55 protein-coding genes (2 of these 55 running past the window's edge) are annotated in these 54,846 nt (G+C 65.9%); 35 read left to right on the top strand and 20 right to left on the bottom strand.

The features are described 5' to 3' along the window. On the top strand, positions 1-195 hold the end of the coding sequence (locus PSEWESI4_RS22030; protein ID WP_187673363.1) for a BCCT family transporter. The gene continues 1,398 nt to the left of window position 1, outside the view; the window shows 195 of its 1,593 coding nt (coding positions 1,399-1,593); the start codon falls outside the window, past its left edge; it ends in the stop codon at positions 193-195. A 196-nt stretch (positions 196-391) separates the two neighbouring features. Here PSEWESI4_RS22030 and betI read toward each other — a convergent pair whose 3' ends face one another. The 5 genes from betI to PSEWESI4_RS22055 form a co-directional block, all read right to left on the bottom strand. Beyond that, on the bottom strand, positions 392-994 hold the full coding sequence (betI, locus tag PSEWESI4_RS22035) for a transcriptional regulator BetI (RefSeq protein ID WP_187673364.1): 603 nt from the start codon (positions 992-994) through the stop codon (positions 392-394). Positions 995-1,533: 539 nt separating this feature from the next. Further along, a complete protein-coding gene (locus PSEWESI4_RS22040) occupies positions 1,534-2,391 on the bottom strand; it encodes a glycine betaine ABC transporter substrate-binding protein (RefSeq protein ID WP_187673365.1) in 858 nt (285 codons plus the stop codon). 130 nt (positions 2,392-2,521) lie between these two features. Next, on the bottom strand, positions 2,522-3,463 hold the full coding sequence (locus PSEWESI4_RS22045) for a choline ABC transporter substrate-binding protein (RefSeq protein ID WP_187673366.1): 942 nt from the start codon (positions 3,461-3,463) through the stop codon (positions 2,522-2,524). A 35-nt stretch (positions 3,464-3,498) separates the two neighbouring features. After that, the gene (locus tag PSEWESI4_RS22050) at positions 3,499-4,374 is read right to left on the bottom strand and encodes an ABC transporter permease (RefSeq protein ID WP_187673367.1); all 876 of its coding nucleotides are present in this window, start codon (positions 4,372-4,374) and stop codon (positions 3,499-3,501) included. A gap of 2 nt (positions 4,375-4,376) precedes the next feature. After that, the gene (locus tag PSEWESI4_RS22055) at positions 4,377-5,573 is read right to left on the bottom strand and encodes a quaternary amine ABC transporter ATP-binding protein (RefSeq protein ID WP_187673368.1); all 1,197 of its coding nucleotides are present in this window, start codon (positions 5,571-5,573) and stop codon (positions 4,377-4,379) included. 579 nt (positions 5,574-6,152) lie between these two features. Between PSEWESI4_RS22055 and PSEWESI4_RS22060 the strand changes: the two genes are divergently transcribed. Both PSEWESI4_RS22060 and gbdR read left to right on the top strand, forming a co-directional pair. Then, entirely contained in the window at positions 6,153-7,529 is a 1,377-nt protein-coding gene (locus tag PSEWESI4_RS22060) for an L-serine ammonia-lyase (protein WP_187673369.1), read from the top strand. Positions 7,530-7,886: 357 nt separating this feature from the next. Beyond that, on the top strand, positions 7,887-8,990 hold the full coding sequence (gene gbdR / locus PSEWESI4_RS22065) for a choline metabolism transcriptional regulator GbdR (protein ID WP_187673370.1): 1,104 nt from the start codon (positions 7,887-7,889) through the stop codon (positions 8,988-8,990). A gap of 237 nt (positions 8,991-9,227) precedes the next feature. On the opposite strand, the gene PSEWESI4_RS22070 is transcribed toward gbdR, so the two are convergent. Beyond that, positions 9,228-10,493 carry an OprD family porin gene (locus PSEWESI4_RS22070; RefSeq protein ID WP_235978992.1) on the bottom strand — a complete coding sequence of 422 codons (1,266 nt, stop codon included), beginning with the start codon at positions 10,491-10,493 and terminating at the stop codon, positions 9,228-9,230. Positions 10,494-10,801: 308 nt separating this feature from the next. Between PSEWESI4_RS22070 and PSEWESI4_RS22075 the strand changes: the two genes are divergently transcribed. The 15 genes from PSEWESI4_RS22075 to PSEWESI4_RS22145 all read left to right on the top strand — a co-directional run bounded on the left by PSEWESI4_RS22075 (position 10,802) and on the right by PSEWESI4_RS22145 (position 29,450). Then, entirely contained in the window at positions 10,802-11,764 is a 963-nt protein-coding gene (locus tag PSEWESI4_RS22075; RefSeq protein WP_187673372.1) for a LysR substrate-binding domain-containing protein, read from the top strand. Positions 11,765-11,872: 108 nt separating this feature from the next. After that, positions 11,873-13,333 (top strand): 2-hydroxymuconic semialdehyde dehydrogenase, encoded by a 1,461-nt coding sequence (locus PSEWESI4_RS22080; RefSeq protein ID WP_187673373.1) that lies wholly within the window; start codon positions 11,873-11,875, stop codon positions 13,331-13,333. 70 nt (positions 13,334-13,403) lie between these two features. Beyond that, positions 13,404-14,213 carry a fumarylacetoacetate hydrolase family protein gene (locus PSEWESI4_RS22085; RefSeq protein ID WP_187673374.1) on the top strand — a complete coding sequence of 270 codons (810 nt, stop codon included), beginning with the start codon at positions 13,404-13,406 and terminating at the stop codon, positions 14,211-14,213. A 10-nt stretch (positions 14,214-14,223) separates the two neighbouring features. Next, on the top strand, positions 14,224-15,153 hold the full coding sequence (locus tag PSEWESI4_RS22090) for an acetaldehyde dehydrogenase (acetylating) (protein WP_187673375.1): 930 nt from the start codon (positions 14,224-14,226) through the stop codon (positions 15,151-15,153). Positions 15,154-15,164: 11 nt separating this feature from the next. Next, a complete protein-coding gene (gene dmpG, locus PSEWESI4_RS22095) occupies positions 15,165-16,193 on the top strand; it encodes a 4-hydroxy-2-oxovalerate aldolase (protein WP_187673376.1) in 1,029 nt (342 codons plus the stop codon). Next, positions 16,190-16,957, top strand: coding sequence for a 2-keto-4-pentenoate hydratase (locus PSEWESI4_RS22100; RefSeq protein ID WP_187673377.1), 768 nt, complete (start codon positions 16,190-16,192; stop codon positions 16,955-16,957). The genes dmpG and PSEWESI4_RS22100 overlap by 4 nt, the downstream gene beginning before the upstream one ends. A 46-nt stretch (positions 16,958-17,003) precedes the next feature. Next, positions 17,004-17,423: a RidA family protein gene (locus tag PSEWESI4_RS22105; RefSeq protein WP_187673378.1), complete on the top strand. Its 420-nt coding sequence runs from the start codon at positions 17,004-17,006 to the stop codon at positions 17,421-17,423. A gap of 39 nt (positions 17,424-17,462) precedes the next feature. Next, a complete protein-coding gene (locus PSEWESI4_RS22110; RefSeq protein WP_187673379.1) occupies positions 17,463-18,032 on the top strand; it encodes a 3-hydroxyanthranilate 3,4-dioxygenase in 570 nt (189 codons plus the stop codon). Beyond that, a complete protein-coding gene (locus tag PSEWESI4_RS22115; protein ID WP_187673380.1) occupies positions 18,029-19,024 on the top strand; it encodes an amidohydrolase family protein in 996 nt (331 codons plus the stop codon). Before PSEWESI4_RS22110 ends, PSEWESI4_RS22115 begins: the two co-directional genes overlap by 4 nt. 66 nt (positions 19,025-19,090) lie before the next feature. Next, positions 19,091-20,428, top strand: coding sequence for an MFS transporter (locus PSEWESI4_RS22120; RefSeq protein ID WP_187673381.1), 1,338 nt, complete (start codon positions 19,091-19,093; stop codon positions 20,426-20,428). Between the two features lie 37 nt (positions 20,429-20,465). After that, positions 20,466-22,130, top strand: a complete 1,665-nt coding sequence (locus tag PSEWESI4_RS22125) for an arylsulfatase (protein ID WP_187673382.1) — start codon at positions 20,466-20,468, stop codon at positions 22,128-22,130. Positions 22,131-22,304: 174 nt separating this feature from the next. Beyond that, on the top strand, positions 22,305-23,771 hold the full coding sequence (locus PSEWESI4_RS22130) for an alginate export family protein (RefSeq protein WP_235978988.1): 1,467 nt from the start codon (positions 22,305-22,307) through the stop codon (positions 23,769-23,771). Positions 23,772-24,039: 268 nt separating this feature from the next. Next, entirely contained in the window at positions 24,040-24,798 is a 759-nt protein-coding gene (locus PSEWESI4_RS22135; RefSeq protein ID WP_187673383.1) for a carbonic anhydrase family protein, read from the top strand. 701 nt (positions 24,799-25,499) lie between these two features. Next, a complete protein-coding gene (locus tag PSEWESI4_RS22140) occupies positions 25,500-28,739 on the top strand; it encodes a hybrid sensor histidine kinase/response regulator (protein ID WP_187673384.1) in 3,240 nt (1,079 codons plus the stop codon). A gap of 60 nt (positions 28,740-28,799) precedes the next feature. Next, positions 28,800-29,450 (top strand): response regulator, encoded by a 651-nt coding sequence (locus PSEWESI4_RS22145; RefSeq protein ID WP_187673385.1) that lies wholly within the window; start codon positions 28,800-28,802, stop codon positions 29,448-29,450. 207 nt (positions 29,451-29,657) lie between these two features. On the opposite strand, the gene PSEWESI4_RS22150 is transcribed toward PSEWESI4_RS22145, so the two are convergent. Next, the gene (locus PSEWESI4_RS22150; RefSeq protein WP_187673386.1) at positions 29,658-30,662 is read right to left on the bottom strand and encodes an NADP-dependent oxidoreductase; all 1,005 of its coding nucleotides are present in this window, start codon (positions 30,660-30,662) and stop codon (positions 29,658-29,660) included. A 230-nt stretch (positions 30,663-30,892) separates the two neighbouring features. Here PSEWESI4_RS22150 and PSEWESI4_RS22155 point away from each other — a divergent pair, with 230 nt between their 5' ends. Beyond that, complete coding sequence (locus PSEWESI4_RS22155; RefSeq protein WP_187673387.1) at positions 30,893-31,654, top strand: SDR family oxidoreductase; 762 nt, start codon at positions 30,893-30,895, stop codon at positions 31,652-31,654. Between the two features lie 142 nt (positions 31,655-31,796). Next, positions 31,797-32,681 carry a bile acid:sodium symporter family protein gene (locus tag PSEWESI4_RS22160; protein ID WP_187673388.1) on the top strand — a complete coding sequence of 295 codons (885 nt, stop codon included), beginning with the start codon at positions 31,797-31,799 and terminating at the stop codon, positions 32,679-32,681. A gap of 103 nt (positions 32,682-32,784) precedes the next feature. On the opposite strand, the gene PSEWESI4_RS22165 is transcribed toward PSEWESI4_RS22160, so the two are convergent. From PSEWESI4_RS22165 to PSEWESI4_RS22175, 3 genes are all read right to left on the bottom strand, one after another. After that, positions 32,785-33,975: a benzoate/H(+) symporter BenE family transporter gene (locus tag PSEWESI4_RS22165; protein WP_187673389.1), complete on the bottom strand. Its 1,191-nt coding sequence runs from the start codon at positions 33,973-33,975 to the stop codon at positions 32,785-32,787. 13 nt (positions 33,976-33,988) lie between these two features. Beyond that, positions 33,989-34,588, bottom strand: coding sequence for a LysE family translocator (locus PSEWESI4_RS22170; protein ID WP_187673390.1), 600 nt, complete (start codon positions 34,586-34,588; stop codon positions 33,989-33,991). A gap of 154 nt (positions 34,589-34,742) precedes the next feature. Then, on the bottom strand, positions 34,743-35,174 hold the full coding sequence (locus tag PSEWESI4_RS22175) for a MarR family winged helix-turn-helix transcriptional regulator (RefSeq protein WP_187673391.1): 432 nt from the start codon (positions 35,172-35,174) through the stop codon (positions 34,743-34,745). Positions 35,175-35,255: 81 nt separating this feature from the next. On the opposite strand from PSEWESI4_RS22175, the gene PSEWESI4_RS22180 reads away from it, so the two are divergent. The 3 genes from PSEWESI4_RS22180 (at position 35,256) to PSEWESI4_RS22190 (ending at position 37,456) form a co-directional block, all read left to right on the top strand. Further along, a complete protein-coding gene (locus PSEWESI4_RS22180; protein WP_187673392.1) occupies positions 35,256-36,422 on the top strand; it encodes an aminotransferase-like domain-containing protein in 1,167 nt (388 codons plus the stop codon). Positions 36,423-36,434: 12 nt separating this feature from the next. Continuing rightward, the gene (locus PSEWESI4_RS22185; protein WP_187673393.1) at positions 36,435-37,037 is read left to right on the top strand and encodes a glutathione S-transferase family protein; all 603 of its coding nucleotides are present in this window, start codon (positions 36,435-36,437) and stop codon (positions 37,035-37,037) included. A gap of 65 nt (positions 37,038-37,102) precedes the next feature. Beyond that, positions 37,103-37,456, top strand: coding sequence for a GFA family protein (locus PSEWESI4_RS22190; RefSeq protein ID WP_187673394.1), 354 nt, complete (start codon positions 37,103-37,105; stop codon positions 37,454-37,456). 99 nt (positions 37,457-37,555) lie between these two features. Here PSEWESI4_RS22190 and folE read toward each other — a convergent pair whose 3' ends face one another. The 4 genes from folE to PSEWESI4_RS22210 form a co-directional block, all read right to left on the bottom strand. Then, positions 37,556-38,101, bottom strand: a complete 546-nt coding sequence (gene folE / locus PSEWESI4_RS22195; protein ID WP_187673395.1) for a GTP cyclohydrolase I FolE — start codon at positions 38,099-38,101, stop codon at positions 37,556-37,558. Between the two features lie 109 nt (positions 38,102-38,210). After that, complete coding sequence (locus PSEWESI4_RS22200) at positions 38,211-38,768, bottom strand: Smr/MutS family protein (protein WP_187673396.1); 558 nt, start codon at positions 38,766-38,768, stop codon at positions 38,211-38,213. Positions 38,769-38,816: 48 nt separating this feature from the next. Beyond that, complete coding sequence (locus tag PSEWESI4_RS22205; RefSeq protein WP_187673397.1) at positions 38,817-39,137, bottom strand: hypothetical protein; 321 nt, start codon at positions 39,135-39,137, stop codon at positions 38,817-38,819. Positions 39,138-39,244: 107 nt separating this feature from the next. Further along, complete coding sequence (locus tag PSEWESI4_RS22210) at positions 39,245-39,838, bottom strand: cysteine hydrolase family protein (protein ID WP_187673398.1); 594 nt, start codon at positions 39,836-39,838, stop codon at positions 39,245-39,247. Between the two features lie 144 nt (positions 39,839-39,982). Between PSEWESI4_RS22210 and prmB the strand changes: the two genes are divergently transcribed. Next, the gene (prmB, locus tag PSEWESI4_RS22215) at positions 39,983-40,903 is read left to right on the top strand and encodes a 50S ribosomal protein L3 N(5)-glutamine methyltransferase (RefSeq protein WP_187673399.1); all 921 of its coding nucleotides are present in this window, start codon (positions 39,983-39,985) and stop codon (positions 40,901-40,903) included. 45 nt (positions 40,904-40,948) lie between these two features. Here the strand turns inward: prmB and PSEWESI4_RS22220 are convergent, their stop codons facing one another. Then, a complete protein-coding gene (locus tag PSEWESI4_RS22220) occupies positions 40,949-41,728 on the bottom strand; it encodes a hypothetical protein (RefSeq protein ID WP_187673400.1) in 780 nt (259 codons plus the stop codon). A 71-nt stretch (positions 41,729-41,799) separates the two neighbouring features. Further along, complete coding sequence (locus PSEWESI4_RS22225) at positions 41,800-42,756, bottom strand: alpha/beta hydrolase (protein ID WP_187673401.1); 957 nt, start codon at positions 42,754-42,756, stop codon at positions 41,800-41,802. A gap of 129 nt (positions 42,757-42,885) precedes the next feature. Here PSEWESI4_RS22225 and aroC point away from each other — a divergent pair, with 129 nt between their 5' ends. The 7 genes from aroC (at position 42,886) to pdxB (ending at position 48,851) form a co-directional block, all read left to right on the top strand. Beyond that, positions 42,886-43,977 carry a chorismate synthase gene (gene aroC, locus PSEWESI4_RS22230; protein WP_187673402.1) on the top strand — a complete coding sequence of 364 codons (1,092 nt, stop codon included), beginning with the start codon at positions 42,886-42,888 and terminating at the stop codon, positions 43,975-43,977. 195 nt (positions 43,978-44,172) lie between these two features. After that, entirely contained in the window at positions 44,173-45,336 is a 1,164-nt protein-coding gene (locus tag PSEWESI4_RS22235) for an MFS transporter (RefSeq protein WP_187673403.1), read from the top strand. Then, on the top strand, positions 45,333-45,947 hold the full coding sequence (locus PSEWESI4_RS22240; protein WP_187673404.1) for a methylthioribulose 1-phosphate dehydratase: 615 nt from the start codon (positions 45,333-45,335) through the stop codon (positions 45,945-45,947). Before PSEWESI4_RS22235 ends, PSEWESI4_RS22240 begins: the two co-directional genes overlap by 4 nt. 99 nt (positions 45,948-46,046) lie before the next feature. Next, the gene (locus PSEWESI4_RS22245; protein WP_187673405.1) at positions 46,047-46,592 is read left to right on the top strand and encodes a 1,2-dihydroxy-3-keto-5-methylthiopentene dioxygenase; all 546 of its coding nucleotides are present in this window, start codon (positions 46,047-46,049) and stop codon (positions 46,590-46,592) included. Between the two features lie 141 nt (positions 46,593-46,733). Next, positions 46,734-47,417 carry an acireductone synthase gene (mtnC, locus tag PSEWESI4_RS22250; RefSeq protein WP_187673406.1) on the top strand — a complete coding sequence of 228 codons (684 nt, stop codon included), beginning with the start codon at positions 46,734-46,736 and terminating at the stop codon, positions 47,415-47,417. A 47-nt stretch (positions 47,418-47,464) separates the two neighbouring features. After that, the gene (locus tag PSEWESI4_RS22255) at positions 47,465-47,653 is read left to right on the top strand and encodes a PLDc N-terminal domain-containing protein (protein ID WP_187673407.1); all 189 of its coding nucleotides are present in this window, start codon (positions 47,465-47,467) and stop codon (positions 47,651-47,653) included. A 67-nt stretch (positions 47,654-47,720) separates the two neighbouring features. Further along, on the top strand, positions 47,721-48,851 hold the full coding sequence (gene pdxB, locus PSEWESI4_RS22260) for a 4-phosphoerythronate dehydrogenase PdxB (RefSeq protein ID WP_187673408.1): 1,131 nt from the start codon (positions 47,721-47,723) through the stop codon (positions 48,849-48,851). A gap of 23 nt (positions 48,852-48,874) precedes the next feature. Here the strand turns inward: pdxB and PSEWESI4_RS22265 are convergent, their stop codons facing one another. After that, on the bottom strand, positions 48,875-49,051 hold the full coding sequence (locus PSEWESI4_RS22265) for a PA1571 family protein (RefSeq protein ID WP_187673409.1): 177 nt from the start codon (positions 49,049-49,051) through the stop codon (positions 48,875-48,877). Between the two features lie 216 nt (positions 49,052-49,267). On the opposite strand from PSEWESI4_RS22265, the gene PSEWESI4_RS22270 reads away from it, so the two are divergent. The 3 genes from PSEWESI4_RS22270 (at position 49,268) to PSEWESI4_RS22280 (ending at position 52,653) form a co-directional block, all read left to right on the top strand. Then, positions 49,268-50,386: an ATP-NAD kinase family protein gene (locus tag PSEWESI4_RS22270; RefSeq protein WP_187673410.1), complete on the top strand. Its 1,119-nt coding sequence runs from the start codon at positions 49,268-49,270 to the stop codon at positions 50,384-50,386. Positions 50,387-50,448: 62 nt separating this feature from the next. Then, positions 50,449-50,853 (top strand): GFA family protein, encoded by a 405-nt coding sequence (locus tag PSEWESI4_RS22275; protein ID WP_187673411.1) that lies wholly within the window; start codon positions 50,449-50,451, stop codon positions 50,851-50,853. Between the two features lie 36 nt (positions 50,854-50,889). After that, positions 50,890-52,653: an ABC transporter transmembrane domain-containing protein gene (locus tag PSEWESI4_RS22280; protein WP_187673412.1), complete on the top strand. Its 1,764-nt coding sequence runs from the start codon at positions 50,890-50,892 to the stop codon at positions 52,651-52,653. A gap of 54 nt (positions 52,654-52,707) precedes the next feature. Here the strand turns inward: PSEWESI4_RS22280 and rhtA are convergent, their stop codons facing one another. From rhtA to PSEWESI4_RS22295, 3 genes are all read right to left on the bottom strand, one after another. Beyond that, entirely contained in the window at positions 52,708-53,583 is an 876-nt protein-coding gene (gene rhtA / locus PSEWESI4_RS22285) for a threonine/homoserine exporter RhtA (protein ID WP_187673413.1), read from the bottom strand. A 116-nt stretch (positions 53,584-53,699) separates the two neighbouring features. Next, the gene (gene ppnP, locus PSEWESI4_RS22290) at positions 53,700-53,981 is read right to left on the bottom strand and encodes a pyrimidine/purine nucleoside phosphorylase (protein ID WP_187673414.1); all 282 of its coding nucleotides are present in this window, start codon (positions 53,979-53,981) and stop codon (positions 53,700-53,702) included. 129 nt (positions 53,982-54,110) lie between these two features. Continuing rightward, the gene (locus PSEWESI4_RS22295; protein WP_187673415.1) at positions 54,111-54,650 is read right to left on the bottom strand and encodes an exonuclease domain-containing protein; all 540 of its coding nucleotides are present in this window, start codon (positions 54,648-54,650) and stop codon (positions 54,111-54,113) included. Positions 54,651-54,675: 25 nt separating this feature from the next. Between PSEWESI4_RS22295 and PSEWESI4_RS22300 the strand changes: the two genes are divergently transcribed. Continuing rightward, a protein-coding gene (locus tag PSEWESI4_RS22300; protein WP_268960818.1) for an NAD(P)-dependent oxidoreductase crosses the window boundary here: on the top strand, positions 54,676-54,846 show its start. It continues 774 nt past the right edge of the window; only the first 171 of its 945 coding nucleotides appear in the window; its start codon is at positions 54,676-54,678; its stop codon lies beyond the right edge, outside the window.

Raw genomic sequence — 54,846 nt, forward strand, 5'->3', positions numbered from 1 at the left:
ATCACCCTGGTGACCATCGGCCTGCTGTTCGCCGGCAACTTCACCGCCATGCAGACGGTGGTGGTGCTGGCCGGCCTGCCGTTCTCGGTGGTGCTGCTGCTCTATATGCTCGCCTTGCTCAAGGCGATGCGCGCGGATTTGGGGGCGCAGCCGGCGGTGCAGGGTGTGGCTCCGGTGGGGCAGGGAGGTGTCTGATCTTTGCCGATGGGTATCGTTTCCCCATCCTGAGGGCGGTGCCTTGTTTTCTGGGTCCCTGCGTTCGCGGGGATGACAGGGGAGACTCCGGGCGTGCCTTCTACCTCGTCATTCCCGCGAACGCGGGAAACCAATCAATCCGAGCTTCCGTAGGATGGGTCGAGGAGCGTAGCGACGATACCCATCACGACAAGCCCTAGGCCTTCCGGACCTTGGCCAGTTGCAGGTCCAGGTATTCGAAAGCGACCTGCAACGCCTGCTCGCTCTTGAAGGCGTCCCCGGAGCCGGAGAGCGCGCTGCGCAGCCACAGGCCGTCGATCAGCGCGGCCAGGCCGAGGGCCGCCGAGCGGGCGTCGGCGAGGTTGAGCACGCGGCGGAATTCGCAACACAGGTTGGAATACAGGCGACGGTCGTTGACCCGCTGCAGGCGTCGCAGCACCGGGTGGTGCATGCTGCTGGCCCAGAATGCCAGCCAGGTCTTCATGGCCGGGCCGTTGACCTGGCTGTCGTCGAAGTTGCCCTCGATGATCGCCCGCAGGTGCGCGCGCGGGCTGTCGTCCTTCAGTGCCGCGCGGCGTTCGCGCACGGCGTCGCTGAGGGCCAGCATCAGGTGCCGCATGGTGGCTTCGAGCAGGCCGTTCTTGTCCTGGAAGTAGTGGCTGATGATGCCGTTGGAGACGCCGGCGAGCCGGGCAATGTAGGCGATGCTGGCATCGCTCATGCCGACCTGGTCGACGGCCTGGAGGGTGGCATTGATCAATTGCGAACGGCGGATCGGCTGCATTCCGACCTTGGGCATCGGGAACTCCATGATGATGGGCGTGGGGCGAAGTCTAGGCGGCTTTTGTTTGAGCAATCAATCAAACAAGGTGACCGGCCGGTCCCGCTTCATCATTTTTCGTTCCGCTGCCGACCGCCAAGGAGGCTGGTCTGGACGCTACTCGGCTCCCTCTCCCTTAGGGTCTGTACGAAAAGTCGCCGAGCGAAGGTCAGGCTAGGCAAAAATCGGTGAGGAACGGACCGGGCTCGCGTTCGAGTTTACGCGCTGTAAATGAGCATTCCGAACCGATTTTTAACGACGCATCACCGAGCGCAGGCACTTTTCGTACAGAGCCTAGGAGCGGGGCGCGTAGCCAGGACTGGGGTGAGGGGCGGTGGTCGGGTTACTGGAAAGGTTTTGGTATTACGAAGATCGGTCCCTCACCCCCGGCCCCTCTCCCGGAGGGAGAGGGGAGCTGTGTCTGTTGCTTTCTGCTGGCGGTCGAGTTCCTGGTTGCCTGCCTGCTTGCTGGTGAGCATCACTCGGCCCTCCCACCCTTGGCGGGAGGGCGATGCCGCTTACTGCAACCACCCGGCAACACGCTCGGGGTTGCTGGCGATCCATTCCTTGGCGGCCTGTTCCGGCTTGGCGCCCTCGCGGATGGCGAGCATCACGCTGCCGACTTCCTCGCTGCTCCAGGAGAAGCGTTCGAGGAAGGCGTTGGCTTCGGGGGCCTTGCTGGCCAGGCCCGGGTTGGCCACGGTATCGATGCGTTCGGCTTCGCCGTAGACCTTCTTCGGATCGTCGAGGAAGCGCAGTTTCCACTTGGCGAACATCCAGTGCGGAATCCAACTGGTCACCACGATCGGCTTCTGCGCCTTCTCGGCGCGGGCCAGGGCAGTGACCATGGCCGGGCCGGAGCTGGGCATCAGCTTGAGGTCGAGGCCGTACTGGTCGATGACGTCCTCGGTGCGGCGCATCACCCCGGCGCCGGCGTCGATACCGGTGATCTTGCCGTCGAGCGCCTGGGTGTACTTGTTCAGGTCCTCGATGCTCCGCGCTTCCACGTAGTCCGGCACCACCAGGCCGATCCTCGCGCCTTCGTAGTTGGTTCCGAGCACCGACACCTTGTCCTTCAGCTTGGTGTAGTACTCGCCGTGGGTGGCCGGCAGCCAGGCGGAGAGGGTGGCGTCCAGGTCGCCGCGCGCCACGCCCTGCCACATGATGGCCGGCTCCACGGGTTTCAGCTCGACCGGGTAGCCGAGCTTTTCCTTGAGGATTTCCCCGGCCACGTGGGTGGCGGCGACGCTGTCGTCCCAGCCGTTGACGTAGCCGATCTTCAGGGTCGGTTTGTCGGCCGCGCCGGCCACGCCCATGCCGAGGGCCAGGGCGGCGGCACCGAGGGTTTGCAGACAGCGGAATTTCAGCTTGCGCATAGGTATTGCTCCGTCAGGTGGATTGGCAGCGGGCTGGGGCCGTTTACCCATTCTTCAGTGCGGGAGGCACGGCGTGGCCCACGACGGCCGAGGGCCGTCGCGGGGGAAAACCAGGGAAAGGAGCCGGGTGCTACAGGCCGAGGTGCTGTTTCACGGCGACGATGCCGTCCTGGCCGTCGAAGGTGGTCACGCCGGCCAGCCACTTGTCGAGCGCGGCGGGGTTGGCCTTGAGCCAGTTGCGAGCGACCGTGGTGGGGTTTTCCTTTTCCAGCACCTTTTCCATCAACTGGCTTTCGATCTCGACGCTGAACTGCAGGTTGTTCAGCAGCCGGCCGACGTTGGCGCAACGGGTTTCGTAGTCCGGCGGTACCACGGTGTAGACCTTGGCGGCGCCGTAGTCGGGGCCGAACACGTCGTCGCCGCCGGACAGGTAGGTGATGTCGAACTGGGTGTTCATCGGGTGCGGCGCCCAGGCCAGGAACACCACCGGCTCCTGTTTCTTCACCGCGCGCTGGACCTGGATGATCATCCCGGCCTCGCTGGATTCGACCATGCGGAAGCCGCCGAGGCCGTACTGGTCGCTCTTGATCATCTTGTCGATCAGCAGGTTGCCGTCGTTGCCCGGCTCGATGGCGTAGATCTTGCCGTCCAACTGGTCCTTGAAGCGGGCGATGTCCTGGAAGCTCTTGAGGCCCGCCTCGGCGGCGTAGGTCGGCACCGCCAGGGTGTACTTGGCGCCTTCCAGGTTCGCTTTCGGCAGTACCTTGACCCCGCCGTTCTTGGTGAAGGGTTCGATCACCGCATCCATCGACGGCGCCCAGTAGCCGAGGAACACGTCGACCTGCCCGCTCTTCACGCCGGTGAAGGCGATCGGTACCGAAGCCATGATCTTGCGCGGGTTGTAGCCCAGCCCCTCGGTGAGCACCATGGCCACGCCGGTGGTGGCGGCGATGTCGGCCCAGCCGATCTCGGCGAAGCGGACCTGCTTGCAGCTCTGCGGTTCCTGCGCCCAGGCGCCGCTCGCGAGTGCCCAGGCCAGCAGGCCGATGGCTGCGATTCTCGATTTCTTCATCTACGACTCCCCGATTTCGATGGTTGAAATACCGTTCATTGACGCTGCAAGCGGGCGGTCAGCCAGGCGAAGCGGCGGCGGCTCGTGGTTTGCGGCGTGCCGAAGCTTTCGGTGATGCGGTCGAGGATGATCGCCAGGAGGACCACGGCCATGCCGCTCTCGAAACCGAGGCCGATGTCCAGGCGCTGGATGCTGGCCAGCACGTCGTTGCCCAGGCCGCCCGCGCCGACCATCGAGGCGATGATCACCATGGATAGCGCCATCATGATGGTCTGGTTGACCCCGGCCATGATCGAGGGCATGGCATTCGGCAACTGCACCTTGAACAGCAGTTGCCAGCCGTTGCAGCCGAAGGACTGGCCGGCCTCGACGATTTCCTTGTTCACCTGGCGGATGCCGAGGCTGGTCAGGCGCACGGCCGGCGGCATGGCGAAGATCACCGTGGCGATGATGCCGGGGACGCGTCCGAGGCCGAACAGCATGGCCGCCGGGATCAGGTAGACGAAGGCCGGCATGGTCTGCATGAAGTCGAGCACCGGGCGGATCACATAGGCCACGCGTTCGCTCTTGGCCGCCCAGATGCCGAGGGGGACGCCGAGCAGCAGGCTGATCAGCGTGGCGGAGAAGGTCAGCCCGAGGGTCACCACCGTCTGCTCCCAGAAGCCGGTGAGCACGATCAGCGCCAGCGAGGCGGCGGTGAAGGCGGCGAACCTGACGCCGATGCGCCATAGGCCGAGGCCGATGAAGATGGCGATCAACACCCAGGACGGCGGCCACATGAGGAGATGTTCGATCAGTTCGGAGAAGCCGCCGACCAGCCCGCCGATCTGTTCGAAGGCGCCGCTGTAGTTTTCCAGCAGGTGTTGGACGAGGTCGTTGACCCAACTGCCCAGATCCAGTTTCTCGCTCATCTTCATTCCCCCCGCAGGTGGCTGAGCAGGCGGCCCTTGCTGATCGCGCCGCAGTACTGTCCGTTCCGGTCGATGACCGGGATGGGGCCTTCATTGATCACCAGGCGCTGGATCACGCTGTCCAGCGGCAGGTCTTCGGGCACCGGTTCGATGGGCTTGAGCAGGTCCTGTTCGAGCGTCAGGGTGCGGCCGCCTTCCACCAGCAGGGCGATCTTCTCCAGGCTGATGGAGCCGCGGAAGGTGTTCTTCTCGTCGACGATGAAGGCGTAGTGCTTGTCCATGGCTTGCAGCTTCTGGCAGACCATCTGCGCGTCCGGCGCCTTGCCGTTGTGGACGAACAGCGGGACGCTGTCGGCCTTGAGCTGGCCGGCGGTGAGGTAGCGGCTGGTGTCGATGGTGTTGAAGAAGTTGCGCACGTAGTCGTTGGCGGGTTGCTCGATGATCTGCTGCGGAGTGCCGACCTGGATCAGCCTGCCGCCTTCCATGATGCCGATGCGGCTGCCGATGCGGATGGCTTCCTCGATGTCGTGGGAGACGAAGATGATGGTGCGGCTCTGCTCCTGCTGCAGGTTGAGCAGCACGTCCTGCATCTCGCGGCGCTTGAGCGGGTCGAGGGCGGAGAAGGCCTCGTCCATGATGATCATCGACGGATCGACCGCCAGGGCGCGGGCCAGGCCGACGCGCTGCTGCATGCCGCCGGACAGTTCGTGGGGATACTTGTGGGCGAAGCTGGCCAGGCCGACCTGTTCGAGCACTTCCATGGCGCGCTTCTCGCGTTCCTTGCGGCCCTTGCCGGCGACTTCCAGGCCGAAGGCGGCGTTGTCCAGCACGCTGCGCGAGGGCATCAGGGCGAAGGACTGGAAGACCATGCTCATGTCGCGGCGGCGCAGGTCGATCAGTTGCGACTTGGGCAGCTTGGCGACGTTCTGGCCGTCGATGAACACATCGCCGGCAGTCGGTTCGATCAGGCGGTTGATCAGCCGGATCAGGGTGGACTTGCCGGAACCGGAAAGCCCCATGAGGACGAATATCTCGCCTTCGTTGACGCTGAAGGAGACGTCACTGACGCCGATCACCGCTCCCCGTTCGGCAAGGATCTTTTCCTTGCTCCAGCCTTGTTGGAGTAAATCGATTGCTTCCTGTGGTTGTGGCCCGAAAACCTTGTAGAGGTTTTGCACCACGATCTTTCCAGCCTGCATGGGATATTTCCCCTTCAGTAGACATCCAGATCAGTTGCACGAAGCCAGGGCCGCGCCGCGAAGCACCTACGGCCTGGTGATGCCGACTGCCTTGCCTGTGTGGATTAACAATGTCGAGGGCGTGCTCGTCCTCTGGCAGTGTTGCGAAACCCATTCCCTGGGGTATGCGACACCTCGACCTGAGGTGCTCGTACTTCCGAAATTTCTTCTAGGCATGCCTTCGTTTCGAGGGGAAGGCTACCGCTTATGGGCTCTTCGGTCCGGAGCGGTGAGCTCTCGGTCTGCCGGCCCACGGGAGCCGGCAGCGACGAATCGGGTGACTCAACGATAAAGCCTTGGGGTCGCGGCAATTATCGGTTTGCGACCTTCATGTACTGAGCGACGACATGCCGCGGATTTATCGGTGGAGATGCCAACTGGCGGTCTCGAAAGGGCAGGGTGCCGGGATCGTATGGCCTCCGCAAGCGCGCCATCGGCGGCGACGTATTTGGATATGCATGAGTCGGTGTGGGACGTCGCCGAGCGGGGGAAAGTTCGATGATGCAGGGCGATCGACAACCTTCCCCGGAGGAGCGCCCCGTGGCCATCAGCGTATTCGACCTGTTCAAGATCGGCATCGGCCCGTCCAGTTCACACACGGTCGGCCCCATGCGCGCGGCGGTTTTGTTCGCCGGTGCGCTGGTCGAGCGGCGCCTGCTGGAACGGGTACGGCGCATCGAAGTACGCCTGTACGGTTCGCTGTCGGCCACCGGCGTCGGCCACGGCACCGATCGCGCGGTGATCATGGGCCTGATGGGCGAGTGGCCGGAACGTATCGACCCATCGCTGATCGAGCCGCGTATCGCCAGCCTGCGCGCGAGCGGCGAACTGCTGCTGGCTGGCCGCCAGCCGGTGTCCTTCGACTGGGAGCGGGACATGCGCCTGCTGGACGAGAACCTGCCTTACCATCCCAACGCCATGACCCTGGTGGCTCATGGCGAGACGAACGAGCTGCACACCGACACCTATTACTCGGTGGGCGGCGGTTTCGTGGTGGACGCTGAGCAGGCGGCGAGCGGGCAACTGGACCAGGACTCCACCGTGCTGCCCTACGATTTCTCCAGCGCCGCCGAACTGCTCACCCTGTGCCGGCGCCACGGACTGCGGGTTTCCGAACTGATGCTGGCCAACGAACTGGCCTGGCGCGACGAGGCGCAGATCCGCGAAGGGCTGTTGCGGCTCTGGCAGGTGATGCAGGAATGCGTGGCCAACGGCCTTCAGGCGGAGGGCATCCTGCCGGGCGGGTTGAACGTGCGACGCCGCGCGGCGCGGCTGCACCGCAGCCTGCAGGAGCTGGGCCGCCCCAACGTGATCGGTTCGACCATGAGCGCGATGGAGTGGGTCAACCTGTACGCGCTGGCGGTGAACGAGGAGAACGCGGCGGGCGGCCGGATGGTCACCGCGCCGACCAATGGGGCGGCGGGGATCATCCCGGCGGTGCTGCACTACTACATGCGCTTCAACCCGGAAGCGAGCGAGGACGACGTGGTGCGTTTCTTCCTGGGCGCGGCGGCGGTGGGCATCCTCTGCAAGAAGAACGCCTCGATCTCCGGCGCGGAAGTAGGCTGCCAGGGTGAGGTGGGCTCGGCCTGCGCGATGGCGGCGGCGGGCCTGGCGGAAGTGCTGGGAGCGACGCCGGAACAACTGGAGAACGCGGCGGAGATCGGCCTGGAGCACAACCTGGGCCTGACCTGCGACCCGGTCGGCGGCCTGGTGCAGGTGCCGTGCATCGAGCGCAACGCGATCGCCGCGGTGAAGGCGATCAACGCGGCGCAGATGGCGCTGCGCGGGGATGGCGAACACTTCATCTCGCTGGACCGGGTGATCCGCACCATGCGCGACACCGGAGCGGACATGCACGACAAGTACAAGGAGACCTCGCGTGGCGGCCTGGCTGTCAGCGCCATCGAATGTTGAACCATTTTCGTCCAGCCGCCGCCCGGACTGCACGTCCATGGGGCGTGCACGGTCGGTGGGGCCTTGCCGTTACCGCCGATATTTCCTTCCGTAGCGGAGTTGTCGCCGCTGCTACCGGAATCCCCACTGGCCGGATTCCAGGGTGACCAGGCGGTCACATGGCGCAGCCCTCGCTCCCCGTACCCAGACCATCCGGCAAGGTTTGGGACGGGTTTTTTATTTTTTATTGAACGGTTAATCAATTTAGGCACGGCATTTGCCTTATCTCACCCAGGGTCTGGTGGAAGCCGTTCCAGAACCAATAACAAAAGAGGCCTCGGACGAGGCTCAGCCGTTTGCCATGCGTGAGGGTGTGCAATGTCAGAGTTCAAGCAAGGGGCTCAGGCCCGTGATCGTGCTCCACAATCCATCGGTTTCCTGTTGTTGGACAGCTTCACCCTGATATCCCTGGCCTCGGCGGTGGAACCGCTGCGCATGGCCAACCACCTGTCCGGACGCGAACTCTACCGCTGGTTCACCCTGACCCAGGACGGCCGGGCGGTGAGCGCCAGCGACGGCCTGCAGATCACCCCCGACGCCGGCTTCGACACCGCCCCCGCGCTGGACATGGTGATCGTCTGCGGCGGTGTGGGCATCCAGAACAGCGTCACCCGCGAGCAGGTGCTCTGGTTGCAGGCCCAGGCCCGCCAGGGCCGCCAGTTGGGTGGCGTGTGCACCGGCAGTTGGGCGCTGGCCAAGGCCGGCCTGCTTGATGGCTACGAGTGCAGCGTGCACTGGGAATGCCTGGCGGCCATGCAGGAAGCCTTCCCGCGCGCGGCGATCACCACCCGGCTGTTCTCCATCGACCGCAACCGCAGCACCTCCTCGGGCGGCACCGCACCGATGGACATGATGCTGCACCTGATCGGCCGCGAGCACGGCCGCGAGCTGGTGGCGGGAATCTCCGAGATGTTCATCTACGAGCGCATCCGCAACGAGCAGGACCACCAGCGTGTGCCGCTCAAGCACATGCTCGGCAGCAACCAGCCGAAACTCCAGGAGATCGTCGCCCTGATGGAGGCCAACCTGGAGGAACCCATCGACCTCGACGAACTGGCCAGCTACGTCGACGTCTCGCGCCGGCAACTGGAGCGCCTGTTCCAGAAATACCTGCACTGCTCGCCGTCGCGCTACTACCTGAAGCTGCGCCTGATCCGCGCCCGCCAGTTGCTGAAGCAGACGCCGATGTCGATCATCGAAGTGGCCTCGGTATGCGGCTTCGTCTCCACCCCGCACTTCTCCAAGTGCTACCGCGAGTACTTCGGCATCCCGCCGCGCGACGAACGTGTGGGGCAGGGGACGGCGAACGTCGTGCGACTGATACCGGCAGTGGTCGGAGAGTCGCTGATACCCTCATCCACGGCCATGGCCGCGCTCTCGCGGGCCCAGGGCGAATCGAGCTTCGCCAGCGTGCGGCTGTAGCCCGTTCCTCGCGTCACCACCGTGCCCGTTGGTGGGGAAGCCGTCGGCAAAAAAAAGCGCCCATGCGGGCGCTTGAGGGTTCGCCTCCCACCAAGGGAGCAGAGCCTATTAGAGGCGAACGTCACGGGTCTCCAACGACGCTGGAGGCACGAGGAGACGAGCAAGTTATAGAGGAGCGATCCTGACGGGACGGTGAGTGCGGGGTGACAAGTCTGTAACCCGGAGCCCGCCGCCCGTTCACAGGACCTGCAGCGGGTATTCGATGATCAGTCGGACCTCGTCCAGGTCCGACTCGAAGGCCGTGGCGCGGGTGGTGGCCTGGCGGAGGCGGAAGGACAGATCCTTCAGCGAACCGCTCTGGACCACGTACTGGGCCTCGATGTCACGTTCCCAGCGTTTCTGATCGGTCAGCGGGTTGCCGTTCTCGTCGCGCCGCATGTAGACGCCGTTGGCGTTCGAGTAGTCGACGTCGCTGCCCCTACCGTAGCGGGTCATGAAGGTCAGGCCGGGGATGCCGAAGGTTTCCATGTCGAGGTCGTAGCGCAGCATCCAGGAGCGTTCCTTCGGCGAGTTGAAGTCGGTGTACTGGATGGCGTTGTCCAGGTAGATCGAGTCGGACTGGCGCAGGTAGTCGAAGTCGTTGTCGCCGTTGTTGCGCTGGTGGCTGAGGGCGAGGCTGTGGGCGCCGAAGCTGACACCCAGCTTGCCGCTCCAGATGTTGGTGTTGAAGTCGCCGAGCAACTGGCGGCCGTCGTCGACCGACTTGTAGTAGTTGAAGCCGCCGAACAGCGAGACGTCATCCGCGAGGGGATAGCTGACGGACGTGCCGCCGTAGTACTGGGTCCAGGCGTCCTTCAGGCGGCTGCCGTACAGGCTGACGCTGACGTTCTCGTTCAACGCGTAGTCGCCGCCCAGGTAGGAGACCCACGGCGAATCGACCGGGCCGGCATAGAAGGTGGCGAAGTTATCGCGCTGCTTGCGTTCCTGCGGCTGGCTCATCGAGTGCAGGCGCCCGGCCTGCACGGTCAGCCCATCCAGGCTGCGGTTTTCCAGGGTGATGCCGCGGAACGACTCGGGCAGCAGGCGCGCGTCGCCGTAGTGGACCACCGGGGTCATCGGGAAGACGTCGCCAGCGCGCAGCACGGTATCCAGCAGTCGCACCTTGGCGGCGCCGCCGGCCTTGGCGTAGTTGTCCTGGGTGTGGCCGTCGTGGTCGCTGGGCAGGATGTCCACCGAGGTACCGGAGCCGTTGCGGCCGTCGCCGCTGTCCAGTTGCAGGCCGAGCATGGCGAAGGCATCGATGCCGAAGCCGACCGTGCCCCGGGTGAAGCCCGATTCGAAGCGGCCTACGATGCCGTGGGCCCAGACCTCCGAGTAGCCGTTGTCGCGTGGCGCCACCGACTGGCCGTGGCGGGCGTCGCGGTTGAAATAGAAGTTGCGGTTGAGGATGTGCAGGCTGCTGCCTTCGACGAAGCCCTCGGCGCCTTCGTCCGCGGAGGCCATGACGGGGCTCAGGCCGGCTACGGCGAGGGAGAGGGCGAGGGGAAGTTTTCGGTAGGTCATCTGTCGCTCCATTGAGGATGGTCTGGCGTGTTGGCAGGCCAGGTCGCGTTCTGGTTATCGTGCCCACGCGCGGCGCTTCCCGTGCGCGGGCGCGGACCATCCTGACGAGCGCGGGATAACCCCGGGATGAGCCGGGGATGACAATTCCGTCAGTTCTTCCAGGGCTCTCTGCTCGGGCATGGGAATCCCTGCACCACGCTGCTCCCTCGCGCTACCATGCCGGCCTCCTTCGTTTCCCGGAGCTCGTGATGAAGCCCTCCGTCATGTCCGTTGCCCGCAAGCTCAAGTTCCATCAACTGGTGGTGCTCGACCAGGTATTGCGCAGCGGCTCGCTGCTGCGTGCGGCGCAAGTGCTCAACCTGACGCAGCCGGCGGTGACCAAGATCGTCCATGAGCTGGAGTCCTATTTCGGCGCGCCCCTGCTGGTGCGTGGCAACCGTGGCGTCAGCGCTACCGAGCTGGGCGAACTGGTGGTCAGCCGTGCGCGCTCCATGCTGGCCGACCTGCGGGCCCTGGCCGACGAAGTGGAGGCATACCGCGACGGCAGCGCGGGCCACGTCATGGTCGGGACACTGATTTCGGCTTCCACCTGGCTGCTGCCCCAGGCGTTGCAGTTGCTCAAGCAGCGGGCGCCCGGCGTGCTGGTGTCGCTGCGGGTGGGGCAGATGGACCAGTTGTTTCCCGCCGTCGCGGTCGGCGAGCTGGACATGGTGGTGGGGCGCGTGCCGGATGACTGGCGCTGGCGCGACGAGGCGCCGCAACTGGAGGTCGAGGTGCTGTACGGCGAGGAGTTGTGCGTGGTGGCGGGAGCCCATCATCCGCTGCACGACCACGGCCCGGTGAGCCTGGCGGACTTGCATGGCTACCCCTGGGTATTGCCGACCAGGGATTCCCTGCTGCGCCGCACCGCGGACCGCCTGTTCGCCGACGCGGGGCTCGATGCCCCGGCCAACATGATCGAATCGCTTTCGGTACTCACCAACGTCTCGCTGATGCAGGACCAGCGAACGGTCGGCCTGTTGCCCCTGGAGACCGCCCGGCAACTGGCCGGGAACGGCATCCTGCGGCCGTTCGATCTCGGCACCACCCTGCAGTTCGGCGACATCGGCTGCTTCTATTCGGCCAGTCGCGAGCCGGGCCCGGCGGCCCGTCTGTTCCTCGACTGCCTGAGGCTGGCCAGCCAGGAGCATGCTTCGCCGGAAACGATTTGAGGCTCATATCCAGGTATTCCAAAACCTAATAGTCGATTCCGGTTTATTGATTATTCGTTTATAGCCGCGATCCATAGACTCCTCCGAAACCAGATTTCGGAGGTGGTCATGTCTTCTACCTTGTTACGGCACTACATCGCTGGCGAGTTCGTTTCCAGCGAACGAACCTTCGCCAATGTCTCCCCGGTCGACGGCCGTGAGCTGGGGCAGGTCTGCGAGGCCGGCCAGGCCCAGGTGAACGCTGCGGTGGAGGCGGCCAAGGCCGCACAGTCCGGCCCGTGGGGCGGCTTCAGCGCGGCGCAGCGTGCCGACCTGCTGGAGCGGATCGCCGACGGCATCGAACGCCGTTTCGACGACTTCGTGGCCGCCGAGGTGGCCGATACCGGCCGCCCCGTACACCAGGCGCGCAGCCTGGATGTCGCCCGTGGCGTACAGAACTTCCGCACCTTCGCCGGGCTGGTTCGCCAGGCCGGTGGCGAGTTCTTCGAGATGCGCACCGGCGATGGCTCGGACGTATTCAGCTACACGGTGCGCAAACCCCATGGCGTGGTGGCGATCATCTCGCCGTGGAACCTGCCGCTGCTGCTGCTCACCTGGAAGGTGGCGCCGGCCCTGGCCTGCGGCAACTCGGTGGTGGTCAAGCCCTCGGAAGACACGCCTTCCAGCGCCACGCTGCTCGCCGAGGTCATGCACGAGGCCGGCGTACCCGCTGGGGCCTTCAATCTCGTGCACGGCTTCGGGCCGGACTCGGCGGGCGAGTTCCTTACCCGCAACGCGGATGTGGATGCCATCACCTTCACCGGCGAGTCGCGCACCGGCTCCAGCATCATGCGCGCCGCCGCCGAAGGCGTGCGCGATGTGTCCTTCGAGCTGGGCGGCAAGAACGCCGCCGTGGTCTTCGCCGACTGCGATTTCGATGCCGCGGTGGCCGGGGTGCTGCGTTCCAGCTTCACCAATTCCGGGCAGGTGTGCCTGTGCTCGGAGCGGGTCTATGTCGAACGGCCGATCTTCGAGCGCTTCGTCGCGGCACTGAAGGCCGGTGCCGAGGCGCTGAAGATCGGCTATCCCGACGAAGATGGCGTGAACATGGGATCGCTGATTTCCCACAAGCACCGCGACAAGGTACTGGGCTACTTCGAGCTGGCCCACCAGGAAGGCGCGACCGTGGTGACCGGTGGTGGCGTGCCCAGGTTCGGCGATGAGCGCGACAACGGCGCCTATGTGCAGCCGACCATCTGGACCGGTCTGTCGGACGACGCCCGCTGCATGCGCGAGGAAGTGTTCGGGCCGGTCTGCCATGTCGCGCCGTTCGACAGCGACGACGAGGTGGTGAGGCGGGTGAACGACTCGGCCTATGGCCTGGCCACCGCGCTGTGGACCCGGAACCTGGGGCGCGCGCACCGGATTTCCCGGCAGTTCCGGGTGGGGATGGTCTGGGTCAATACCTGGTTCCTCCGCGATCTGCGCACGCCCTTCGGTGGCGCACGCCTCTCCGGCCTCGGTCGTGAAGGTGGCCGCCACTCGCTGGATTTCTATTCCGAGATCACCACGGTCTGCGTCAATCCCTAGCGCCTGTTCACGATCTCGCGAGCTAGCGCGCAGCAGATCGTGAACAGGTTCTGACACCAGGAGAACCCTTATGCATCCCTCTCTTGTCGAGGCCGCCGAGCGCCTGCGCCAAGCCCAGGCCGGTAGCCAGCCCTGCGCACCGGTGCGCGACCTGATCCAGGCCGCCAGCGCCGAATTGCAGACCGATCCGGTGGACATGGCCTATGCCGTGCAACGCCACAACAATGCCGCCGCCATGGCCGCCGGACGGCGTCCGGTGGGGCGCAAGATCGGCCTGACCTCCATCGCCGTGCAACGGCAACTGGGCGTCGACCAGCCGGACTTCGGCCTGCTGTTCGCCGACATGGCGCGCGGCGACGGCCAGCCCATCGCCTGGAGCGATACCGCGCAGCCCAAGGTGGAGGCGGAAATCGCCCTGGTGCTGGAGCGTGACCTGTGCCACGAGCGCCACACCCTGGCCGACATCATCCGTGCCACCGCCTTCGTCCTGCCGGCCATCGAGATCGTCGGCAGCCGCATCGCCAACTGGGATATCCGCCTGCTCGACACCATCGCCGACAACGCTTCTTCCGGGCTGTTCGTCCTCGGCAGCCGGCCGGTGACGCTCGACCGCCTCGACCTGGTGCGTTGCGGCATGAACATGAAGCTGCGCGGCGAGCCGGTGTCCGTCGGTGCCGGGGCTGCCTGCCTGGACAACCCGCTGAACGCCGCCCTCTGGCTGGCCGACACCATGGTCCGCCTGGGCGAGCCGCTGAGGGCAGGGGACATCCTGCTCAGCGGTGCCCTCGGCCCCATGGTCGAGGCGCGTCCGGGCGATGTGTTCAGCGCGCATATCCAGGGCCTGGGCAGCGTCACCGCCGCCTTCGCCGATGCGCAGTGAGGGAGCAGCCATGAGCAAGAAACGCAAAGTCGCCATCGTCGGTTCCGGCAATATCGGCACCGACCTGATGATCAAGATCCTGCGCAATGCGCAGTACCTGGAGATGGGCGCCATGGTCGGTATCGACCCGGCGTCCGACGGTCTGGCCCGCGCAGCACGACTGGGCGTGGCCACTACTCATGAAGGCGTGGAGGGACTGACCCGCCTGCCGATCTTCTCCGAGATCGACTTCGTCTTCGATGCCACCAGTGCCGGCGCTCACGTGAAGAACGACGCCTTGCTGCGGGGCCACAAGCCCGGTCTTCGCGTGATCGACCTGACCCCGGCCGCGATAGGTCCGTATTGCGTGCCGGTGGTCAACCTGGAGCAACACCTCGCTGCCACCAACGTGAACATGGTGACCTGCGGTGGCCAGGCGACCATCCCGATGGTCGCGGCGGTCTCCCGGGTGGCCAAGGTCCACTACGCCGAGATCATCGCCTCCATCGCCAGCAAGTCCGCCGGCCCGGGCACCCGCGCCAATATCGACGAGTTCACCGAGACCACCAGCAAGGCCATCGAAGTGATCGGCGGGGCGGCCAAGGGCAAGGCGATCATCGTCATGAACCCGGCCGAGCCGCCCTTGATCATGCGCGACACGGTGTTCGTGCTCAGCGAGGCCGCCGACCAGGCCAAGGTCGAGGCGAGCATCGAGGAGATGGCCGCCGCCGTGCAGGCCTATGTGCCGGGCTACCGCCTGAAGCAGCGGGTGCAGTTCGACGAGGTCCGCGACCTGAACATCCCCGGCCACGGCAAGTTCTCCGGGCTGAAAACCTCGGTATTCCTCGAAGTCGAAGGCGCCGCCCACTACCTGCCGGCCTACGCCGGCAACCTCGACATCATGACCTCCGCCGCGCTGGCCACCGCCGAGCGCATGGCGCAGTCGATGATCAACGGTTGAGGAGCACGGACATGAACGGCAAGAAACTCTATATCTCCGACGTGACCCTGCGCGACGGCAGCCATGCCATCCGTCACCAGTACACCCTCGATGACGTGCGCGCCATCGCCCGCGCGCTGGACAAGGCCAGGGTCGATTCCATCGAGGTCGCCCATGGCGACGGCCTGCAGGGCTCGAGCTTCAACTACGGCTTTGGCCGCCACTCCGACCTCGAGTACATCGAGGCGGTGGCCGAGGTGATCAGCCACGCGAAAATCGCCACCTTGCTGCTGCCCGGCATCGGCACCGTGCATGACCTCAAGGCCGCCTATGACGCTGGCGCCCGCGTGGTTCGCGTGGCCACCCATTGCACCGAGGCGGATGTGTCGAAGCAGCACATCGAGTACGCCCGCGAGCTGGGCATGGACACCGTCGGCTTCCTGATGATGAGCCATATGATCCCGGCGGAAGAGCTCGCTCGACAGGGCAAGCTGATGGAAAGCTACGGCGCCCAGTGCATCTACATGGCCGACTCCGGCGGCGCCATGAACATGCACGACATCCGCGACCGCATGCGCGCGTTCAAGGCCACCCTCAAGCCGGAAACCCAGACCGGCATGCACGCCCACCACAACCTGTCGCTCGGTGTGGCCAACTCCATCGTCGCGGTGGAGGAAGGCTGCGACCGCATCGACGCCAGCCTCGCCGGGATGGGCGCCGGGGCCGGCAATGCGCCGCTGGAAGTGTTCATCGCCGCCGCCGAGCGCCTCGGCTGGAACCACGGCACCGACCTCTACACGCTGATGGATGCCGCCGACGACATTGTCCGCCCGTTACAGGATCGTCCGGTGCGCGTGGACCGCGAGACCCTCGGCCTGGGTTATGCCGGGGTCTACTCCAGCTTCCTGCGCCATGCCGAAGTGGCCGCCGACAAGTACGGCCTGAAGACCCTGGACATCCTCGTCGAGCTGGGCCAGCGGCGGATGGTCGGCGGCCAGGAGGACATGATCGTCGATGTAGCCCTTGACCTGTTGAGCAACGCCCGGGAGTCCCGTCCATGAGTGCCGATATCACCCGCATCGCCACCGCCCTCGACCAGGCCGCGCGCAAGGCCGAGGCCGTGGCCCAGTTCAGTGCCAGCGCAGGCTTTTCCCTGGAGCAGGCCTACCAGATCCAGCGTGCCTCGATGCAGCTCCGCCAGGATGACGGCGAGCGCCTGATCGGCGTGAAGCTGGGCTTCACCAGCCGCGCCAAGATGATCCAGATGGGCGTGGACAGCCTGATCTGGGGCTGGCTGACCGATCGCATGCTGGAAGAGGACGGTGGTCTGGTCAGCCTGTCCCGCTACATTCATCCGCGCGTCGAGCCGGAGGTCTGCTTCCTCACTCGGCGCGCCATCGACCGTCCGCTGACCCTGCTGGAGGCGGCCGACTACCTGGAGGCCGTGGCCCCGGCTCTGGAGATCATCGATTCGCGCTACCAGAACTTCAAATTCAGCCTGGAGGACGTGGTCGCCGACAACTGCTCCTCGGCCGGCCTGGTGGTCGGTCCCTGGTCGCGGGAGTTCGATGCCATCGGCAATGCCGGGGTGCTGCTGCGCATGGACGGCCGCCTGGTCCAGGCGGGTTCGACCGCCGCGATTCTCGGCCACCCGCTGCGCAGCCTGGTACAGGCCTCGAAACTGCTCGGCGACGCCGGGATCGTCCTGCCGGCGGGGAGCCTGGTGATGGCCGGCGCGGCCACCGCGGCGGAGCCCCTGCGCGCGGGCAGCCACGTCAGCGTGGAGATCGAGGGGCTGGGCGAAAGCGGATTCAGTGTTATCTGAATCCGACACACGGGCCGGACAGGACCGCAACAGGAGACAACAGCCAATGAACAATATCCAAGCCACCCTTGTCACCGGCAAGGCCACGCCACGCGGGCGCTTCCCGCACGTCAAGCGCGCCGGCGACTTCCTCTACGTTTCCGGGACCAGCTCGCGGCTGCCGGACAACAGCATCGTCGGCGCCGAGGCGGACGCAATGGGCACCACTCGCCTGGACATCCGCGCGCAGACCCGCGCGGTGATCGAGAACATCCGCGACATCCTGGCCAGCCAGGGGGCCGGTCTGCAGGACCTGGTCGAGGTCAGCAGCTTCCTCGTCGATATGAACGACTTCGGCGGATACAACGAAGTCTATGCCGAGTACTTCGACGAGAACGGCCCGACCCGCACCACCGTGGCCGTGCACCAGTTGCCGCATCCGCACCTGCGCATCGAGATCAAGGCCGTCGCCTACAAGCCGCGCTAGGGATCAACGAGCGCGAAAACACAACAAGAGGAGAGTCCCATGGAACTGCAATATGGCATGCCGCTCAATCTGCTGGACTGGGCCGAACGCAACCGTCATCAACTGAAGCCTCCGGTGTGCAACGCGGCGATCTGGCCCGACGGCAACTACATCATCAACATGGTCGGCGGGCCCAACACCCGTACGGACTTCCATGACAATCCCACCGAGGAAATCTTCTACCAGCTCAAGGGCAACGCCTACCTGAACATCTGGGACCGCGGCAAGTTCGAGCGGGTGGACATTCGCGAAGGTGAGGTGTTCCTGCTTCCGGCGCACGTCATCCACTCGCCGCAGCGTCCCGAGCCGGGGCTGTGCTTCCTGATCGAAATGCGGCGTCCGCAGGGCGCGCTGGATGCCCTGCAGTGGTACTGCCCGGTCTGCGCGACGCTGGTCTGGCGCGTGACCACCCAACTGCAGAGCCTGGTGGACGACCTGCCCAAGGCGTACCAACTGTTCTACACCCAGAGCGACGAGGAGCGGCGCTGCACCCAGTGCGGCACGGTGCACCCCGGGAAGGACTACGATGCCTGGCACCGCCTCCACGCCCAGGCGCAGGAGCGGGGATGAGTGCCTTGAAGATCGACATCCACTCGCACTTCTTCCCGCGCATCACCCAGGCCGAGGCCGCGCGCCTGCACCCGCAGCGCGCGCCCTGGCTGCACACCGACGGGCGCCATGGCCAGATCATGCTCGGCGACAAGCCGTTCCGGCCGGTGCACGATGTGCTCTGGGACCCGCTGCGGCGCATCGAGCACCTGGACGAGCAGGGCCTGGACATCCAGGTGATGTGCGCCACCCCGGTGATGTTCGGCTATGACCAGCCCATCGAGCGTGCCTTGCCCTGGGCGCAACTGATGAACGACCGCGCCCTGGAGATGGCCGCGGTAGCGCCGGACCGTCTCAAGGTGCTGGCCCAGGTGCCGTTGCAGGACATCGAGGCGGCCTGCTGCGAGGCCAGCCGGGCCAAGGACTGCGGCCATGTCGGCGTGCAGATCGGCAACCACGTCGGCGATCTGGACCTGGACGATGCCGGCCTGGAGACCTTCCTGCATCACTGCGCGAAGGAGGGCATACCGCTGCTCGTCCATCCCTGGGACATGATGGGCGGCGAGCGGATGCGCAAGTGGATGCTGCGCTGGCTGGTATCCATGCCGGCGGAAACCCAGTTGGGCATCCTCTCGCTGATCCTTTCCGGCGCCTTCGAGCGCCTGCCCGAGTCTCTGCGCATCTGCTTCGCCCACGGTGGCGGTGGCTTCGCCTTCCTGCTCGGCCGGGTGGACAACGCCTGGCGTCACCGCGACATCGTCCGCGAGGACTGCCCGAACCTGCCGTCCAGCTACGTGAAGCGTTTCTTCGTCGACTCCGCGGTCTTCGACCCGCGCTCCCTGCGCCTGCTGGTGGAGGTGATGGGCGCCGACCGCGTGATGCTCGGCTCCGACTCGCCGTTCCCGTTGGGCGAGCAGAGCATCGGCGCCGGGGTGTTGGAGCACCCGGGGTTGACGGATGCGGACAAGTCGCTGATCTGCGCTGGCAATGCCAGGGAGTTCTTCGGCATCTGAGCGGGGCCTCCGGCCCATTTCGACATCGATTCTGGCCACGCCAACAACACCTACAAGGGAGTTGCCATGAACAGCAGTACCCAACGTGTCAGCGATATCATCGACGACAGCCCGATTTCCGGTTTGCAGTTCAGGGTCCTGATCCTGTGCTTCCTGGTCGTGGTGCTGGATGGTTTCGACACCGCCGCCATCGGCTACATCGCCCCGGAGCTGATCCAGGACTGGGGTATCGAACGCGGCCAACTGGCCCCGGCCTTCGCCGCAGGCCTGTTCGGCATGCTGGTGGGTAGTTTCGCTTTCGGCCCGGTCGCCGACCGGAAAGGGCGCAAGATCGTGCTGCTGATCAGCCTGCTGATCGTCGCCCTGGGCACCCTGGCCTGCGTGCTGGCACCGTCGATCGAGGTACTCACCGTGCTGCGTTTCTTCACCGGCATCGGCCTGGGCGGTGTCTTGCCGAACAGCATCACCCTGTGCTCGGAATATGCGCCGGCGCGCCGGCGGATGCTGCTGGTGACCCTCAGCTATTCCGGTTTCACCCTGGGCCTGGCCCTGGGCGGCTGGGTGGCGGGAATCCTGCTGCCCCTGGTGGGCTGGAAAGGTCTGCTGGTTTTCGGTGGCGTCGCGCCTCTGTTGCTGTTGCCGGTGTTGTATGTGGCGCTGCCCGAGTCCACCTGCTTCATGGCCAACAAGCCCGCCCATACCGAGAAACTGCGCGCCATCCTGACGCGGATCAGCGGGCGGCGGGACTGGGAGGGCGTCACCCTGGTCGGCGATACGTCGCAGCGGGAGGTGCGCTCGCCCGCCGCGGCGCTGTTCGCCGAGGGCCAGGCGTCACGCACCCTGCTGCTCTGGCTGACGTTCTTCTGCTGCCTGTTCGTCTTCTACCTGCTGACCAGTTGGCTGCCGACCATCCTGCGCAGCAGCGGCTACGGCACCGCCGAGACTTCCAACATCGCAGCGATGATCCCTTTCGGAGGCGTGATCGGCGGCATCGTCATGGCGTTGCTGATGGATCGTATCGGCGCGCACAGGGTATTGCCGCCGCTGTGCCTGTTCGCTGCCATCGCCCTGGCCCTGACCGGCACCCAGTTGGGCAGTGGCTTCGGTCTGCTGCTCATGGTCTTCCTCGTCGGCTTCACCCTGACCGGTGCGCTCAACAACCTGAGCATCCTGGCCGCGACGCTGTACCCGACCCATGCCCGGGCCACTGGGGTCAGTTGGGCGCTGAGCGCCGGACGCGCCGGCTCGATCATCGGTTCGATGCTCGGCGCCTGGCTGTTCGGCATCGCCGGAGGGTTGCAGGAGTTCTTCCTGTGGATCGCGTTGCCGGCCCTGGTCGCCAGCCTGGCGCTGTTCCTGATGGGCATGGGGCTGCGGACGGCGAGAAGCGCGCTGCAGGAATGACGCGGCCTCACAACAACAAGAAAGCGAGACCTGAAGAATGAATACAGTGCTCAAGCGCCTTGCATGCCTGTTGCTTGGCTTGTCCTTGCCGGCGCTCGCCGCCGACGCCAAGCAACCGAACATCGTACTGATCGTCGCCGACGACCTGGGTTTTTCCGACATCGGGGCACTGGGCGGCGAGATCGCCACGCCGTACCTGGATGACCTGGCGCAGCAGGGGATGCTCCTGATGGACTTCCACGCCACGCCCAGTTGCTCGCCGACCCGGGCAATGCTGATGTCGGGCAACGACCCGCACCTCACCGGCGTCGGCATGATGGCCGAATGGCGCGGTCGCCTGCCCGAGGGCACGGAGGTTCGTCCCGGCTACGAAGGTGTACTGGCGGACAACGTGCCGACCCTGGCCGAGTTGCTGGGCGATAGCGGCTATCACACCTACATCGCCGGCAAGTGGCACCTGGGCAAGCGCCTGGAGCAGCAGCCGCACAAGCGGGGCTTCGATGAAGCCTACGTCCTGCTGGAAGGCGGTGCCGCCAACTTCAAGCAGGACAACATGGCGTTGCTGCCCAACTACAGCACCACCTATGTGCATAACGGCCAGCCCATCGAGTTGCCGGACGATTTCTACTCCAGCACCTGGTACACCGACCGCCTGATCGAAATGATCGGCAAGCGAACGGGGGACGGGAAACCGTTCTTCGCCTTCGCCGCCTATACCGCTCCGCACTGGCCGTTGCAGGCGCCGGACAGTTACCTGGAGAAGTACCGGGGGCGCTATGACGCCGGCTACGAGGTCATAGCCGAACAACGCCTGGCCCGCCAGCGCGAACTGGGCCTGGTTCCCGCCGAGCATCCCGTGAAGGCGCAACTGGAGGGCGTGCCGGCCTGGTCCGAGCTGAGCCCGCGGCAGCGGCGCGAGTCGGCGCGTGGCATGGAAGTCTACGCGGCGATGGTCGAGTCCCTGGATGCCGAGATCGGGCGGCTGGTCGAATACTTGCGCGGCGCCGGGCTGCTGGAGGACACGCTGATCCTGTTCATGGCCGACAACGGCCCGGAGGCGCGCGCCAGCGCCGATCCCGAATGGGTGGCCAGGAACTTCGACAACAGCCTGGACAACTATGGCCGGCGCGATTCCTTCCTGATGCAGGGGCTGGCCTGGGCGCAGGTGAGTTCGCTGCCCAGCCGGCGTCACAAGATGACCACCTACCAGGGCGGCATCCGTGTGCCGGCGTTCGTGTACTTCCCGGGACGGGTGGAGAGTGGCCGCAGCCAGGTGCTCGCCAGCGCGCGGGACGTGTTGCCGACCCTGCTGGACTTGGCCGGGGCGACTCCGCCCAGCGTGAAATACCGTGGCCGGGACGTCATTCCGCCGCAAGGTGCCTCCTTGCTTCCCCTCCTGCAAGGACGCGACTCGCTGGTGCATTCCCGCGACGAGCCCATGGGCTGGGAACTGAACGGAAACGCCGCCCTGCGCAAGGGCCGCATGAAGCTGCTGTTCGACGTCAAGGACCCGCAGGCGGCCTGGCGATTGTACGACCTCGCCGCGGACCCGGGCGAACGCCGGGATCTCGCGGCGGAGCGGCCGGATGTGCTGGCCGACCTGCTGCGCGACTGGAGGGCCTACGCGCGGCGCAACAACATCCTGCTCGACGAGCACGCCAGGCCGCGCGTGCCGCAGTCGGCGGAACCGCTCAAGCCATGAGGCGGTTGGCTTTCCGCATCGCCGGCGGCGGCCTGCCGCCGGCGATGCGGAGCTCAGGGGGCCCGTAGGCCCTGACGCTTGGGGTTGGAGCGACCCCCTGAAGGACGGCTTTGCCAGCTATCCGTCCTGCCGCTACCCGCCACCTGCTTCGCACCTTTCGACAAGGAATTTCTCATGTTGATGCCTATCGACTACCGGCCTCGTGCCGCCTCGACCATGCCCGCTCGTGGGTGGTCGAGCACCTGGACAGCGCTTTGCCTGTGCCCGCTGTTGCCGCTATTGCCCAACGAAGTCGCGCTGGCCGATGGCGTCCGTTCTCCGCTCGAACAGTCCCGCCCGCTGCGGCCGGGGGCGCCGAGACCGTTGGAGGATTACCGTTTCCTCGACGATCCCGCCAAGCGCGACGATCCTTTCGACGCATTCCGTTACCACCGGCTCTCCGACTCGGCCTGGCTGCAGTTCGGCGGCGAGTTGCGCTATCGCGCGGACAGCGTCGACAGGCCGTTTTTCAACCTGCGTGGCGTGGGCCATGAGGATTACCTCCAGCAGCGTGCCCAGTTGCATTCCGACCTGCATCTGCTGGACGGCGCGATGCGGGTCTTCGTGCAACTGGAGGACACCCGTAGCTGGCACAAGGAACTCCGCGCGCCCACCGACCAGAGCCGCAGCGAAATACACCAGGCGTTCGTCGATGGAAACTGGGGGCTCGGGAGGGCCGGTAACGTGACGGCGAGGGTAGGGCGCCAGGAAATGGCCTATGGCTCGTCCAGTTTCGTGAGCTATCGCGAGTCGCCGAACCTGCGCTACAGCTTCGACGGCGTGCACCTGTCCTGGGCCGGTCCGGCCGGCCACAAGGCCGATGTCTTCGCCGTGCGTCCCGTCGAGCTGCGCGCCGATGGTTCCTTCAATGACGGGACCGATAACGCCAAGACCTTCTACGGCCTGTATGCCTCGCTGCCCCTGGCACCGGAGAGAGGCCTCGATCTCTACGGATTCTCCCTGGAAACCTCCGACCGGCGCCTGGCCGGCGTGTTCGGCGACGAGAAGCGCCATACCCTTGGCGCACGGCTGTTCGGCAAACACCAGGGGTGGGACTGGAGTTGGGATCTGGCCGGTCAGGTAGGGCATCTGGGAGACGCCAGGATACGGGCCTGGGCGCTCTCCAGTGACTCGGGCTACACCTGGGACGCCGAGGGGCGGCCACGCCTGGGGATGCGCATCGACATGGCCAGCGGCGATGACGATCCGGGGGACGATCGGGTGGGCACCTTCGACCCGCTGTTCCCGCGCAACCAGGTCTACGGCGAGGCCAGCCTGACGACGCTGGCCAATGCCGTGGTCGTCGGCCCGACGATCGGCTATTCCCCGCATCCTCGGCTGCGCGTCGAGCCTGCCGTCCTCGGTGTCTGGAAGCACAAGAGCGCCGACGGGGTCTATTTCACCGGCATGAACATGGCGCCGGGCACGGCCGGAACCGGCAAGCGGGCGGGGACGGTCTACAAGACGAACCTGCGCTGGCTGGTCACTCCTAACCTGACCGTGGATCTGGATGGCCTGTTCTACGACGTCGGGACCGCGATCACCGAGGCGGGCGGCGAGGATACGGCCTTCCTGTCGGTTCGCGGCACATTCCGTTTCTGAGAGACGGAATGGTCGATCTGGCGCCTCGCTGAATGCCAGCCGGGCATATCGGATAGTGCCTGAACATCTTTCCGGACATTTCGTTATCGAGATGTCCGGAAGTGTGCGTGGCCTGGTTGAAGGGCGCTTGGCCATATTGAATAACAACTTGTTAATCCGTTGAAAACTCCGGATACAACAGCGTTAGTTGGAGCTTGCGGGGAAGATGGTATTGGTTGCGGCCGCAACTTTTGCGAATGCCAAGTTGTTTCTCCGATAGGGATTTCTTATGAAGAACGAAACCTGTTGCCACACTTCCAGCCCATGCAACGGTGAACGCCGAGGCGTCTTGAAAGCCGCCCTGGGAATTGCCGCCCTGGGGATGACGGGAGGAGCGGCTTTCCTGGGATCGGCGGGTGTCGCCCATGCGGCGGCCCTGACCAGGGCGGAGCGGGACCGGATGACGCCCGGCCAGATCGTGGAGCGCCTGAAGCAGGGCAATGAGCGTTTCCGCACGGGCAGGATGCAGCAGCACGATTACCTGGCGCAGAAACGGGCGAGCGCCGATGGCCAGTATCCGGCGGCGGTCATCCTCAGTTGCATCGACTCGCGCGCGCCCGCCGAGATCATCCTCGATGCGGGGATCGCCGATACGTTCAACGCCCGGGTGGCCGGCAATGTCGCCAATGACGACCTGATAGGCAGCCTTGAGTTCGCCTGCGCGGTAGCGGGCGCCAAGGTCGTCCTGGTCATGGGGCACACGGCTTGCCGAGCAATCAAGGGCGCCATCGATGGCGCCGAGCTCGGCTCGCTGACCGGGTTGCTGGACAGGATAGAGCCGGCCGTGGCGGCAACGCGCTACAGCGGTGAGCGAACCGCGAAGAACGAGGATTTCGTCAACGCGGTAGCCAGAACCAACGTCCTGCTCACCATCGAGAAAATCAGGAATGACAGTGCGGTGCTGGCGGCCCTGGAGCAGGAGGGAAAGATCAAGCTGGTCGGCTCGATCTATCACCTGGTCGGTGGAAGGGTGGAGTTCCTGGCTTGACGATGGCGTGCCTGCCTCATCGGCAGGCACATTCATGTACCGGCAGTAATTCGAGAAAACTCACTGCTCCTCTTGTTGGGATATCAGGAGATTCTTATTCCTGCCCGGTTTTCTTTCAATATTGATATTTATGGGATTCAGGTCTCGCCATTTTGTCGAGTCAGGATATATCTAGTTCCCCTCGATTTTTTCTGACTGCCGAGGTGTCTTGCATGCTGTCTCAGTGTTCCCATGGTGTGTAAGAATTTTCTTAATCTTGCGTGGGAAGGTTTACTTCATGGTGATTTAAGAGGTTTCTTAGAAGCACGCATGAAGATGACCAATGTACCCACGGAGCGCACGATTGTTTTGCCGAGCCGTAGTGGATCATTGGTAACGCGAAGCCCGCTTGAGCGGTCCGTCAGGTCCAGCAGAGGCGACAGGCCCATCCCCCATGAAGAGCGAATACCCGTTCGGCCGGCTCGGCCGGAGCAGGCAGGCGTTCTTCCTATTGGTATCGACACCATTCGCTGAAACGAAGATCGATTGTGCCCGGGCAGCCGCCAGCACCCAGGGCGAAGTATCTGTCTCCGCTTCAGGGGGGCTGGCCCGGTAGTGGGATCGGAGTGATCGCACCGGGAATCTTCGAGCAGACGTTGAAAGGGCCCTGTTACCGGGGCGTGCAATGAACAAGACCAACATATGCCTGGACCCGACAACGCATGGAGAATGACAACTCCCCGATCCCCAAGCTCGCGAAAATCTCGCAACGGCTGAACGTAGGCCTGCTCGTCGTCTGTTTCCTGACACTCCTGTCCGTGGGCATCAGCTACTGGGCGCTGAGCCGGCTGATCCAGGTGGAGCAGGACAAGATCCAGTTGCACTTCATGCGGTTGATAGGGGGGATCCAGGAACACCAGAAGTTCCTGGCCCGTATCGCCCACCAGAGCGATGCCGACACGCAGGCTCGTGATCTGAGCATCGTGCCTCTGCTGCAGCGCCGGGTTGTCGGACAGCGTGGGAATATCGAGCTGCATGAAGGGCGCGAGTTCTCGTTCGCCATGCCCTTCTCCGTGGCAGCCGGGGCACGGCCGCTGAACATCGGCGAACGCTACGGCCCCTTTTCCCTGGGGGTGATGTTGGCGAACTTCTACAGCCTCTACTGGAGCGTCTCGCCCTTTCCTTCACCGCAGTCCCTGATACTCGACCTCGATGGCGATACGAGCCTGGCGGTGCCGGCGATAGGTAGCCTGCCCATCCAGCGGGACTGGACCTGGGATACCTACCTGGGGGTTGCCGGACGCATCCGTCAGCGGCTGGAGGGGCTTCCCTTGTCCAGGCGAGACCCGCATGTCCGTTGGCTGCGGGCCGAAGCGTTCGATGGGGAAGACCTGGTGCTGCTCGGCTATGTCGTCGTGGAGCTGCCGGCGTCGTTATGGTGGAAGGGAGACGAGGACCACCTGATCGTTGCCACGTCCTTGCTGCGCATGGCGTGTGTCGATGATTACGAGCGGTTGCTGGAGCATCCCATATTCGAGGAGCTGGACCTGATCTCTCCCGAAGGCGAAGTGTTGCTCGGGACGGGAGCGCTGCCACGGGATTACGACGAGGGGCTGAACTTCACCGGTAAAGGTGTGCTGATCAAGCTCGGCAGCGAGCCGGTCGATGGCTGGGTCGCGTTGTATCGAATCAGCTACCAGGGCTTCTTCCACTACGCCAAGTGGCAACTCCTGGGCATTCTGGCCCTGGTGCTGGGCGGTTTGTGCGCCGGCTGGGGAGTGACCCGCCTGTATGCCCGGCGGGTGGTCATGCCCGCTCAGGAAGCTCACCGTCATATCGTGGAGAGCGATGCCTTCAGCCGGGCGATCATCCAGACCGCGCCGGTGGCGGTCTGCGTGTTGCGACGCGATGGCGATCGACGGGTCGTGCTGCATAACGCGCTGGCCCGGGAGTGGCTGGGGACCCCCGAGCAGATCGGCATGCTGGCTCGCGACTGGTGCCTGTTCAAGGAAGACGGGGCGAGCACCGGCAGTGCCTGCACGGTGGTGGCGGGGAGATACCTGCATGTCAGCTTCACGTCGACCCGCTATCAGGGCGAGGACGTGGTGCTCTGCGCGTTCAATGACATTACCGCGCACAGGGATGCGGTCAGCGCGCTCGCCGAGGCCAAGCGTTCGGCGGATGCCGCCAGCGAGGCCAAGAGCGTATTCCTCGCCACGATGAGCCATGAGATCCGTACGCCCCTCTATGGCGTGCTGGGAACGCTCGAACTGCTCGGCCTCACCTGCCTGGACTCCCAGCAGAAGGGCTACCTGTCGACCATCCAGCATTCGTCCGCGCTGCTGCTGCAACTGATCAGCGACATCCTCGACGTGTCGAAGATCGAAGCCGGCGAGATGGCCCTGGAAACCGGCGAGTTCAGCCCGCTGGAAATGGTCGAGGAGGTGCTCCGCTCCTATGCCGCGATGGCGGCGGGCAAGCAGTTGCAACTCTACGGCTGCATCGATCCCGATGTGCCCCGGCAGGTGCTGGGCGATGCCGCGCGAATTCGGCAGATTCTCAACAACCTCTTGAGCAATGCATTGAAGTTCACCGACATCGGCCGCGTGGTGCTGCGCCTGAAGGTGCTCGGGAGAGAGGGCGGCAGAGTCGGTTTGCAGTGGCAGGTGACGGACACCGGCATCGGGATCGCGAAGGCGCAGCAGGAGTGGCTCTTCGAGCCGTTCTATCAGGTCGACTCGCGGCAGCATACGGTCAGTGGCACGGGGCTTGGACTGTCCATTTGCCAGCGGCTGTGCCAGTTGATGCGGGGCAACTTGCAGGTGATCAGCGAGGAAGGCCTGGGCAGCAGCTTCACGTTCGACCTGGAGTTGCAGGAGCTCGATCCGGAGGCCCCGGGCCTGGCGAACTTCGATCTGCGCGGCGAGATGGTTCACCTGCGGGCTCCATCGCGCGAACTGGCGAACAGCGTCGGCCTGTGGCTGAAGCGCTGGGGGGCGATAGTGATGGACGTCGAGCGGATGCCCGGCAGCCCGGGATCGAGAGCGTTGCTTCTGGATCTGTTGCCTGAATCCCTGTCCGATTTCGATTGGCCGGGGCCCCGCGTGATCGCATTGCGTGACGCCACCCCGCAGCCGCGTCATGTCGAAGGGGAGTGGCTGGTCAGCCTGTACAGCCTGAACGGCATCGGCCAGGCGCTGGAACTGGCGCGTAGCGGCCATGACCAGGCGCCTGCCGACGTCGTCGAGTCGGTTCGACCGGAGCGGCTTGGCCTGCGAGTCCTGGTTACCGAGGACAACCCGGTCAACCAGGAACTGCTCAAGGAGCAGTTGGAGGAGCTGGGTTGCACGGTGGTCCTGGCCGTCGATGGAAAGGAAGCCTTGCTTCGCTTCGACGAGGAGGCTTTCGACATTCTTCTCACCGACCTCAACATGCCGCGCATGAGCGGTTACGAGCTGACCCGGGCCTTGCGCGGGCGGGGCGAGACCCTGCCGATCATCGGCGTGACCGCCAACGCACTGCGCGCGGAAGGGGCGCGTTGCCGCGCAGCGGGGATGGATGGCTGGCTGGTCAAGCCGGTCAGCTTGCAGGCGTTGCATGACTGCTTGCTCAAGGTCGGCGGTGGAGTGGCTTCATCGCCAGTGAAGCCGGTCGTCGCGGTGGGGGAGGTGATGCCGCTGGATTCGCTGCGGGTGCCGAAGCACATGCACCAGTTGTTCGTGGACACCATGCTGCAAGACCTCGAGAAGGCTCGCCACGCACTGCGCGGCAACGATCCCGAGGCGCTCTGGCAACAGTTGCATCGCATGCGAGGAGCACTGGCGGCGGTCCAGGCTCGGTCCCTGGAAACCGCCTGCGGCGAACTCGCGGACATCCTGGCTGGCGAGGTCGCATGGGCGATCCTGGAGCCCAGGGTAATGACTCTTTTTGCACGTATCGAGGCGGACCTGCAACACCTGTAGGTTTCGTGTTCATCGAGCGTGGTTGGTGGTATGGGGGGAATCAGCCGGAATATGAAGGCTATGGAACGAATCAGAGTAGTGCTTGCGGACGATCATCCCGTCGTGCTGGCGGGGGTGCGCGAGATCGTCGAGCGTGACGAGCGTTTCGAGGTGATGGGGGAGGCACGCAACTCTTCCGAGCTGGTGAATCTGTGCCGGGAGGTGGGGCCGCAATTGCTGGTGACCGACTACAGCATGCCGGGGGACGGGACCTACGGAGACGGCATCAAGCTGATCGGGTATCTGCTGCGCAACTTTCCCGATACCCGGATACTGGTCTTCACCATGATCAGCAACAGCCTGGTCCTGTCCAGCCTGTACGAGCTGGGCGTGTTCGGCGTCGTGCTGAAGAGTGGCGGCGTCAATGAACTGCACGCCGCCTTGAATGCCATGCTGCACAGGCAACCCTATAGCGGACCGGGCGTCTCTTCGGTGCTCGGCGCGGCCTCTGGCAAGGACGATCTGCAAACGCGCATCTCCGGCCTGTCCCTGAAGGAGTACGAGGTGCTCCGGCATTTCGTGTCGGGCCTTCCAGTGTGCGATGTCGCGCGCGTGCTGAACCGCAGCGCGAAGACGGTGAGCGCCCAGAAGATTTCGGCCATGCGCAAGCTGGAAGTGAAGTCCGACCAGACGCTGCTGGCCTTCTGCGCCCAGGCCAAGCTTTTCCAGTAGGAGGGGCGGCTCCTGCCGGTGCGCACGGCGCGCCTTACCTTGTAGGATGGGTGCAACCCATCGCCATCGGAATCGATGGGTTGCACCCATCCTACGGTCCGCTCCCGTAGGGTGTGCCGCACGCACTGCTTACCAGCGTATTGCCTGGAGTCTCAGGTATCGACTCCCGGCCAGCTCTGCAAGCGACCGGCGCAGACTCCTGGGAGCTCAGACCTTCAGGACCAGCTTGCCGAAGTTTTCCCCGCTGAACAGCTTGAGCAGGGCTTCCGGGAAGGTTGTCAGGCCTTCGACGATGTCCTCCTTGCTCTTCAGCTTGCCTTCGGCCATCCAGCCGGCCATTTCCCTGGCGGCATCGGCGAATTGCGCGGCGTAATCCATCACCACGAAACCTTCCATGCGCGCACGGTTGACCAGCAACGCCAGGTAATTGGCCGGGCCTTTCACCGCTTCCTTGTTGTTGTACTGGCTGATTGCGCCGCAGATCACCACCCGGGCCTTGGGCGCCAGGCGGGTGAGCACAGCGTCGAGGATGTCGCCGCCGACGTTGTCGAAGAACACGTTCACGCCTTTCGGGCATTCACGCTTGAGGCCGGCGGCCACGTCCTCGCTCTTGTAGTCGATGGCGCCGTCGAAGCCGAGTTCGTCGATGAGGAACCGGCACTTCTCCTGGCCGCCGGCGATGCCGACCACCCGGCAGCCTTTGATCCTGGCGATCTGCCCGGCAATGCTGCCGACAGCGCCGGCCGCGCCGGAGATCACCACGGTATCGCCGGCCTTCGGCGCGCCGACGTCGAGGAGGGCGAAGTAGGCGGTCATGCCGGTCATGCCCAGGGCCGAGAGGTAGAGGGGGAGCGGAGCGCGCGATGGGTCGACCTTGTAGAAGCCTTTCGGCTCGCCGAGGAAGTAATCCTGCACGCCGACGGCGCCGTTGACGTGGTCGCCGACGGCGAAGTCCGGGTGTTGCGAGGCGATCACCTGGCCGACGCCGAGGGCGCGCATCACCTCGCCGAGACCGACCGGCGGGATGTAGGACTTGGCGTCGTTCATCCAGCCGCGCATGGCGGGGTCGAGGGACAGGTAGAGGTTCTTTACCAGGATCTGGCCGGCAGCGGGTTCGCCCAGCGGGGTTTCCACGTAGCTGAAGGTGTCGCGGCTGGGCAGGCCGACAGGGCGTTGCGCGAGCAGGAACTGGCGGTTGAGTTGGGCGGACATGGCGGGCTTCTCGTGGAGGAGGGGACTGTCGTTGATAGCCTTGCGGCGGGTTCCGGACAAGTTTCCCCCCGGATATGGAATGACGGGTCATCCAGCATGCTGATCGGGGGATGGATGTTCGATCAGCGGCATGGATGGAGGTATAGCGCGGTACCTGATAGTGCTGCCAGGCCGGGTTCCTCCCTGACTAGACTGGGCATCGTTTTGTCACCCTTGCAGAGGACTCCTACATGAGCATGACCTTCTCCGGCCAGGTCGCCCTGGTCACCGGTGCGGCGGCCGGCATCGGCCGCGCCACGGCGCTGGCGTTCGCGGCCGAAGGCCTGAAAGTGGCTGTGGCCGATCTCGACGCCCAGGGCGGCGAGGGTACGGCCGAACTGATCCGCGCCGCAGGCGGCGAGGCGGTCTTCATCCGTTGCGATGTCACCAAGGACGCCGAGGTCAAGGCTCTGCTGGATCGCGTGATCAACACCTACGGCCGCCTGGACTATGCCTTCAACAATGCCGGCATCGAGATCGAGAAGGGCAGCCTGGCCGAGGGCAGCGAGGCCGAGTTCGACGCGATCATGGGCGTCAACGTGAAAGGCGTGTGGCTGTGCATGAAGCACCAGATCCCGCTGATGCTGAACCAGGGCGGCGGGGCGATCGTCAACACCGCTTCGGTGGCGGGCCTGGGCGCGGCGCCGCGGATGAGCATCTATGCGGCTTCCAAGCACGCGGTGCTCGGCCTGACCAAGTCGGCGGCGATCGAGTACGCGAAGAAGGGGATCCGGGTGAACGCCATCTGCCCGGCGGTGATCGACACCGACATGTTCCGTCGTGCTTGTGAGACGGACCCGAAGAAGGCCGATTACGTTGCCGCCCTGCACCCGATCGGCCGGATCGGCAAGGTGGAGGAGATCTCGGCGGCGGTGCTCTACCTGTGCAGCGATGGTGCGAGCTTCACCACCGGACAGGGGCTGGTGGTCGATGGCGGCATGACGGCGATCTGAGCCGACAGGATCGAAAAAGGCACCGACGAGGTGCCTTTTTTGCATTCTGTTACACCTGTGGCAAACGCTGGCGCGCTAAGCCACTACCGCGACCTTGAGCGGTTGCGCAGAATCCGGCTGTCCCTTCAGGAGAACAATAAGAATGACCGCAAACCTGCTGAGCACGGTATTCCTCCCCCTGGCGCTGGGCATCATCATGTTCGGCCTGGGCTTGTCCCTGACCCTGGCGGACTTCGCCCGCGTGGTCAAATTCCCCAAGCCGGTGCTGATCGGCCTCGTCTGCCAGATCATGCTGCTGCCGCTGGCCTGCTTCTTCATCGCCAAGGGTTTCCAGCTCGAGGCGGCCCTGGCGGTGGGCCTGATGCTGCTGGCAGCCTCGCCGGGCGGCACCACGGCCAACCTCTACAGTCACCTGGCCCATGGCGACGTGGCGCTGAACATCACCCTGACCGCGGTGAACTCGGTGATCGCCATCCTCACCATGCCGCTGATCGTCAACCTGTCGCTGATGTACTTCATGGCGGGCGACCAGGCCATCCCGCTGCAGTTCGCCAAGGTGGTGCAGGTCTTCGCCATCGTGCTGGGCCCGGTGGCCATCGGCATGTGGGTGCGTAGCCGCTTCGCGGAGTTCGCCGAGCGCATGCAGAAGCCGGTGAAGATCGTTTCCGCGCTGTTTCTCGCGCTGATCATCCTCCTGGCGGTGGCCAAGGATTGGGAGACCTTCGTCGAGTATGCCCCGGTGGTCGGCCTGGCGGCGCTGTGCTTCAACCTGCTCAGCCTGGGCGTCGGCTATTTCGTGCCGCGCCTGCTCAATCTGTCGCAACGCCAGGCGGTGGCCATCGGCATGGAGATCGGCATCCACAACGGCACCCTGGCCATCGCCCTGGCGCTGAGCCCGATGCTGCTGAACAACCCGACCATGGCCATTCCGGCGGCGATCTACAGCATCATCATGTTCTTCACCGCCGCGGTGTTCGGCTGGTGGGTCAACCGCGTGCACGGCGCGGAGCTGGCCGCCGAGGCCTGAAAGAGGTGCTTTGGTGGGGTGCGCCACTCCATCGGTGTGCACGAAGAGCTGTCTGTAGGAGCGCGCCACGCGCGCGAATCGCGGGCATGGCCCGTTCCTGCGCTCAGTCCTTGCCCCAGTTGAGGATGAACAGCGTCAGCATCCCCGCGACGATGCCCCAGAACGCCGAGCCGACCGAGAACAGGGTCATTCCCGAGGCGGTGACCAGGAAGGTGATCAGCGCCGCCTCGCGCTCCTTGGCTTCGCTCATGGCTTGGGTCAGGCCGCCGATGATCGAGGCGAACAGCGCCAGGGCCGCGATGGACAGGATCAGCGCCTTGGGCAGCGCCGCGAACAGCGCGGCGAGGGTGGCGGCGAAGATCCCGGCAATGCCGTAGAACACCCCGCACCAGACCGCCGCGGTGTAGCGCTTGGCCGGATCCTCGTGGGCTTCCGGGCTGGCGCAGATGGCCGCGCTGATCGCCGCCATGTGGATGCCGTGGGAGCCGAACGGAGCGAGCAGGATCGACACCAGGCCGGTAGTGCTCAGCAGCGGCGAGGCCGGCACGTCATAGCCGTTGGCACGCAGCACCGCCATGCCCGGCAGGTTCTGCGAAGCCATGGCGACGATGAACAGCGGAATGCCGATGCTGATCGCTGCACTCAGGGAAAAGCTCGGCGTGGTCCACTCCGGCGTGGCGACTTTCAACTCGAAGGCGTGGAAGTCGAGCAGGCCGAAGATCCCGGCCAGCAGGCAGCCGACGATCAAGGCGGCGAGCACCGCATAGCGTGGCAGCAGGCGCTTGCCGAGCAGGTAGGCGAGCAGCATGGCGATCACCAGGGCGGTCTGCTGCTCGGCGGCGACGCAGATCTCCAGACCGATCTTGAACAGCACCCCGGCCAGCAGCGCGGCGGCGATGGAGCCGGGAATGCGCCGCATGATGCGGTCGAAGGTGCCGGTCAGGCCGATCAGCACGATCAGCCCGGAGGCGAGGATGTAGGCGCCGATCGCCTCGCCGTAGGGCACGCCCGGCAGGCTGGTGATCAGCAGCGCGGCGCCGGGGGTCGACCAGGCGACCATCACCGGCGCGCGGTAGCGCAGCGACAGGCCGATGCTGCACAGCGCCATGCCGATCGACAGCGCCCATATCCACGAGGAAATCTGCCCGCTGCTCAACCCGGCCGCCTGGCCGGCCTGGAACATCAGCACCAGCGAACTGGTGTAGCCGGTGAGCATGGCGATGAAGCCGGCGACCACCGCCGAGGGTGAGCTGTCGGCCAGTGGGCGCGGGCGGGCCTGGGTGGCTTCGGTCATTGGAGTTGCCTTGTCAGAGGTCGGAAAGAACGGGGTACAGCGAGGCCACCAGCAGCAGGGCCATGCCGATATTGAACAGGCGCAGCACGCGTGGGTTGTCCAGCCAGTGGCGCAGCAGGCTGCCGGCCATGGTCCAGAGACCTACGCTGGGGCAGTTGACCAGGGCGAACAGGGCGGCGATCAGCACCACGTTGACCAGGAAATTCTCCTGCGGCGTGTAGGTGGTGATGGCGCCGATGGCCATGATCCAGGCCTTGGGATTGACCCACTGGAAGGCCACGGCCTGCAGGAAGCTGAATGGCTTGCCGCGCGCTTCGCCGCCGTTCGGCGCACCGGCGTTGGCGATCTTCCAGGCCAGGTAGAGCAGGTAGGCGGCGCCGGCATAGCGCAGCACCGTGTACAGCGGCGGATAGGTTTCGAAGAGCTGGCCAAGACCCAGTCCGACCGCCACCACCAGGACCATGAAGCCCAGGCTGATGCCGAGCATGTGCGGCACGCTGCGGCGCACGCCGAAGTTCACGCCGGAGGCGAGCAGCATCATGTTGTTCGGCCCCGGCGTCACGGAGGTGACGAAGGCGAAAAGAACGAAGGCGAGCAGCAGTTCTGGGGTCATGGCAGGATTCCCGAGCGACAGGAGCCCAGCCTATGCGTCATGCGGCATGGCGTCGCGGTACAGCGGTTGGAGCAAATAGCGGTACAGTTCCCCCTTATGCCGGAAACGATAGGGACTGTTCCGTAGGGCAGCGACCCGATGCTTTCGTAGGGCGCTACAGGTTGCGCAACGCCTGGTTGACTGCCAGCCAGCCTCTGGCCGCTTCCTCGCCAGCTTCGGCGAAGGCCCGTTGCAGCAGTCGGCTCTGTTCGCGACGCAGCACCGTTTCCAGCTTGACGCCTTCGGCGGTGAGGCCGAGCCGGCGTTTGCGCTTGTCGTCCTCGGCGGCGACGCTTTCCACCAGGTGCATTTCCATCAATTGGCGCAACGGGGGATTCAGCGCCTGCTTGCTGACGCCGAGCACTTCCAGCAGCTCCTTCATGCTCAGCCCCGGATAGCGGGCGATGAAAAACAGGATGCGGTGGTGCACCCGGCTCAGGCCACGGCGCGCGAGCATTTCGTCGGGCCTGGCGGTGAACGCCTGGTAACCGAAGAAGAAGGCTTCCGAGGCGATTTGCTGAGCGGTCGGGTTTTTCAGGTCAAGCATATTGACGTACCTGAAGTCGGCGGCGTAGTTTCGGTCAACCAGTTTGACCCATTTTCCCCTGCCTCCGCTACCGGTGACTCCATGGCCTTCTCCGAACGCATCGCCCGCCTGAAAAGCTCCCTGATCCGTGAAATCCTCGCTGCGGCACAGCGTCCCGAGGTGATGTCGTTCGCCGGTGGCCTGCCGGCCGAGCCGATGCTGCCCAAGGTGGAGTGGGCGGAGATGCCGGCGAGCATGGGCCAGTACGGCATGAGCGAGGGCGAGCCGGAACTGCGCGAGGCGATCGCCGCCGAGGCCCGTTCGCTGGGGATTGCCTGCGAGGCGAGCCAGGTGCTGATCGTCAGCGGTTCGCAGCAGACCCTCGACCTGGCTTCCAAGCTGTTCATCGACCCGGGCACCGAGGTGTTGCTGGAAGCGCCGACCTACCTGGCCGCGCTCCAGGCTTTCCAGCTTTTCGGCGCCGACTGCCTCAGCGTGCCGCAGGAAGCCGACGGCCCCGAGCTGGACGCCCTGCGCCAGCGGCTGGAGCGGCACAAGCCGGCCTTCGCCTACCTGATCCCGACCTTCCAGAACCCGTCCGGCGTTCGCTACAGCGAAACCAAGCGCCAGGCGGTGGCCGAACTGCTCGACGAGTTCGGCGTCACCCTGATCGAGGACGAACCGTATCGCGAACTGGTGTTCGACGAGGGCCGCGCCGCACCCATCGTCAGCCGGCTGCGCAAGGCCAGTTGGATCTACACGGGTACCGTGTCGAAGACCCTGCTGCCGGGGCTGCGCGTCGGTTTCCTGATCGCCACCCCGGACCTGTTCCCGCACCTGCTGCGCCTCAAGCAGTCGGCCGACCTGCATACCAACCGCATCGGTCAGTGGCAGGCCCTGCAATGGCTGGGCAGCCAGAAGTACCGCGAGCACCTGGCCGAGCTGCGCGACTTCTATCGGGTGCGCCGCGACGCCATGCAAGTGGCGCTGGAGGAGCATTTCGCCGACCTGGCCGAATGGAACGTGCCCGAGGGCGGCCTGTTCTTCTGGCTGACCCTCAAGCAGCCGCTGGACACGCGCACGCTGCTGCAGCCGGCGCTGGAGCAGAATGTCGCCTTCATGCCCGGCGAGCCGTTCTTCGCCCAGCCGGAGCAGAACCCGGGCTACCTGCGGCTGAACTTCAGTCATGTGGCGCCGGAACGCCTGGGCGAAGGCCTGCGGCGTTTGGCCAATGTCATCCGCCAGGCGCAGAATGCCGAGGCGGCATAAGGAGACAAGGATATGTACAAGGTCTACGGCGATTACCGTTCCGGCAACTGCTACAAGGTCAAGCTGATGCTGCACCTGATCGGCAAGGAGTCGAACTGGGTGCCGATCGACATCCTCAAGGACGAAACCCAGACCCCGGAATTTCTCGCCAAGAATCCCAACGGCAAGATTCCGGTGCTGGAACTGGAGGACGGCTCCACCCTGTGGGAGTCCAACGCCATCCTCAACTTCCTCGCCGATGGCACCGAGCTGCTGCCGAGCGAGCCGCGCCTGCGTACCCAGGTACTGCAATGGCAGTTCTTCGAGCAGTACAGCCACGAGCCCTATGTCGCGGTGGCGCGCTTCATCCAGCTCTACCTGGGCATGCCCGAGGAGCGCCGCGAGGAGTACGAGGTCTGCCACACGCGCGGCTACAAGGCGCTCCGGGTGATGGAGAAGCAACTGCAGAGCACGCCCTACCTGGTCGGCGACAGCTACACCATCGCCGACATCGCCCTCTACGCCTACACCCACGTGGCCCACGAGGGTGGCTTCGACCTTTCCGGCTATCCGGCGATCCAGGCCTGGCTGGCGCGGGTGGCCGGGCATCCGCGGCATGTGGGTATGCTCGACTGACCGATGGCGGGAGCGGTGGAGCTGGACTAGGTTGTCCTTCCGACTAACTGGACGGAGCTCCCACCATGACCATCTACCGAGGCGGCTGCCACTGCGGCAGGATTTCCTTCAGCGTCAGCGGTGAGATCGACAAGCTGCTGGCGTGCAACTGTTCGCTGTGCAGCAAGCGCGGCGGACTGTTGTGGTTCGTCGGCCGCGAACAGTTGACGCTGGATTCGCCCAAGGCCGACGAACTGCCGACCTATCGCTTCAATACCCGGCGGGTCGCCCATCACTTCTGCGATGTCTGTGGTTGCTCGCCATTCAGCGAGGCACCCGGTTCGGGTGGCAAGGAGATGGCGGCGGTCAACGCGCGCTGCCTGGAGGGCGTGGACCTCGGTGCCTATGAGGTGACTCACTATGATGGGCGCAATCACTGAGTGTTTTTTATTGGGTCCCCGCGAACGCGGGGATCCAATCGACAAACCCCATGAACGAAAAAACCGGCCACTGGGCCGGTTTCTTCATCGCAGCGCCGATCAGTTGATCAGGCTGAGGAATTCGCTGCGGGTCGCGGCATTCTCACGGAATTCGCCGAGCATCACCGAGGTGACCATCGACGAGTTCTGCTTTTCCACACCGCGCATCATCATGCACATGTGCTGGGCCTCGATGACCACCGCCACGCCCAGCGCGCCGGTGACCTGCTGGACGGCCTCGGCGATCTGCCGGCTGAGGTTTTCCTGGATCTGCAGGCGCCGCGCGTACATGTCGACGATGCGTGCCACCTTGGACAGGCCGAGCACCTTGCCGTTGGGGATGTAGGCGACGTGCGCCTTGCCGATGAAGGGCAGCAGGTGGTGCTCGCACAGCGAGTACAGCTCGATGTTCTTCACCAGCACCATTTCGCTGTTGTCGGAGCTGAACAGGGCGCCGTTGGTGACTTCTTCCAGCGTCTGCTCGTAACCGCGGCAGAGGTACTGCATGGCTTTCGCGGCGCGCTTGGGCGTGTCGAGCAGGCCCTCGCGGGTCACGTCCTCACCGAGCTGGCCGAGGATCGCTACGTAGTGCTGTTCCAATGACATGGATGTTCCTGTGGGGTTTATCGCAAAGGCGCAGGGTAGGGTGTGGCAGCCCGGCTGGCAAGGGCGAAGCGCGCCGTGCCGGCCGGCTTTTCGGGACGTCCGGCGTGGATCATTCGTCGCGGCCGTCGAGCATGGTGCGCTTGAGCAGCACGTAGATCGCCCCGGTGCCGCCATGCCTGGGCAGGCAGGAGGTGAAGCCGAGCACCTGCGGGTGCTGGCGCAGCCAGGTGTTGACGTGGCTCTTGATCAGTGGCCGCTTGCCGTCCATGCGCGCCGCCTTGCCGTGGGTGACGCGCACGCAGCGGATTTCCAGGCGGTTGGCCTCGGCGATGAATTCCCAGAGGGTGTCGCGGGCCTTCTCCACCGTCATGCCGTGCAGGTCGAGGCTGCCTTCGAAGCTGACCTGGCCCTGCTTGAGCTTGCGCATCTGGCCGTCCTGCACGCCGTCGCGGGCCCAGTAGAGTTCGTCCTCGGCGCCGACGTCGATGACGAACTGGTCGGACAGTCCATCGACCTTGGTCGATTCGACGCGTTCGGTCGCGGCCTGGCGCAGGGTGGCGAGGCGGGTGCGGTCGGTCTTGGGTTTGCCGGTATCGGCGCGGTCGTGCTTGATCGGCTTGACGCCGCGCATCTCGGTCTTGAACAGGGAAAAATCGTCGTCTTGCATAAGGGCCTCCGCGAGGGGCCCAGTTTAACCGCTCAGACCGCGCGGGCGTCAGTCGTGCTTCTTCATCAGGTGTGGCGACAGGCTGAGGTCGTCGCCACGGCGCAGCCGGCGCCGGCAGGCACGCCAGGCGAGCACGCCCAGCCAGAGGAACAGGAGGCCGACCACCAGCAGGACGATACCGGCGCCGGGCGAGGTGTCGAAGGTGCCGAGTGCCGGCGGGCGACCGAGCAGAGTGGCTGCGCCCGCCATGGACACCAGTACGCCGAGGATGGCGAACAGCGCGGCGAGCGCCGCGCCGAAGCGCCAGCGCCAGACGCGTGGTCCTCGCGGACGCAGGCGGCGAGCATCGAAACCACCGGATAATTTCATGCCGACTTCCTCTACTAGTTATCGGCGGTATGACCGGGCGCCGGCGGCGAGGTTCCGGCCACTGCGCGGATCGCTCCGGGTGGCCGATGAATAACGCGCCGCGCGTCTCAGATCAAGGCAGCCGCATGCGGCACCACCGCCGCGAAGTTGTCCGCCAGGGCCGCCATCTCCGCGCGGTGCAGGTCGGCGGCGCTGATCACCCCGTCGCCGCAGGGCAGGTCGCGGGTGGCGCAGGCGGTTTCCACCAGGGTGCAGCGATAGCCGTAATCCTTGCAGGCGCGGACCGTGGTGCTGATGCTGGAGTGGGTCATGAAGCCGCAGATGATCAGGTCCAGATGGCCGAGGGCCTGCAGGCGGTCGTGCAGGTCGGTGCCGGAGAAGGCGTTGGGCAGGCGTTTTTCCACCACCACCTCGCCGGGGTGCGGGGCCAGTTCCGGCAGGAAGCGTCCGCGCGGGCCGCGCGGGTCGAGGAAGCCATCCGGCACCCCGAGGTGCTTGACGTGAACGATGGACGTCCCGGCGGCACGGGCGGCGCTCAGCAGGCTGGCGATTTCTCCGACCGCGGCGTCCAGCCCCGGCAGCGGCACCAGGCCGCTGCGGTATTCCTCCTGGGCATCGATGATGATCAGGCAGGCGTTCTGCAGGCTGGCAGGCGCATAACTGCGACCGGTGATCTGGAGGAGGGTTTGGGGACGGGACATGCAAGGTACTCCTGACGAACGCGCGATGCCTTTCATTGTCACTCCCCAGCACGGCGCTGTGAACCTCTCTCGGACTTTTCTCCACATGGATGGCATTCGCGGCCTGTCGCTCTACAATGCGCGCCTGGCTTCTGGAGAACCGTCGTGACCGCCGCTACCTCTCAATTGCGCACCTTGCGTGACCATATCCGCTGGGCCGTCAGCCGCTTCCATGCCGAGGGCCTGTTCTTCGGCCATGGCACCGACAATGCCTGGGACGAAGCCCGCCAACTGGTGCTCGGCGCCCTGCACCTGCCCTGGGAGGTCTCCGACGGCTACCTGGACTGCCGCCTAGAGGACGACGAGCGCGAGCACTTGCAGGCGCTGCTGCGGCGGCGCATCGAGGAACGGGTGCCGACCGCCTACCTGTTGGGTGAGGCGTGGTTCTGCGGGCTGCCGTTCGTGGTCGATCAGCGTGTGCTGATCCCGCGCTCGCCGATCGCCGAGCTGATCCAGCAGCGCTTCGAGCCGTGGCTGCCGCGCGAGCCGGCGCGCATCCTCGATCTTTGCACCGGTTCCGGCTGCATCGGCATCGCCTGCGCCTACGCCTTCCCCGAGGCCGAGGTGGCGCTGGCCGACCTGTCCTTCGAGGCGCTGGAAGTGGCCTGGCAGAACATCGAGCGGCACGACCTGGAGGATCGCGTCTACACCGTGCAGGGCGACGGTTTCGCCGGCCTGCCGGGGCAGCGCTTCGACCTGATCGTTTCCAACCCGCCCTATGTCGACGCCGAGGATTTCGCCGACATGCCCGCCGAATACCACCACGAGCCGGCGCTCGGCCTGGCCTGCGGCGACGATGGCCTGGACCTGGTGCGGCGCATGCTGGCCGAGGCGGCCGACCACCTGACCGAGCAGGGCGTGCTGATCGTCGAGGTGGGCAACAGCCAGGTTCACGTGCAGGCGCTGTATCCCGAGGTGGACTTCACCTGGCTGGAGTTCGAGAGCGGCGGCCACGGCGTGTTCCTGCTCGCCGCCAAGCAGTGCCGCGAGCACCGGGCACTGTTCCAGGCGCGTCTCAAGGGGTGATTGTCGTGATGCTCCGTCGCGGCCGCGACGGAGCATCGATGGACCCTAGCGGGTCGCGATCCAGATGAGCAGGCCGGCCTGGAACACGGCGAAGGCCACCAGGCAGGTGATGGTGAAGCGCAGGGTGCCGTCTTCGCGCTTGAACACGGCGATGCGTTCTTCCAGCTTGCGGATCTTGTTTTCCTGTTCCTGGAGGTTGCGGTCGGCCTGTTCGAGCATGGCGGCTGCGTCCTGCAGGCCAACCACCTGGACCTTGTCCTTGTGCCAGTCCGGATGCAGCGAGCTGACCCGCTCGGCGCTGTATTGCGCCTTGAGTTGCAGGGCATCCTGATACTCGACGTCGAAGCCCTGGGAGCGCAGGAAATGGTCGCGGCGGGCGCGGGCGTCGTCGCTCAAGGCGTCCTTGATCCCCAGCGCGCCGCCCTCGACCCGGTAATGCGCCCAGCGCTGCCTGGCCCAGGCGATGCCCTGGGCGAGCAGGAAGCGGCCCAGGCCGCGGTTCACCGGTTCGATCTGCAAGCCGCTGTCGGCGCCGAAGCGGATTTCCTTGCCTCGGTGATCGGCCCATACCTCCAGCAGGTTCATCTCGCGGCGCAGGCGTTGGCCGGGCAACTGGACGGTCAGGCGCAACAGGCTCTGCGCCGGAGTGTGGCGCTCGACCCGGCCGAGCTGGACGAAACGCAACGGCCGCACCCCGGTGTACCGGTCGGTCGGCAGCGGGGCGAGACGCAGCAGGTGGAACTGCTCGGGGCCGAGCTCGGCCCAGGGATGCGCCTGTACGGGCTGTTCCGGCGTGTCGGTGGTCGAGGTGCTGGTCTCGGTCATGGCGTTGGTCTGGAACGGTTATGCCTGTCGATACGGCTTTATCGGCCGTTCATGGCCCGGCTGGAGGGTGGCTATGTGCCATTTCTGCGAACGAAGTCGATGACGCCGTCGACGAGCTGGCGCGCCAGCGGCAGGTCCGGGTCGCTGTAGGAGGCCAACTGGCGCCGCACATCGTCGGGCACGATGCGCAGCACGTGGTTCATGCCGGGCACCAGCAGCAGCTCGGCGTCGGGCTTGGCGGCCTTGAGCGCTTCGGCATCCTTCACCCCGACCTGGATGTCGTGGCTGCCCTGGGCGACCAGCGCCGGGATGCGCAGCCGGGCGAAGGCGGCCGCCGGGTCGTGGCGGAACAGCGAGATCAGGTAGGGCTGCACGCTGGGCCGGAACAGCACCTGCAAGGCGTCCGGTACCTGCTCGGAAGTCTGGCCGGCCTTGAGGCTGGCGATCAGGGCTTCGCTCTGTGCCAGCAGCGGAGGCGGCAGGCGGACCTGCAACTGCTCGCGCAGCACCTGGTCGATGGGCCGGGAGGCACCGGCGATCGATACCAGCGCCGCCGCTCCGGCGCGTTCGGCGGCCAGGGCGGCGATCAACGCGCCTTCGCTGTGGCCGATCAGGGTCAGCTTCGAGAAGCGTGAGTCCGCGTCGAGCAGGCGACCCCAGGCCGCCGCGTCGTCGACGTAGCCTTCGAGGCTGAGGTCGCGCTCGTCCGATCCGGCTGCCCGGCTGGCGGCGATACCGCGCTTGTCGTAGCGCACGCTGGCGATGCCCTGGATGGCGAGCGCCCGGGCCAGACGCTTGAGGCTGTCGTTGCGCCCGCCGAGCGGGTTGTTGCCGTCGCGGTCGGTGGGGCCCGAACCGGCGATCAGCAAGGCGACCGGCACCGGATCGGCGCTTTTCGGCAGCAACAGGGTGCCGTGCAGGATGCCCGTTCCGGTGTCCAGCTCGATCGGCCGGTTCAGCACGGTGAAAGGGCTGGCGCTGGCTATGCCGGCGAACAGGGAAAGGCTCAAGAGGATCACTCGCAGCATGATGGGGACTTCGGAAGGGCGATCTGCCTTGGAGGAGCGAGGCGGCAGAAGGTTCGTGGATGAACTGCCTCGGCGCCGCGGGTATACTCCCGGACCCTGAGAACCTGGCTGATTCTGCGGAGCGTTTCGATGTCCGGCAACACCTACGGCAAGCTGTTCACTGTCACCACCGCCGGCGAGAGCCACGGTCCGGCACTGGTCGCCATCGTCGACGGCTGCCCGCCGGGCCTGGAGCTGTCGCTGGAAGACCTGCAACACGACCTCGATCGCCGCAAGCCGGGTACCAGCCGCCACACCACCCAGCGCCAGGAAGCGGACGAGGTGGAAATCCTCTCCGGGGTCTTCGAAGGCCGGACCACCGGCACGCCGATCGGCCTGCTGATCCGCAACACCGACCAGAAGTCCAAGGACTACTCGGCGATCAGGGACCTGTTCCGCCCGGCCCACGCCGACTATACCTATCATCACAAGTACGGCGTCCGCGACTACCGTGGCGGCGGCCGCAGCTCGGCGCGCGAGACCGCCATGCGCGTGGCGGCCGGCGCCATCGCCAAGAAGTACCTGGCGAGCCTGGGCATCAGCGTGCGCGGCTACATGAGCCAGCTCGGCCCGATCGAAATCCCCTTCAAGGCCTGGGACAGCGTCGAGCAGAACGCCTTCTTCAGCCCCGACCCGGACAAGGTGGCGGAGCTGGAGGCCTACATGGACCAGTTGCGCCGCGACCAGGACTCGGTCGGTGCGAAGATCACCGTGGTCGCCGAGGGCGTGCCGCCGGGCCTCGGCGAGCCGATCTTCGACCGCCTGGACGCCGAGCTGGCCCATGCGCTGATGAGCATCAACGCGGTGAAGGGCGTGGAGATCGGCGCCGGTTTCGCCAGCGTCGCCCAGCGCGGCACCGAGCACCGCGACGAGCTGACGCCCGAAGGTTTCCTGTCCAACAACGCCGGCGGCATCCTCGGCGGGATTTCCTCCGGCCAGCCGATCGTCGCCCACCTGGCGCTGAAGCCGACTTCCAGCATCACCACGCCGGGCCGCTCCATCGACGTGAGCGGCAACCCGGTGGACGTGGTGACCAAGGGCCGTCACGACCCCTGCGTCGGCATCCGCGCCACGCCCATCGCCGAGGCGATGATGGCCATCGTGCTGATGGACCACCTGCTGCGGCAGCGCGCGCAGAATGCCGGGGTAAGCGTGACCACGCCGGTGCTGGGCCAGCTTTGAGAGGCCGCGCCCGTAGGGTGGGTTAGGCGCCTCTCCGTGGCCAATGGCCGGACCACGGAGCCGCGGGCGCCGTAACCCACCAACCGAGCCAACCCTGACCCGCCGGTGGGTTATGCGGCACGGCAGGTCCGGCGCGGCACAGAAAGCATGGTGTCGCGTCGCTAACCCACCCTACGTCGGTACCTGTTCCAGACCATGACTGCCTTGCCGTACTGGCGCCTGTCCAGCTTCTACCTGTTCTATTTCTCCCTGCTCGGCGCCACGGCGCCGTTCCTGGCGCTGTATTTCCATCACCTGGGCTTCTCCAGCGCGCGTATCGGCGAACTGGTGGCGATTCCCATGCTGATGCGCTGCGTGGCGCCGAACCTGTGGGGCTGGCTCGGCGATGTCACCGGCCGGCGCCTGGCCATCGTGCGTTTCGGCGCGTTCTGCACGCTGATCTGCTTCGCCGGTATCTTCGTCAGCCACAGCTACGCCTGGCTGGCGCTGATCATGGCGGCGCACGCCTTCTTCTGGCACGCGGTACTGCCGCAGTTCGAAGTGATCACCCTGGCCCACCTGCGCGAGCAGGCGTCGCGCTACAGCCAGATCCGCCTGTGGGGCAGCATCGGCTTCATCCTCACCGTGGCCGGGCTCGGCAAACTGTTCGACCTGTACAGCCTAGACGCCTATCCCTGGGCGCTGGTGGCGATCATGGCCGGGATCGTGGTCAGCAGCCTGTGGGTGCCCAACGCCCAGCCCAGGGCGCATGGCGGAGAGGTGGGTGAGGGCGGCTTCCTCGCCCAGTTGTGGCGGCCCGGCGTGCTGGCCTTCTACGCCAGCGTTGCCCTGATGCAGCTCAGCCACGGGCCGTACTACACCTTCCTGACCCTGCACCTGGAGAGCCTCGGCTACTCGCGCGGCCTGATCGGCCAGTTGTGGGCGCTGGGCGTAGTCGCCGAGGTGCTGCTGTTCCTGGTGATGAACCGCCTGCTGGCGCGCTTTTCCCTGCACCAGGTGCTGCTCGCCAGCTTCCTGCTCGCCGCCCTGCGCTGGCTGCTGCTCGGCAACCTGGCGGATCATCTGTCGGTCCTGCTGTTCGCCCAGTTGCTGCACGCGGCGACCTTCGGCAGCTTCCATGCCGCCGCCATCCATTTCGTCCAGGGCAGCTTCGGTCCCCGCCAGCAGGGCCAGGGGCAGGCGCTCTACGCGGCGATGGCCGGTATCGGCGGTGCCCTGGGCGCGCTGTACGCCGGCTATAGCTGGAGCAGCCTGGGGCCGGCCTGGACTTTTGGCATCGCCAGTCTGACGGCGCTGGCCGCAGCCGTTATCATCGCCAACCGTCTACCCCGATTCGCAATACGAGAGGAACGCGCATGAGCCGCGAACAACTGGCCCAGGAAATCATCGACGCCGGGCGTTTTCTCTACGGGCGCGGCTGGTCGCCGGCCACCAGCAGCAACTATTCGACGCGCCTGTCCGCCGACCAGGCGCTGCTCACCGTGTCCGGCAAGCACAAGGGCCAGCTCGGCCCGGACGACGTGCTGGCCACCGATCTCGACGGCAACAGCCTGGAGCCGGGCAAGAAGCCTTCGGCGGAAACCCTGCTGCACACCCAGCTTTACCGCTGGAAGGCGGAGATCGGCGCAGTGCTGCACACCCACTCGGTGAACGCCACCGTGTTGTCGCGGCTGACGCCGGGCGATCATCTGGTGCTCGAGGACTACGAGTTGCAGAAGGCTTTCAGCGGCGTGACCACCCACCAGGGCCAAGTGCTGGTGCCGATCTTCGACAATGACCAGGACATCGCCCGCCTGGCCGCCAAGGTGCAGCCCTGGCTGGACGACAACCCGGATTGCGTCGGCTACCTGATTCGCGGGCACGGTCTTTATACTTGGGGGCCGCGCATGAGTGATGCGCTGCGCCAGGTCGAGGCCTTCGAGTTCCTGTTCGAGTGCGAGCTGAAAGTGCGCAGCATCGCGAACGCCTGATCGCCGTCGATGCTTCCTTCCACCGAAGATGCCTGACCAAAAAGAAAGCCGGCCCCGACCCGCGAGTCGTGCGGGAGGAGGCACGAGGAGTAACCGCCAATGAGCCGATTGACCGTCTATCACGAATCCAGCCCCGAACTGCCGAACAAGGTCCTCACCCACGTCGAGGACATCGCCGCGACCCTCGCCGAGGTCGGCGTGCGTTTCGAGCGCTGGGAAGCCCAGGCACCGATCAGCGCTGGCGCGAGCCAGGACGAAGTGCTGGCCGCCTACCGCCCGCAGATCGACAAGTTGATGAACGAGCGAGGCTATATCACCGTCGACGTGGTCAGCATGAACCGCGACCACCCGCAGAAGGCCGAGCTGCGTGCCAAGTTCCTCGACGAGCACCGCCATGGCGAGGACGAAGTGCGTTTCTTCGTCGCCGGGCGCGGGCTGTTCACCCTGCACATCGAGGATCATGTCTACGCCGTGCTGTGCGAGAAGAACGACCTGATCTCGGTGCCGGCCGGTACCCGCCACTGGTTCGACATGGGCGAGGAGCCGCATTTCGTCGCCATCCGCCTGTTCAACAACCCCGAGGGCTGGGTGGCCAAGTTCACCGGCGAGGACATCGCCAGCCGCTTCCCGCGCCTCGACGACTGAACGTGGTGGGTTGGGTTTCGCAGGCCCAGCCCACTCCGCTCACCGACACCGCGCTTTTGTAGGAGCGGCCCATGGCCGCGATATGCCGGCACGGCCATGGGCCGCTCCTGCAATTCCATCTCAGCTCATGTGGAATCCCGTATGCCCATCAAAGCCATCCTCACCGACATCGAAGGCACCACCAGCGCGGTGAGCTTCGTGTTCGACGTGCTGTTCCCCTATGCCGCCGAGCACCTGCCGGAGTTCGTCCAGGCCCATGCCGGGGAGCCGGAGGTGACCGCCCAGCTCGACGCGGTGCGCGCCGAAGCGGGCGAGCCGCAGGCCAGCGTCGGGCGGGTGATCGAGATCCTCCTGCAATGGATCGCCGAGGACCGCAAGGCCACGCCGCTCAAGGCGTTGCAGGGCATGATCTGGCAGCAGGGCTACGAGGCCGGGCAGCTCAAGGGGCACGTCTACCCGGATGCGGTGGAGGCGTTGAAGCGCTGGCACGCCGAAGGCTATGCGCTGTACGTGTACTCGTCCGGCTCGATCCAGGCGCAGAAGCTGATCTTCGGCTGCTCGGTGGCCGGCGATCTCAGCCCGTTGTTCTCCGGCTACTTCGACACCACCTCCGGGCCCAAGCGCGAGGCGGCGTCCTACGCGCGGATCGTCGCCGAGATCGGCGTGCCGGCGGACGAGGTGCTGTTCCTCTCCGACGTGGTACAGGAGCTGGACGCCGCCGAGCAGGCCGGCCTGCAGACCATCGGCCTGGCCCGCGAGGGCGGGACGCTGGAAGGCCACCAGACGGTGGTCAGCTTCGCGGTGATCGACCTCGACGCTCTATAGAACCGTTCGGGCTATGCTGGGGTTACCCTTCGCATAGGAGCGTCGTCATGGATTTTGGTGGCAGCCTGGTTGGTCTGATCATCCTGGCCCTGGATATCTGGGCCATCCTGCACGTGGTGAAAAGCAGTTCGGAAACCGGCATCAAGGTGTTGTGGATCCTGCTGATCGTGCTGCTGCCGCTGCTCGGCCTGGTCCTCTGGGCGGTGGCTGGGCCGCGCGGCAATTTGCGCTTCTGATCGGCCTCGGAAGCACGCCTTGGACAAGGCAATCGCCTAGAATGGGCCTCTGTTCCGGGAGGCTGCGATGCGAATTCTTGCCGATGAAAACATTCCCCTGATCGACGCCTTTTTCGGCGGCTTCGGCGAAATCCGCCGGCTGCCGGGTCGTGCCATCGACCGTGCGGCGCTGGCCGATGCCGACGTGCTGCTGGTGCGTTCGGTGACCCGGGTCGATCGCGACCTGCTGGCCGGTAGCGCGGTGCGCTTCGTCGGCACCTGCACCATCGGCACCGACCACCTCGATCTCGACTATTTCCACGAGGCCGGCATCGCCTGGTCCAGCGCTCCGGGCTGCAATGCGCGCGGCGTGGTGGACTACGTGCTCGGCAGCCTGCTGGCGCTGGCGGAGATCCATGGCGCGGATCTTTCCCGGCGTCGCTACGGCGTGGTTGGCGCCGGCCAGGTCGGTGGGCGTCTGGTCGAAGTATTGCGTGGCCTGGGCTGGAATGTGCGGGTCTGCGACCCGCCGCGCCAGGCCGCCGAGGGTGGTGATTTCGTCGGTCTAGACGAAATCCTCGCCGAATGCGACGCCATCAGCCTGCATACCCCGCTGGACACGACCACCCTCCATCTGCTGGATGCCGGGCGACTGGCTCGCCTGCGGCCCGGCGCCTGGATGGTCAACGCCAGTCGTGGCGCGGTGGTCGATAATCGTGCACTGCGCGAACTGCTGGAGCGGCGCGAAGATGTCGAGGCGGTGCTGGATGTCTGGGAAGGCGAGCCGCAGGTGGATGTCGACCTGGCGCGGCTATGCCGGGTGGCCACTCCGCATATCGCCGGCTACAGCCTGGAGGGCAAGCTGCGCGGCACCGCGCAGATCTACCAGGCGTTCTGTGCCTATCTCGGTCGGGCGCCGGAAGTCCGACTGGATGAATTGATGCCGGTTGCCTGGCTGGCGGAGGTCGGGCTGGATGCCGATACGCCGGTGGACTGGGCGCTGGCCACGCTGTGCCGCGCGGTGTACGACCCGCGCCGCGACGACGCCGATTTCCGCCGCTCGCTGCGTGGCGATCCGTCCGAACGCCGCGTGGCTTTCGACAACTTGCGCAAACACTATCCGGTGCGCCGCGAGATCGATGGTCTGCGTGTGCGCCTGAACGGCGAGGCACCCGGGTTGGCGGGGCTGGTGAAGGCGCTGGGCGCGACGCTTCTGTAGATCGCGTCGCGCCCCTGTGCCGTTCAGTCTTTCTTGGGCGAACCCATGCAGGTCTTGTCCATTTCGCGGCAGGCGCGCTGGACCATCTGCTCGGTGATCGGGATCTCCCGGCCCTGGGCGTCGATGATCGCGCCGCCGACCGGCTGCTGCGGCGGGCGAGCAGGCGTCCGGCGTCCGGAATTGGTGTTCTGCAAGCTCATGGCCTGTCTCCTTTCTCATCAGGTTATGAGATCAGTCTAGGGCGTCCGGATGAACGCCGAGTGACAATGGAAACACCCCGAAACGGTGCGATGCCCGACCAGGGGAGGCAGGATGACGGAGTCCGTCATGAAAGGGGCGCAGGCACCCGGGCAAGGTTGCCCATGATCTTATTCGTGCCGGTCGAGCGGGCCGGCACATGTTCGAACGAGGTAGGCATGACGCTATTTCATCTTGGCCTGATCATCAATCCGCTGGCCGGTCTCGGCGGACCAGCGGCACTCAAGGGTAGCGACGGGGTAGCCGCCGAAGCCCTGGCGCGTGGCGCCGAACCACGCGCGGCCCAGCGCACGCGCATCGCCCTGGAGTGCCTGCGGCCGCTGGCCGAGCGCATCGAGTTCCTGACCTTTCCCGGCCCGATGGGCGGCGACCTGCTCGCCGAGATGGGTTTTCGCCACCGCCGGGTCGGTGAACTGGACGGAGAGACCACCAGCGCCGCGGACACCCGCCGCGCCATCGAATGCCTGCAAGAGGCCGGGGTGGCGCTGATTCTCTTCGCCGGCGGCGACGGCACCGCCCGCGACGTCTGTGCGGCGGCGCGCGAGGGCCAGCCGGTGCTGGGCATCCCGGCCGGGGTGAAGATCCATTCCGGGGTCTATGCGATCAGCCCGCGCGCGGCCGGCGAACTGGCCCGGCGGCTGGTCGAGGGTGGCCTGGTGCGCCTGGCCGGCGGCGAAGTGCGCGACCTCGACGAGGCGGCGCTGCGCGATGGCCGGGTTGCCGCGCGCTGGTACGGCGAACTGACCGTGCCGGAGGAGGGCGGCTTCATGCAGCAGGTCAAGCAGGCCGGCATGGAATCCGAGGAACTGGTGCTCGCCGAGCTGGCCGCCTGGCTGGAGGACACCTGGGAGCCGGGCGTGCGCTACGTGCTCGGCCCCGGCTCGACCCTGCACGGGCTGGCCGCCAACCTCGGCCTGCAGACCACGCTGCTGGGCGTCGACGTGATCGAGGACGGCCGGCTGATCGCCACGGACGTCACCGAGGCGCAACTGTTCGAGCTGGTCGACGGCCACCCGGCGCGTCTGCTGGTCACCGCCATCGGCGGCCAGGGACACATCCTTGGGCGCGGCAACCAGCAGATAAGCCCGCGCGTGCTGCGATCCATCGGCCTCGACCACCTGCGGGTGGTGGCCACCAAGCGCAAACTGAGGACGCTGGAGGGCCGTCCGCTGCTGGTGGACAGCGGCGACCCGGCGCTGGACGAGGCGTTCCCCGATGCGGTGCGGGTCTGGGCCGGGTATAAGGAGGAGCTGTTGTATCCGGTGGGGCATCTGTAGGCGCGAGATCACTGGCGATTTCCGGTCGAGGCCGGGGGCGCGGATAAGTCCAGGAGGAAGTCATGTACCAAGGCGGTTGCCTGTGCGGCGGGGTGCGTTATCAGGTCGAAGGGGAGCTGGCTCCGATCCAGATCTGCCATTGCGGCCAGTGCCGAAAGGCGCAGGGTACGGCGTTCGTCACCAACATCCCGGTGGCCGAGGCGGATTTCCGGTTGCTCCAGGGGGACGAACGACTCAAGGCGTTCGAGTCCTCGCCCGGCAAGTGGCGGGTGTTCTGCGACCAGTGCGGTTCGCCGCTGTTCAGCCGCACCGCCAGGTTGCCCGGCGTGCTGCGCATTCGCGCCGGCAGCTTCGATGGTGAGCTGGCGACCCGGCCAGTGGCGCACTTCCATGTGGCATCCAAGGCCAACTGGTGGACCATCGGCGATGATCTGCCGCAATTCTCCGACACCGACCGGAAGGCTTGACCCAGGAGCCCCGCGTCCCTCCACAAGAGCGACTTCATGACTTGGTTTTCCTCCCGCCAGCGCAATGCCCTGCGTCTGGCCCGGCGCTTCGTCGCGCCGTACCGCTGGCAATTGGTCGGCGCGCTGGTGGCGCTGCTGTTCACCGCGGCGATCACCCTGTCCATCGGCCAGGGCATCCGCCTGCTGGTCGACGAGGGGCTGCTGACCCAGTCGCCGCAGATGCTGGAGCGCTCCATCGGGGTGTTCATGCTGCTGGTGGTGGCGCTGGCGGTCGGTACCTTCACGCGTTTCTACCTGGTGTCCTGGCTCGGCGAGCGTTTCGTCGCGGATATCCGCAAGCGGGTGTTCGACCACCTGATCGAGCTGCATCCGGGCTTCTACGAAAGCAATCGCGCATCGGAAATCCAGTCGCGACTGACCGCCGATACCACGCTGTTGCAGACGGTGATCGGCTCGTCGCTGTCGATGGCGCTGCGCAACACGCTGATGCTGGTTGGCGGGGTGATCCTGCTGTTCGTCACCAATGCCAAGCTATCGGCCATCGTGCTGGCCGCGCTGCCGCTGGTGATCGCGCCGATCCTGCTGTTCGGCCGGCGGGTGCGCAGCCTGTCGCGACAGAGCCAGGACCGCGTGGCGGACGTCGGCAGCTACGTCGGCGAGGCGCTCGGGCAGATCAAGACGGTGCAGGCCTACAACCATCAGCAGCAGGACAAGGTCCGTTTCGCCGACACCGTGGAGAGCGCTTTCGAGACCGCCCGCAAACGCATCGCCCAGCGTGCCTGGCTGATCACCGTGGTCATCGTCCTGGTGCTCGGCGCGGTGGCGGTGATGCTCTGGGTCGGCGGCATGGACGTGATCGCCGGGCGGATTTCCGGCGGCGAGCTGGCGGCCTTCGTGTTCTACAGCCTGATCGTCGGCATGGCCTTCGGCACCCTGAGCGAAGTGATTGGCGAGCTGCAACGCGCGGCCGGCGCGGCCGAGCGGATCGCCGAACTGTTGCAGGCGCGCAACGAGATCGTCGCGCCGGCCGGTGGCGAGCGGCTGCCCGAGCGGGTGGCGGGCCGCATCGACATCGAGGCGTTGCGCTTCGCCTATCCGACTCGGCCGGAGCGGCTGGTGATCGACGGTCTCGACCTGCGGGTGGAGGCGGGCGAGACCCTGGCCCTGGTCGGTCCTTCCGGCGCCGGCAAGTCGACCCTGTTCGACCTGCTGCTGCGCTTCTTCGACCCGCTGTCCGGGCGCATCCTGATCGACGGCCGGCCAATCGAGCGCCTGGACCCGCGCGACCTGCGTCGCTGTTTCGCGCTGGTATCGCAGCATCCGGCGCTGTTCTTCGGCAGCGTCGAGGACAACATCCGCTACGGCCGGCCCGAGGCGACGGCGGCCGAGGTGGAGGCGGCGGCGCGGGCGGCGCACGCCCACGAGTTCATCCTGCAGATGCCGGATGGCTATCGCACCCATCTGGGCGAGGGTGGCCTGGGGTTGTCCGGCGGGCAGCGCCAGCGCCTGGCCATCGCCCGCGCGCTGCTGGTGGACGCGCCGATCCTGCTGCTCGACGAAGCCACCAGCGCCCTGGATGCGCAGAGCGAGCACCTGATCCAGCAGGCGCTGCCGGCCCTGATGGCCGGGCGCACCACCCTGGTGATCGCCCACCGCCTGGCCACGGTGCAGGGCGCCGACCGCATCGCGGTGCTCGACCATGGCCGGCTGGTGGCCATCGGCACCCATGCCGAGCTGGTGGCCGGCAATCCGCTCTACCGGCGCCTGGCCGAGCTGCAATTCGGCGCACTGGAAACGTGACGCAGGGTGGGCCGGGCGGCGTTCCGCTCCGGCCCACCAGGACATTTGGGGTCTTCAGACTTCCGGTTGCGGCGCCTTGCCCTTCACCGTCGCCGCCGCGCCGGTGGAGGCGAGCATGATCGCGGCGATCGCCAGCCACTGCTCCAGGCTCAGCCGCTCGCTCAGGAACAGCAGGCCGGACAGCGCGGCGATGGCCGGCTCGATGCTCATCAGGGTGCTGAAGGTGCGTGCCGGCAGGCGGGTCAGGGCGACCATCTCGAGGTTGTAGGGCAGCGCCGAGGACAGTACCGCCACGCCCAGCGCCACCGGCAGGATCGCCCAGGAGAACAGCGCGCTGCCGGCCTCGATCAGGCCGACCGGGAACACCAGCAGGGCGGCGACCACGGTACCCAGTGCCACGGTGTGCCCGCCGTGTTCGGCGCCGGCCTTCTGGCCGAAGACGATGTACAGCGCCCAGCTCAGCCCGGCACCGAGGGCCAGCGCCATGCCCAGCGGGTCGAGCGCTGTGCTGTTCAGGTCATGGGGCAGCAGCAGCCAGAGGCCGAATGCGGCCAGGGCGATCCACAGGAAATCCAGCCAGCGGCGCGACGACAGCAGCGCCAGCCCCAGCGGGCCGGTGAACTCCAGGGCTACCGCGATGCCCAGCGGCACGGTCTGCAAGGCCATGTAGAACATCAGGTTCATGCTGCCCAGCGCGGCGCCGTAGGCCAGCAGCGAACGGCAGGAACGCAGGTTCAGGTTGGCGCGCCAGGGGCGCATCAGCACGGTGAGGATGATCGCCGCCAACCCCAGGCGAAGCGCCGTGGTGCCTTCGGCGCCGACCAGCGGGAACAGGCCCTTGGCCAGGGCAGCCCCGCCCTGGATCGAGGCCATGGCCACCAGCAGAAGACCGATCGGCAGGAGGATGGAAGAGGTCTGGGAGCGCGGCATGGGACGGAGTCCGGAATGATTTGGAAGGAGAACGGCGGCGATGTCTCGGGCCGCATATGGGGTGCGCCAATAAAAAAACCGGCCATGAAGGCCGGTTTCCGGGACCTTCGCGCCGCTTAGCGGTATTCGCAAAGATAGGCGGTATCGCTGGCCACCTTGAGCTGGAACTTGCTGTTGGCCGGCACGGTGAAGTTGCTGCCCGCCTCGAACGTCTGCCAGTTGTCGCTGTCCGGCAGCTTGACGGTCAGGGCGCCGGCGATCACGTGCATCACCTCCAACTGGCTGGTGCCGAACTCGTACTCGCCGGCAGCCATCACGCCGATGGTGGCGGGACCGGCGGCCATGTCGAAAGCGATGGATTTGACGGTGCCGTCGAAGTATTCGTTGACCTTGAACATGCGGGAATCCTCGGGAGGGGCTGAAAAAGGCGAAACAGTATGCCCAAGGGACATAAAACCGTCATCCGCTTTATTGGGCGCTTTCCCGGGGTTGTAACAGGCTGAAATCCGCTGATTGGCGCCGCCGGCTCAGGGGATTACCAGCGGCAGCAACCGGGCGGTATTGCGGGCATCTTCCAGCGCCCGGTGCTGCTGGCCCTGGAAGGCGAAGCCGGCCAGTTGCAGCGCCGTGTGCAGGCCCACCGGGCGGGGCAACTGGCGCTCCTTGGCGAAGCGCTGCTTGAGGTTGAGGTGCGGCACCTGGCCGAGCAGGCTTTCCAGGCCGTGCTGGCGCCATTCCAGTTCCAGTTGCCTGCGGTCGTAGTCGCCCCAACTGACCCAGCCGAGCAGGCGGTCGCGATGCGTGCCGATCCAGCGCTCGAATTGCGGCCAGACGGCCGGGAAGGCCGCCGCGCTGTCGACGCTGGCCTGGCTGATGTGGGTGAGCTCGCGGCAGAAGGCGGTCAAGCAGGGGCGCCGTAGCGGGCGGACGAAGCGCTGGAAGTGGTCCACCTCGCGGCCGGTGGCGTCGACCAGGCTGGCGCCGATCTCGATGACCTCCATTTCCTCCACCGGCCAGCCACCTTCCTCGGTGGTGGCCTCCAGGTCGATAACCAGCCAGAGTCCCATGGTGCCTCCTCATGTTGCTGGCAGTATGGAAGGCCGCGACGGGCTCGGCAAACCGCGTGCTAGGCTGTCGGCAAAGCGAACGAGAAGGAGTATGGCGATGGCTAAGGTGGCATTTATCGGGCTCGGTACCATGGGTTTCCACATGGCCGGGCACCTGGCGTGCGAAGGCCATGAAGTCTGCGTGTACAACCGCAGC

The sequence above is a fragment of the Zestomonas carbonaria genome (assembly GCF_904061905.1).
In the GTDB taxonomy this organism is placed as follows: Bacteria; Pseudomonadota; Gammaproteobacteria; order Pseudomonadales; family Pseudomonadaceae; genus Aquipseudomonas; species Aquipseudomonas carbonaria.

Bases quoted from the DNA above. Each gene is read 5' to 3' on its own strand.
- PSEWESI4_RS22135 (WP_187673383.1), top strand. From the start codon at position 24,040: ATGAAGAACGAAACCTGTTGCCACACTTCCAGCCCATGCAACGGTGAA.
- PSEWESI4_RS22280 (WP_187673412.1), top strand. From the start codon at position 50,890: ATGACTTGGTTTTCCTCCCGCCAGCGCAATGCCCTGCGTCTGGCCCGG.
- PSEWESI4_RS22075 (WP_187673372.1), top strand. From the start codon at position 10,802: ATGAAGCCCTCCGTCATGTCCGTTGCCCGCAAGCTCAAGTTCCATCAA.
- PSEWESI4_RS22180 (WP_187673392.1), top strand. From the start codon at position 35,256: ATGGCCTTCTCCGAACGCATCGCCCGCCTGAAAAGCTCCCTGATCCGT.
- PSEWESI4_RS22295 (WP_187673415.1), bottom strand. From the start codon at position 54,650: ATGGGACTCTGGCTGGTTATCGACCTGGAGGCCACCACCGAGGAAGGT.
- PSEWESI4_RS22270 (WP_187673410.1), top strand. From the start codon at position 49,268: ATGACGCTATTTCATCTTGGCCTGATCATCAATCCGCTGGCCGGTCTC.
- PSEWESI4_RS22200 (WP_187673396.1), bottom strand. From the start codon at position 38,768: ATGCAAGACGACGATTTTTCCCTGTTCAAGACCGAGATGCGCGGCGTC.
- PSEWESI4_RS22155 (WP_187673387.1), top strand. From the start codon at position 30,893: ATGAGCATGACCTTCTCCGGCCAGGTCGCCCTGGTCACCGGTGCGGCG.
- PSEWESI4_RS22045 (WP_187673366.1), bottom strand. From the start codon at position 3,463: ATGAAGAAATCGAGAATCGCAGCCATCGGCCTGCTGGCCTGGGCACTC.
- PSEWESI4_RS22160 (WP_187673388.1), top strand. From the start codon at position 31,797: ATGACCGCAAACCTGCTGAGCACGGTATTCCTCCCCCTGGCGCTGGGC.
- PSEWESI4_RS22040 (WP_187673365.1), bottom strand. From the start codon at position 2,391: ATGCGCAAGCTGAAATTCCGCTGTCTGCAAACCCTCGGTGCCGCCGCC.
- PSEWESI4_RS22175 (WP_187673391.1), bottom strand. From the start codon at position 35,174: ATGCTTGACCTGAAAAACCCGACCGCTCAGCAAATCGCCTCGGAAGCC.
- rhtA (WP_187673413.1), bottom strand. From the start codon at position 53,583: ATGCCGCGCTCCCAGACCTCTTCCATCCTCCTGCCGATCGGTCTTCTG.
- gbdR (WP_187673370.1), top strand. From the start codon at position 7,887: ATGTCAGAGTTCAAGCAAGGGGCTCAGGCCCGTGATCGTGCTCCACAA.
- PSEWESI4_RS22245 (WP_187673405.1), top strand. From the start codon at position 46,047: ATGAGCCGATTGACCGTCTATCACGAATCCAGCCCCGAACTGCCGAAC.
- PSEWESI4_RS22125 (WP_187673382.1), top strand. From the start codon at position 20,466: ATGAATACAGTGCTCAAGCGCCTTGCATGCCTGTTGCTTGGCTTGTCC.
- dmpG (WP_187673376.1), top strand. From the start codon at position 15,165: ATGAACGGCAAGAAACTCTATATCTCCGACGTGACCCTGCGCGACGGC.
- PSEWESI4_RS22240 (WP_187673404.1), top strand. From the start codon at position 45,333: ATGAGCCGCGAACAACTGGCCCAGGAAATCATCGACGCCGGGCGTTTT.
- PSEWESI4_RS22145 (WP_187673385.1), top strand. From the start codon at position 28,800: ATGGAACGAATCAGAGTAGTGCTTGCGGACGATCATCCCGTCGTGCTG.
- PSEWESI4_RS22170 (WP_187673390.1), bottom strand. From the start codon at position 34,588: ATGACCCCAGAACTGCTGCTCGCCTTCGTTCTTTTCGCCTTCGTCACC.
- PSEWESI4_RS22150 (WP_187673386.1), bottom strand. From the start codon at position 30,662: ATGTCCGCCCAACTCAACCGCCAGTTCCTGCTCGCGCAACGCCCTGTC.
- mtnC (WP_187673406.1), top strand. From the start codon at position 46,734: ATGCCCATCAAAGCCATCCTCACCGACATCGAAGGCACCACCAGCGCG.
- PSEWESI4_RS22165 (WP_187673389.1), bottom strand. From the start codon at position 33,975: ATGACCGAAGCCACCCAGGCCCGCCCGCGCCCACTGGCCGACAGCTCA.
- PSEWESI4_RS22235 (WP_187673403.1), top strand. From the start codon at position 44,173: ATGACTGCCTTGCCGTACTGGCGCCTGTCCAGCTTCTACCTGTTCTAT.
- aroC (WP_187673402.1), top strand. From the start codon at position 42,886: ATGTCCGGCAACACCTACGGCAAGCTGTTCACTGTCACCACCGCCGGC.
- PSEWESI4_RS22190 (WP_187673394.1), top strand. From the start codon at position 37,103: ATGACCATCTACCGAGGCGGCTGCCACTGCGGCAGGATTTCCTTCAGC.
- PSEWESI4_RS22220 (WP_187673400.1), bottom strand. From the start codon at position 41,728: ATGACCGAGACCAGCACCTCGACCACCGACACGCCGGAACAGCCCGTA.
- PSEWESI4_RS22205 (WP_187673397.1), bottom strand. From the start codon at position 39,137: ATGAAATTATCCGGTGGTTTCGATGCTCGCCGCCTGCGTCCGCGAGGA.
- PSEWESI4_RS22275 (WP_187673411.1), top strand. From the start codon at position 50,449: ATGTACCAAGGCGGTTGCCTGTGCGGCGGGGTGCGTTATCAGGTCGAA.
- PSEWESI4_RS22085 (WP_187673374.1), top strand. From the start codon at position 13,404: ATGCATCCCTCTCTTGTCGAGGCCGCCGAGCGCCTGCGCCAAGCCCAG.
- PSEWESI4_RS22255 (WP_187673407.1), top strand. From the start codon at position 47,465: ATGGATTTTGGTGGCAGCCTGGTTGGTCTGATCATCCTGGCCCTGGAT.
- PSEWESI4_RS22265 (WP_187673409.1), bottom strand. From the start codon at position 49,051: ATGAGCTTGCAGAACACCAATTCCGGACGCCGGACGCCTGCTCGCCCG.
- PSEWESI4_RS22115 (WP_187673380.1), top strand. From the start codon at position 18,029: ATGAGTGCCTTGAAGATCGACATCCACTCGCACTTCTTCCCGCGCATC.
- PSEWESI4_RS22225 (WP_187673401.1), bottom strand. From the start codon at position 42,756: ATGCTGCGAGTGATCCTCTTGAGCCTTTCCCTGTTCGCCGGCATAGCC.
- betI (WP_187673364.1), bottom strand. From the start codon at position 994: ATGCCCAAGGTCGGAATGCAGCCGATCCGCCGTTCGCAATTGATCAAT.
- PSEWESI4_RS22210 (WP_187673398.1), bottom strand. From the start codon at position 39,838: ATGTCCCGTCCCCAAACCCTCCTCCAGATCACCGGTCGCAGTTATGCG.
- pdxB (WP_187673408.1), top strand. From the start codon at position 47,721: ATGCGAATTCTTGCCGATGAAAACATTCCCCTGATCGACGCCTTTTTC.
- PSEWESI4_RS22185 (WP_187673393.1), top strand. From the start codon at position 36,435: ATGTACAAGGTCTACGGCGATTACCGTTCCGGCAACTGCTACAAGGTC.
- PSEWESI4_RS22130 (WP_235978988.1), top strand. From the start codon at position 22,305: ATGTTGATGCCTATCGACTACCGGCCTCGTGCCGCCTCGACCATGCCC.
- PSEWESI4_RS22110 (WP_187673379.1), top strand. From the start codon at position 17,463: ATGGAACTGCAATATGGCATGCCGCTCAATCTGCTGGACTGGGCCGAA.
- PSEWESI4_RS22070 (WP_235978992.1), bottom strand. From the start codon at position 10,493: ATGGCCTCCGCGGACGAAGGCGCCGAGGGCTTCGTCGAAGGCAGCAGC.
- ppnP (WP_187673414.1), bottom strand. From the start codon at position 53,981: ATGTTCAAGGTCAACGAATACTTCGACGGCACCGTCAAATCCATCGCT.
- PSEWESI4_RS22105 (WP_187673378.1), top strand. From the start codon at position 17,004: ATGAACAATATCCAAGCCACCCTTGTCACCGGCAAGGCCACGCCACGC.
- PSEWESI4_RS22055 (WP_187673368.1), bottom strand. From the start codon at position 5,573: ATGCAGGCTGGAAAGATCGTGGTGCAAAACCTCTACAAGGTTTTCGGG.
- PSEWESI4_RS22140 (WP_187673384.1), top strand. From the start codon at position 25,500: ATGGAGAATGACAACTCCCCGATCCCCAAGCTCGCGAAAATCTCGCAA.
- PSEWESI4_RS22090 (WP_187673375.1), top strand. From the start codon at position 14,224: ATGAGCAAGAAACGCAAAGTCGCCATCGTCGGTTCCGGCAATATCGGC.
- PSEWESI4_RS22080 (WP_187673373.1), top strand. From the start codon at position 11,873: ATGTCTTCTACCTTGTTACGGCACTACATCGCTGGCGAGTTCGTTTCC.
- PSEWESI4_RS22100 (WP_187673377.1), top strand. From the start codon at position 16,190: ATGAGTGCCGATATCACCCGCATCGCCACCGCCCTCGACCAGGCCGCG.
- PSEWESI4_RS22120 (WP_187673381.1), top strand. From the start codon at position 19,091: ATGAACAGCAGTACCCAACGTGTCAGCGATATCATCGACGACAGCCCG.
- folE (WP_187673395.1), bottom strand. From the start codon at position 38,101: ATGTCATTGGAACAGCACTACGTAGCGATCCTCGGCCAGCTCGGTGAG.
- PSEWESI4_RS22050 (WP_187673367.1), bottom strand. From the start codon at position 4,374: ATGAGCGAGAAACTGGATCTGGGCAGTTGGGTCAACGACCTCGTCCAA.